58 protein-coding genes, 1 pseudogene and 1 other annotated feature are annotated in these 50137 nt (G+C 45.3%); of the genes and pseudogenes, 22 read left to right on the forward strand and 37 right to left on the reverse strand.

Translation table 11 applies throughout. From position 1 onward, the window contains the following. Positions 1-92 precede the first annotated feature (92 nt). Genes ACHAL6_RS12270 through ACHAL6_RS12280 form a run of 3 tightly spaced genes read right to left on the reverse strand, consistent with a single transcriptional unit; the run spans position 93 to position 1120 of the window. On the reverse strand, positions 93-365 hold the full coding sequence (locus tag ACHAL6_RS12270) for a barstar family protein (protein WP_395270966.1): 273 nt from the start codon (positions 363-365) through the stop codon (positions 93-95). 9 nt (positions 366-374) lie between these two features. Continuing rightward, positions 375-899: a ribonuclease domain-containing protein gene (locus ACHAL6_RS12275; protein ID WP_395270967.1), complete on the reverse strand. Its 525-nt coding sequence runs from the start codon at positions 897-899 to the stop codon at positions 375-377. Further along, positions 896-1120, reverse strand: coding sequence for a bacterioferritin-associated ferredoxin (locus ACHAL6_RS12280; RefSeq protein WP_395270968.1), 225 nt, complete (start codon positions 1118-1120; stop codon positions 896-898). Before ACHAL6_RS12280 ends, ACHAL6_RS12275 begins: the two co-directional genes overlap by 4 nt. Before the next feature lie 156 nt (positions 1121-1276). Between ACHAL6_RS12280 and ACHAL6_RS12285 the strand changes: the two genes are divergently transcribed. Together ACHAL6_RS12285 and ACHAL6_RS12290 are read left to right on the forward strand one after the other, a co-directional pair. Beyond that, positions 1277-1750 carry a hypothetical protein gene (locus tag ACHAL6_RS12285; RefSeq protein ID WP_395270969.1) on the forward strand — a complete coding sequence of 158 codons (474 nt, stop codon included), beginning with the start codon at positions 1277-1279 and terminating at the stop codon, positions 1748-1750. A gap of 2 nt (positions 1751-1752) precedes the next feature. After that, positions 1753-2109 (forward strand): SH3 domain-containing protein, encoded by a 357-nt coding sequence (locus tag ACHAL6_RS12290; protein WP_395270970.1) that lies wholly within the window; start codon positions 1753-1755, stop codon positions 2107-2109. A 60-nt stretch (positions 2110-2169) separates the two neighbouring features. Here ACHAL6_RS12290 and ACHAL6_RS12295 read toward each other — a convergent pair whose 3' ends face one another. From ACHAL6_RS12295 to ACHAL6_RS12315, 5 genes are all read right to left on the reverse strand, one after another. After that, positions 2170-2880, reverse strand: coding sequence for a 2-phosphosulfolactate phosphatase (locus ACHAL6_RS12295; protein ID WP_395270971.1), 711 nt, complete (start codon positions 2878-2880; stop codon positions 2170-2172). Positions 2881-2902: 22 nt separating this feature from the next. Beyond that, a complete protein-coding gene (locus ACHAL6_RS12300; protein WP_395271019.1) occupies positions 2903-3859 on the reverse strand; it encodes a TIGR01212 family radical SAM protein in 957 nt (318 codons plus the stop codon). Between the two features lie 226 nt (positions 3860-4085). After that, on the reverse strand, positions 4086-5270 hold the full coding sequence (locus ACHAL6_RS12305; RefSeq protein WP_395270972.1) for an N-acetylmuramoyl-L-alanine amidase: 1185 nt from the start codon (positions 5268-5270) through the stop codon (positions 4086-4088). 26 nt (positions 5271-5296) lie between these two features. Continuing rightward, positions 5297-6157: an RNase adapter RapZ gene (gene rapZ / locus ACHAL6_RS12310; RefSeq protein WP_395270973.1), complete on the reverse strand. Its 861-nt coding sequence runs from the start codon at positions 6155-6157 to the stop codon at positions 5297-5299. A 28-nt stretch (positions 6158-6185) separates the two neighbouring features. Continuing rightward, positions 6186-6485 carry an ATP cone domain-containing protein gene (locus ACHAL6_RS12315; protein WP_395270974.1) on the reverse strand — a complete coding sequence of 100 codons (300 nt, stop codon included), beginning with the start codon at positions 6483-6485 and terminating at the stop codon, positions 6186-6188. Between the two features lie 256 nt (positions 6486-6741). Here ACHAL6_RS12315 and ACHAL6_RS12320 point away from each other — a divergent pair, with 256 nt between their 5' ends. From ACHAL6_RS12320 to ACHAL6_RS12335, 4 genes are all read left to right on the forward strand, one after another. Further along, positions 6742-7374: a 50S ribosomal protein L25 gene (locus ACHAL6_RS12320; RefSeq protein WP_395270975.1), complete on the forward strand. Its 633-nt coding sequence runs from the start codon at positions 6742-6744 to the stop codon at positions 7372-7374. Positions 7375-7605: 231 nt separating this feature from the next. Continuing rightward, positions 7606-8748 (forward strand): hypothetical protein, encoded by a 1143-nt coding sequence (locus ACHAL6_RS12325; protein WP_395270976.1) that lies wholly within the window; start codon positions 7606-7608, stop codon positions 8746-8748. Positions 8749-8871: 123 nt separating this feature from the next. Further along, positions 8872-9738: a Cof-type HAD-IIB family hydrolase gene (locus ACHAL6_RS12330; protein WP_395270977.1), complete on the forward strand. Its 867-nt coding sequence runs from the start codon at positions 8872-8874 to the stop codon at positions 9736-9738. 165 nt (positions 9739-9903) lie between these two features. Continuing rightward, positions 9904-10716 carry an alpha/beta fold hydrolase gene (locus ACHAL6_RS12335; RefSeq protein ID WP_395270978.1) on the forward strand — a complete coding sequence of 271 codons (813 nt, stop codon included), beginning with the start codon at positions 9904-9906 and terminating at the stop codon, positions 10714-10716. A 102-nt stretch (positions 10717-10818) separates the two neighbouring features. Here ACHAL6_RS12335 and ACHAL6_RS12340 read toward each other — a convergent pair whose 3' ends face one another. The 5 genes from ACHAL6_RS12340 to ACHAL6_RS12360 form a co-directional block, all read right to left on the reverse strand. After that, positions 10819-12588 (reverse strand): M3 family oligoendopeptidase, encoded by a 1770-nt coding sequence (locus tag ACHAL6_RS12340; protein WP_395270979.1) that lies wholly within the window; start codon positions 12586-12588, stop codon positions 10819-10821. 104 nt (positions 12589-12692) lie between these two features. Then, a complete protein-coding gene (locus ACHAL6_RS12345) occupies positions 12693-13427 on the reverse strand; it encodes an ABC transporter permease (protein ID WP_395270980.1) in 735 nt (244 codons plus the stop codon). After that, a complete protein-coding gene (locus ACHAL6_RS12350; protein ID WP_395270981.1) occupies positions 13424-14344 on the reverse strand; it encodes an ABC transporter ATP-binding protein in 921 nt (306 codons plus the stop codon). Before ACHAL6_RS12350 ends, ACHAL6_RS12345 begins: the two co-directional genes overlap by 4 nt. Then, the gene (locus ACHAL6_RS12355; RefSeq protein WP_395270982.1) at positions 14344-15489 is read right to left on the reverse strand and encodes an ABC transporter permease; all 1146 of its coding nucleotides are present in this window, start codon (positions 15487-15489) and stop codon (positions 14344-14346) included. Before ACHAL6_RS12355 ends, ACHAL6_RS12350 begins: the two co-directional genes overlap by 1 nt. 26 nt (positions 15490-15515) lie before the next feature. After that, on the reverse strand, positions 15516-16463 hold the full coding sequence (locus ACHAL6_RS12360; RefSeq protein WP_395270983.1) for a glycine betaine ABC transporter substrate-binding protein: 948 nt from the start codon (positions 16461-16463) through the stop codon (positions 15516-15518). Between the two features lie 685 nt (positions 16464-17148). Between ACHAL6_RS12360 and ACHAL6_RS12365 the strand changes: the two genes are divergently transcribed. Then, positions 17149-17601: a GNAT family N-acetyltransferase gene (locus tag ACHAL6_RS12365; RefSeq protein WP_395270984.1), complete on the forward strand. Its 453-nt coding sequence runs from the start codon at positions 17149-17151 to the stop codon at positions 17599-17601. 131 nt (positions 17602-17732) lie between these two features. Here ACHAL6_RS12365 and ACHAL6_RS12370 read toward each other — a convergent pair whose 3' ends face one another. The 7 genes from ACHAL6_RS12370 to ACHAL6_RS12400 form a co-directional block, all read right to left on the reverse strand. Beyond that, on the reverse strand, positions 17733-18260 hold the full coding sequence (locus ACHAL6_RS12370; RefSeq protein WP_395270985.1) for a hypothetical protein: 528 nt from the start codon (positions 18258-18260) through the stop codon (positions 17733-17735). Then, the gene (locus ACHAL6_RS12375; RefSeq protein WP_395270986.1) at positions 18257-18961 is read right to left on the reverse strand and encodes a permease prefix domain 1-containing protein; all 705 of its coding nucleotides are present in this window, start codon (positions 18959-18961) and stop codon (positions 18257-18259) included. The genes ACHAL6_RS12370 and ACHAL6_RS12375 overlap by 4 nt, the downstream gene beginning before the upstream one ends. After that, on the reverse strand, positions 18945-19292 hold the full coding sequence (locus ACHAL6_RS12380) for a PadR family transcriptional regulator (protein WP_395270987.1): 348 nt from the start codon (positions 19290-19292) through the stop codon (positions 18945-18947). The genes ACHAL6_RS12375 and ACHAL6_RS12380 overlap by 17 nt, the downstream gene beginning before the upstream one ends. 247 nt (positions 19293-19539) lie before the next feature. Beyond that, a complete protein-coding gene (locus ACHAL6_RS12385) occupies positions 19540-19791 on the reverse strand; it encodes a hypothetical protein (protein ID WP_395270988.1) in 252 nt (83 codons plus the stop codon). Between the two features lie 99 nt (positions 19792-19890). Then, positions 19891-20580 carry a multiprotein-bridging factor 1 family protein gene (locus ACHAL6_RS12390; protein WP_395270989.1) on the reverse strand — a complete coding sequence of 230 codons (690 nt, stop codon included), beginning with the start codon at positions 20578-20580 and terminating at the stop codon, positions 19891-19893. 4 nt (positions 20581-20584) lie between these two features. Further along, positions 20585-20980, reverse strand: a complete 396-nt coding sequence (locus tag ACHAL6_RS12395) for a DUF3783 domain-containing protein (protein ID WP_395270990.1) — start codon at positions 20978-20980, stop codon at positions 20585-20587. A gap of 41 nt (positions 20981-21021) precedes the next feature. Then, positions 21022-21534: a peptidylprolyl isomerase gene (locus ACHAL6_RS12400; protein ID WP_395270991.1), complete on the reverse strand. Its 513-nt coding sequence runs from the start codon at positions 21532-21534 to the stop codon at positions 21022-21024. A gap of 723 nt (positions 21535-22257) precedes the next feature. Here ACHAL6_RS12400 and ACHAL6_RS12405 point away from each other — a divergent pair. The 3 genes from ACHAL6_RS12405 (at position 22258) to murI (ending at position 25096) form a co-directional block, all read left to right on the forward strand. Next, entirely contained in the window at positions 22258-22680 is a 423-nt protein-coding gene (locus tag ACHAL6_RS12405) for a hypothetical protein (protein ID WP_395270992.1), read from the forward strand. A gap of 52 nt (positions 22681-22732) precedes the next feature. Beyond that, positions 22733-22984, forward strand: a binding site (T-box leader). Between the two features lie 57 nt (positions 22985-23041). Next, complete coding sequence (gene tyrS / locus ACHAL6_RS12410; protein WP_395270993.1) at positions 23042-24232, forward strand: tyrosine--tRNA ligase; 1191 nt, start codon at positions 23042-23044, stop codon at positions 24230-24232. Between the two features lie 78 nt (positions 24233-24310). After that, a complete protein-coding gene (gene murI / locus ACHAL6_RS12415) occupies positions 24311-25096 on the forward strand; it encodes a glutamate racemase (protein WP_395270994.1) in 786 nt (261 codons plus the stop codon). A gap of 99 nt (positions 25097-25195) precedes the next feature. Here the strand turns inward: murI and ACHAL6_RS12420 are convergent, their stop codons facing one another. Then, positions 25196-25732 carry a permease gene (locus ACHAL6_RS12420; protein WP_395271020.1) on the reverse strand — a complete coding sequence of 179 codons (537 nt, stop codon included), beginning with the start codon at positions 25730-25732 and terminating at the stop codon, positions 25196-25198. Further along, complete coding sequence (locus ACHAL6_RS12425) at positions 25732-26214, reverse strand: permease (RefSeq protein WP_395270995.1); 483 nt, start codon at positions 26212-26214, stop codon at positions 25732-25734. Before ACHAL6_RS12425 ends, ACHAL6_RS12420 begins: the two co-directional genes overlap by 1 nt. Before the next feature lie 306 nt (positions 26215-26520). On the opposite strand from ACHAL6_RS12425, the gene ACHAL6_RS12430 reads away from it, so the two are divergent. Genes ACHAL6_RS12430 through ACHAL6_RS12440 form a run of 3 tightly spaced genes read left to right on the forward strand, consistent with a single transcriptional unit; the run spans position 26521 to position 28204 of the window. Next, positions 26521-26886 carry an ArsR/SmtB family transcription factor gene (locus ACHAL6_RS12430; RefSeq protein WP_395270996.1) on the forward strand — a complete coding sequence of 122 codons (366 nt, stop codon included), beginning with the start codon at positions 26521-26523 and terminating at the stop codon, positions 26884-26886. A 35-nt stretch (positions 26887-26921) separates the two neighbouring features. Beyond that, on the forward strand, positions 26922-27926 hold the full coding sequence (locus ACHAL6_RS12435; protein WP_395270997.1) for a permease: 1005 nt from the start codon (positions 26922-26924) through the stop codon (positions 27924-27926). Between the two features lie 41 nt (positions 27927-27967). Continuing rightward, positions 27968-28204 (forward strand): thioredoxin family protein, encoded by a 237-nt coding sequence (locus ACHAL6_RS12440; protein ID WP_395270998.1) that lies wholly within the window; start codon positions 27968-27970, stop codon positions 28202-28204. Positions 28205-28326: 122 nt separating this feature from the next. Here ACHAL6_RS12440 and ACHAL6_RS12445 read toward each other — a convergent pair whose 3' ends face one another. From ACHAL6_RS12445 to ACHAL6_RS12455, 3 genes are all read right to left on the reverse strand, one after another. Further along, the gene (locus ACHAL6_RS12445) at positions 28327-28647 is read right to left on the reverse strand and encodes a hypothetical protein (RefSeq protein WP_395270999.1); all 321 of its coding nucleotides are present in this window, start codon (positions 28645-28647) and stop codon (positions 28327-28329) included. A gap of 290 nt (positions 28648-28937) precedes the next feature. Further along, positions 28938-29753 carry a DUF308 domain-containing protein gene (locus ACHAL6_RS12450; RefSeq protein WP_395271000.1) on the reverse strand — a complete coding sequence of 272 codons (816 nt, stop codon included), beginning with the start codon at positions 29751-29753 and terminating at the stop codon, positions 28938-28940. Positions 29754-29780: 27 nt separating this feature from the next. Next, positions 29781-30683: an aldo/keto reductase family oxidoreductase gene (locus ACHAL6_RS12455; protein WP_395271001.1), complete on the reverse strand. Its 903-nt coding sequence runs from the start codon at positions 30681-30683 to the stop codon at positions 29781-29783. A gap of 248 nt (positions 30684-30931) precedes the next feature. Here ACHAL6_RS12455 and ACHAL6_RS12460 point away from each other — a divergent pair, with 248 nt between their 5' ends. After that, positions 30932-31171 (forward strand): hypothetical protein, encoded by a 240-nt coding sequence (locus ACHAL6_RS12460; protein ID WP_395271002.1) that lies wholly within the window; start codon positions 30932-30934, stop codon positions 31169-31171. Positions 31172-31257: 86 nt separating this feature from the next. Here the strand turns inward: ACHAL6_RS12460 and ACHAL6_RS12465 are convergent, their stop codons facing one another. Further along, positions 31258-33003 (reverse strand): phosphoenolpyruvate carboxykinase, encoded by a 1746-nt coding sequence (locus ACHAL6_RS12465; protein WP_395271003.1) that lies wholly within the window; start codon positions 33001-33003, stop codon positions 31258-31260. Between the two features lie 214 nt (positions 33004-33217). Between ACHAL6_RS12465 and ACHAL6_RS12470 the strand changes: the two genes are divergently transcribed. After that, positions 33218-33418: a PspC domain-containing protein gene (locus tag ACHAL6_RS12470; RefSeq protein WP_395271004.1), complete on the forward strand. Its 201-nt coding sequence runs from the start codon at positions 33218-33220 to the stop codon at positions 33416-33418. Positions 33419-33548: 130 nt separating this feature from the next. Here the strand turns inward: ACHAL6_RS12470 and ACHAL6_RS12475 are convergent, their stop codons facing one another. The 3 genes from ACHAL6_RS12475 to mgsA all read right to left on the reverse strand — a co-directional run bounded on the left by ACHAL6_RS12475 (position 33549) and on the right by mgsA (position 37030). Further along, entirely contained in the window at positions 33549-35204 is a 1656-nt protein-coding gene (locus ACHAL6_RS12475) for a cobalamin-dependent protein (protein ID WP_395271005.1), read from the reverse strand. A gap of 4 nt (positions 35205-35208) precedes the next feature. After that, a complete protein-coding gene (locus ACHAL6_RS12480) occupies positions 35209-36306 on the reverse strand; it encodes an NAD/NADP octopine/nopaline dehydrogenase family protein (RefSeq protein WP_395271006.1) in 1098 nt (365 codons plus the stop codon). A 325-nt stretch (positions 36307-36631) separates the two neighbouring features. Further along, the gene (gene mgsA / locus ACHAL6_RS12485) at positions 36632-37030 is read right to left on the reverse strand and encodes a methylglyoxal synthase (protein WP_395271007.1); all 399 of its coding nucleotides are present in this window, start codon (positions 37028-37030) and stop codon (positions 36632-36634) included. Between the two features lie 197 nt (positions 37031-37227). Between mgsA and ACHAL6_RS12490 the strand changes: the two genes are divergently transcribed. Further along, on the forward strand, positions 37228-38064 hold the full coding sequence (locus ACHAL6_RS12490; protein WP_395271008.1) for an aldo/keto reductase: 837 nt from the start codon (positions 37228-37230) through the stop codon (positions 38062-38064). 134 nt (positions 38065-38198) lie between these two features. Continuing rightward, positions 38199-38765 (forward strand): GNAT family N-acetyltransferase, encoded by a 567-nt coding sequence (locus tag ACHAL6_RS12495; protein ID WP_395271009.1) that lies wholly within the window; start codon positions 38199-38201, stop codon positions 38763-38765. A gap of 74 nt (positions 38766-38839) precedes the next feature. Here the strand turns inward: ACHAL6_RS12495 and ACHAL6_RS12500 are convergent, their stop codons facing one another. Together ACHAL6_RS12500 and ACHAL6_RS12505 are read right to left on the reverse strand one after the other, a co-directional pair. Continuing rightward, positions 38840-39229 carry a low molecular weight phosphatase family protein gene (locus tag ACHAL6_RS12500; RefSeq protein WP_395271010.1) on the reverse strand — a complete coding sequence of 130 codons (390 nt, stop codon included), beginning with the start codon at positions 39227-39229 and terminating at the stop codon, positions 38840-38842. A gap of 74 nt (positions 39230-39303) precedes the next feature. Continuing rightward, positions 39304-40197, reverse strand: coding sequence for a tRNA 2-thiocytidine biosynthesis TtcA family protein (locus ACHAL6_RS12505; RefSeq protein WP_395271011.1), 894 nt, complete (start codon positions 40195-40197; stop codon positions 39304-39306). Positions 40198-40431: 234 nt separating this feature from the next. On the opposite strand from ACHAL6_RS12505, the gene ACHAL6_RS12510 reads away from it, so the two are divergent. Next, positions 40432-40752, forward strand: a complete 321-nt coding sequence (locus ACHAL6_RS12510) for a heavy metal-binding domain-containing protein (protein WP_207599419.1) — start codon at positions 40432-40434, stop codon at positions 40750-40752. A 51-nt stretch (positions 40753-40803) separates the two neighbouring features. Here ACHAL6_RS12510 and ACHAL6_RS12515 read toward each other — a convergent pair whose 3' ends face one another. Together ACHAL6_RS12515 and ACHAL6_RS12520 are read right to left on the reverse strand one after the other, a co-directional pair. Continuing rightward, positions 40804-41790, reverse strand: a complete 987-nt coding sequence (locus ACHAL6_RS12515; RefSeq protein ID WP_395271012.1) for a ring-cleaving dioxygenase — start codon at positions 41788-41790, stop codon at positions 40804-40806. 127 nt (positions 41791-41917) lie between these two features. Further along, positions 41918-42373: a MarR family winged helix-turn-helix transcriptional regulator gene (locus tag ACHAL6_RS12520; protein ID WP_395271013.1), complete on the reverse strand. Its 456-nt coding sequence runs from the start codon at positions 42371-42373 to the stop codon at positions 41918-41920. Positions 42374-42644: 271 nt separating this feature from the next. Between ACHAL6_RS12520 and ACHAL6_RS12525 the strand changes: the two genes are divergently transcribed. After that, on the forward strand, positions 42645-42905 hold the full coding sequence (locus ACHAL6_RS12525) for a hypothetical protein (RefSeq protein WP_395271014.1): 261 nt from the start codon (positions 42645-42647) through the stop codon (positions 42903-42905). A 111-nt stretch (positions 42906-43016) separates the two neighbouring features. Here ACHAL6_RS12525 and ACHAL6_RS12530 read toward each other — a convergent pair whose 3' ends face one another. Then, the gene (locus ACHAL6_RS12530) at positions 43017-43964 is read right to left on the reverse strand and encodes a D-2-hydroxyacid dehydrogenase (RefSeq protein ID WP_395271015.1); all 948 of its coding nucleotides are present in this window, start codon (positions 43962-43964) and stop codon (positions 43017-43019) included. 162 nt (positions 43965-44126) lie between these two features. On the opposite strand from ACHAL6_RS12530, the gene ACHAL6_RS12535 reads away from it, so the two are divergent. Beyond that, complete coding sequence (locus ACHAL6_RS12535) at positions 44127-45050, forward strand: DMT family transporter (protein WP_395271016.1); 924 nt, start codon at positions 44127-44129, stop codon at positions 45048-45050. An 80-nt stretch (positions 45051-45130) separates the two neighbouring features. Here ACHAL6_RS12535 and dhaL read toward each other — a convergent pair whose 3' ends face one another. Continuing rightward, entirely contained in the window at positions 45131-45754 is a 624-nt protein-coding gene (gene dhaL, locus ACHAL6_RS12540) for a dihydroxyacetone kinase subunit DhaL (protein ID WP_395271017.1), read from the reverse strand. Between the two features lie 23 nt (positions 45755-45777). Further along, entirely contained in the window at positions 45778-46773 is a 996-nt protein-coding gene (dhaK, locus tag ACHAL6_RS12545; protein WP_207599411.1) for a dihydroxyacetone kinase subunit DhaK, read from the reverse strand. A 473-nt stretch (positions 46774-47246) separates the two neighbouring features. On the opposite strand from dhaK, the pseudogene ACHAL6_RS12550 reads away from it, so the two are divergent. Both ACHAL6_RS12550 and ACHAL6_RS12555 read left to right on the forward strand, forming a co-directional pair. After that, positions 47247-47464, forward strand: a pseudogene (locus ACHAL6_RS12550) (terminase TerL endonuclease subunit); the annotation flags it as partial. Positions 47465-47553: 89 nt separating this feature from the next. After that, the gene (locus tag ACHAL6_RS12555) at positions 47554-48213 is read left to right on the forward strand and encodes a UDP-N-acetylglucosamine pyrophosphorylase (RefSeq protein WP_395271018.1); all 660 of its coding nucleotides are present in this window, start codon (positions 47554-47556) and stop codon (positions 48211-48213) included. A 170-nt stretch (positions 48214-48383) separates the two neighbouring features. On the opposite strand, the gene ACHAL6_RS12560 is transcribed toward ACHAL6_RS12555, so the two are convergent. Continuing rightward, on the reverse strand, positions 48384-49958 hold the full coding sequence (locus ACHAL6_RS12560; RefSeq protein ID WP_395271021.1) for a DEAD/DEAH box helicase: 1575 nt from the start codon (positions 49956-49958) through the stop codon (positions 48384-48386). Between the last annotated feature and the right edge of the window lie 179 nt (positions 49959-50137).

Consider the following 50137-nt stretch of genomic DNA (forward strand, 5'->3'; position numbering starts at 1 on the left):
ACGTATCTCTTTCCTTCATAGTCATTATTTGTGCAGAAAGTGAAAAAGAATCCTAAAACAGAAAGCATAACCTCCCCGTTTCAGGATTCTTTTCAGTTGAGATAGATCACTTTCACGCGTCTGTTTTCCTCATTGAGATCATCGAAGACCTGAAGAAGGGAAGCACCGTATCTGCCAAGATTCTCCGGTACGCACTTCGCATTCACCAGGACAATCTCTGTTTCCTTTACTGTAGTCGATAAAAGATCCCATAGTGCATCCAGATTCCTGCCGTAGTAGTCCGGAAAGGAGAATTTTCTTTTCAGATACGCATGGGCCACCTCTTTTGTGATCATTCTTTTTCCGTTCAAGATGATTCTTTTCATTACAACCTCCTAATAGAGCTTCTCGAAAGATTCATAGTGATCATCCGTATAATAGATGAGTCCATCATTGGAGAAGACGATACGCAGAGCGTTTCTGTATCCGCCTTCATAATCAATGTCCGCCTCATACCATTGTCTTCCGCTTGCATCAGGCAGAAGTCCTTCTCTGTTTCCGAACCGGTCACCACCGATGCTCATTTCCTCCGTCACATCCCATAGATTTCCTTTGCTGGCATCCCAGCCCAGGTCCATGGCATCATTTTTTCTTATGTAGTTTCCAGGGAGTCTCCCGTAGGTATGAATGTATAGGGCAACCTCATCCCTGGACGTGTAATAGCCGTCTTCTTCGATGGCGGGATTTTCCTCCGGGGACTCACTTTCCATCTCTTCAGGTGCCCCAGCAGGATTTTCCACCTGAGGTGCGTTTCCTTCTTCCACAAGTTCCATCTCCAGGATGGAGCAGCCGCTGAAGGTGAGCAGAAGCAGAAGCGCAAGAATGAGAGCGGTGCTTCTTTTCATAAGCTTTCTCATCATTCCCACTCCCCCTTCTTGTAGCCGTCCACCAGAGCCTTGATCTTGAGTCCGCATCTTCTTCCTCTACACTCTCCCTGCCCGGAACCTGTGACCTCATTTACTTTCATCACGCTGTCGGCTCCGTTACGGATGGCGTTTTTGATTTTGCTTCTCGGTATCGCTTTGCATATGCATACTTTAGTTATGTTATCCATGATCTTCGGATCGATTTCATGCTCCATTTCATCACTCCTCACCTTGAATTATACCGGACAGAACCTCCCATTGACAATCAATCACAAAATATTCATTCCTGGTTCATTCCGCTTTTACAGCATTCATTGTATTTTTTTCAGAATAATGTCATAATTAATTAAGTTCACCAAGGAGGTTCCAGTATGGAAGATAAAATACTTGTCATCACCAGCAGCATGTTAGACCAGGGAGTTCTGCCCAAAGAAAAGCAGACTGCCCAAGGTCCTTTACCCGTAGTGGCGGATCTTATTGATCTGGGCATCAATCTGGTTCCGGTGCCTAATATCCAGAAGCACTTTGAACTGTTCAGAAAAGATGTCACAAAAGAAGACTTCAGTGAAGAAGCCTATCAGAAATACATCAAATCCCATTTAGTCCCTTTAGTCAATGAGGTCATGGAAAGAGTACGAAATGGAGCCACCTTTCTAGGGATTCTCTCCTATGGTGCAGATGAAAGCCAGAGAGTCGAACCGGAAAGCAGCCCCATCATGATTGAACTCTTCCGGCTTTTTGACAGAAACTGCATGCTTACACCCTATTATGAAATCAAGGAGAATCTGCCTGCTGAAGAGATGGAGCTCATCATTTCAGAGATCGCAGTTTCGCTGAGCATCTAGTCATGAGATATGTAGTGATAAAAAATCACATCGTCAACGAGGCAAACCTCATCAATCTGAAGGAAAACGATCGTGTCCTCAGACTGGAGGAATACATCGGAAATCCTGTATGGCAGAACTGGGTCTACTGCATCTCAAAAGATACGCTGAAGGAAGGATGGATCCCCAGAGCCTATCTTAAGAATATGGACGACGAGTCCATACTCCTCGAAGATTATTCTTCCAAGGAACTGGATGTCTCCACAGGCGACATCGTTACACTGAAGAAGACTGTGAACAACTGGGCTTACTGCATCCATGAACACAATGGAGAAGAAGGCTGGGTTCCTCTGGAAAATCTGGAAATCATAAACGAATAACAACGCAGAAAAGGAAGAAGCGTCAGGTTCCGTTCCTGACGCTTCTTCCTTTTGCTTTGTCTAGAAATTGAGCTTTATGATTCCATTTTTGTATTCCGGAACGATGTCATAGAGATCTTTCTGGAGGCAGAACCGGATGTCCTCTTCCAGCCCCAGATTCATAAGCACCTTATAGTGGGACGCTTCTCTTATGTAACTCAGAAAATCCTGATGGGTTCGGTAGATGAGAAGGGCCGTTTTCGCCACATCGGTCAGTTCATAGTCTCTGATGTTAAGCATCTCTTCAATGACCGCACCGGATGCGATGAAATCATCCATGGAAAAATTCCCGTTGGTGCCGGAGTTCACGATCACCACATCATTTTCTTCCGCAGCCACCTTCTCCGAAACCGCCTTGGCATTGAGCAGTGCCCCGATATACACCTTGTTTGCTGCTCCGCTTCTTGAAATGGCGTGGGTTCCGTTGGTGGTTGTAAGAATCACATTCTTGTCGTGCACTGCTGTGCTGCCATATTCCAGAGGTGAATTGGACAGTTCAAACCCCTCGATTTTCTGTGCTTTCCGCTCTCCGCCCAGAATGACGTTTTCAAGCTTCTTCTTGGTTTCCAGCGCTTCCTCCACAGAAGTCACAGGTACAACACTCTTGGCCCCGTTCTTCAGTGCGGATATGATTACGGATGTGGCTCTCAGCACATCGATGACAATGACTGTCGTATTCTTTACAGACTCCGGTGTCACATGGGCACCGGTGGTGATGATATCTATTTTCATTTATTCTCTCCCTCTTATGGCCTTAGCCTATGTATTCCTTGGTTTCTCCATGATTTTTACCCTGATACAGATCATGGTCTCTGAAATAATCGTCGATGGCATTTAATACTTCCCACTTGTTCAGGGACCACATAGGTCCGATGAGAAGGTCTCTCGGTGCATCTCCCGTGGTGCGGTGAATGACCACCTGCTGCGGCAGCAGCGCAATGGATTCCGCCACAAGCGAAACATATTCCTCCATCTCCAGAAAGACCAGCTTGCCTCTTTCATATAAATGAACCATGGGTGTATCCTTCATGAGATGCAGCAGATGGAATTTCACGCCCTGAATATCCATGCCCGAAAGATACTTCACCGTATTCAGCATGTCTTCACGGGTTTCGCCCGGCAGTCCGAAAATCACATGGACCACCACATCGATGTCAAGGGCTCTCAGGTTTCTCACCGCTTCTTCGAAAACGGGAAGATCATATCCTCTGTTGATCATGCGCCCGGTCTTGTCACTGACGGTCTGAAGTCCGAGCTCTACAAAGGTGTACACCTTGCCGCTGAATTCCGACAGCACATCCAGAACCTCCCGGTCCAGACAGTCCGGCCTGGTGGCGATGGAAAGCGCGACAACACCCTCCTGACTGATGGCTTCCTGATACTTCTCCCGAAGGACCGCAGGCTCTGCATAGGTGTTGGTATAAGCCTGGAAATAAGGGATGTACTTGCCGCTTTTCCACTTCTTCTCCATCATGTAGCTGATGTCATCAAACTGCTTCTGTATGCTGAAGTTCCGGTCTCCGGCAAAATCACCGGACCCTCTTTCACTGCAGAAGATGCATCCTGTACCATTTAAGGTTCCATCTCTGTTGGGACAGGAAAATCCGGCATCAAGGCTGATCTTATATACTTTTTCCTTGAATTTTTCTCTCAGAAAATAATTCAGGCTATGATATCTTTTATCGTTCCACATCTTCAATCTCTTCACCATTCTTTCCGTATCCATGAACCGCTGATTGTCATTTTCATGGTTTTTCAAATCTCATTTATCTTATCAGGTAAATTATACAGACTTTTAAGGTAATTACAAAGGATAATCTTTATTCTTTACAATTTCATCTCTGACTTCAGAAATGGATTGTCCCTGTTTCAAGTCCTGCTGATAAAAAGGAAGAACCGCAGTCTTATGAAGACTGCCGGTTCCACTACATTCTCATTTATGCATCTAACCCGAAATATTTCAGAATACCACTGACCACGCCTTCCACAAGGCGGTCCTGATACTCCATCGTATTCAGCTTCAGGTCTTCTTCTTCATTGGACATATAGCCCAGCTCCACAATGGATACAGGTACCTCAGACCAGTTGATGCCCACCATGTTGTCCATGGCATGAACCCCTGCACTTGCTCCAGCTGTTTCACGGACCATCTCATCATGAAGATCCTTCGATAGACGGAAGCTCTCTTCACTCAGATGGCTCACAAAGGGATTGTCCAAGGAGGGATGGATGGTCATGATGCCCTGCCTGTCTTTATTCTCGCTGCCATTGGCATGGATCCTTATAAAGATATCCGCACCTGCTTCGTTTGCCATCTCCGCTCTTTCCTTGTTGCTGATGGAAACATCATGGGAGGTTCTGGTCATGAGCACTTCAAATCCCTCTTCAAGAAGCCGGTCTCTCAGTTTCAGGGAGAAAAGAAGATTCAGTTCATATTCATAGACCCCTGATGCTACGCCTCTCGTTCCGGAGGAGACTTTGTTCTTCAGGATGTCAGAGCCAGGCCCCAGAGGTTCTTTCTCCTTGTCCTGCACAGCCTGATGTCCGGGGTCCAGATAAACGATCTTTCTGATTTTCTCCGGCTCCACGGGTTTTTCCCATTCGATGAGATCAGTAAGAAGCCTGCCCTTAAGCTCCTCCACTTCTTCATCAACCCCGACCATATCCTGATATTCCTCAAGCACCCTCAATCCGCGCTCAAACTCCATCTCATTCTGGAGCTCCCGAGCCTTGGTCAGATAGATGTCTCTGATCTCTTTTTCCAGATCATTTTTTCTCTGTATTCCACTCAGATCTTCCGGGTGGACTCCATCGAGCCTGTCATAGGCATCCCTGTAGTTCTCCGTCTGGATCAATCTTTCCGCTTCATCGAGATTTTTTCTGGATTCAGCCATCTGAGCTGAAAACTCATGTTTTTCCATCACAGTGAGGCTGTCGCGGTTTTCATCGAAAAGCGCAGCAAAATAGATGGAAGCTTCCTCGAATCTTTCTTCAGCCAGGAGCAGTTCCCCTTCCGCAATCTTCTCGTTGAGCACTTCTCTGTTGCTTGATTTACATCCGCCCAGTGCCAGGCTCACAGCAAATAGAAGCAGTATCACAGTCATTCTTTTCATTCCACTCATAGAATATGTACTTCCTTCATCCTTCGTTATTTGCGTTCGATATCCCTGTGCTGCGTGGCGACATTATATCCTCTTTCACTGAGATGCTCTGCTGTTCTTCTCGCGAAGGAAACGGAGCGGTGCTTGCCTCCTGTGCATCCATAAGCGATGACCAGCTGGCTCTTCCCCTCCTCGATATAGAGAGGAACAAGATACAGTATGAGATCAATCAGTTTTTCAAACAGCGTTTTCGCAAGATCCGTCTTCATGACATAATTGAACACATCATCACTGATACCGGTTTTATCCCGCAGTTCCGCCACATAGTAGGGATTCGGCAGATATCTCAGGTCGAAAACCAGATCTGCATCATTGGGAATCCCATACTTGTATCCGAAGGACACGGTCTTGATCTGCATGGTATGAAAATCCCCCACAGAGAACAGACTGGTCACTTCCTTCTTCAGATTGGAACTGCTGAGATAGGTGGTATCGATGATGAAATCAGCTCTGCTTCGGATACTCTCATAGCTGACTCTTTCAATATCGATGGCCTCTTCCAGAGAAGTGACCTCGCTTCCCATGAGCGGATGCTTTCTTCTGGTTTCCTTGTATCTGTTAAGAAGTGTTTCATCTGAAGCATCCAGGAAGAGAATCTTGTACCGGATGCTGTTCTCATCCAGCATATGGATCTCATCCTGCAGTCCTGTGAAAATATCCTTGCTTCTGGCATCCACCACCAGCGCCAGTTTCTCTTCTCTTCCCTTTGTACCGATACTGAGTTTTGCAAAGGGGAGAATGAACTGCGGTGGCAGATTGTCCACACAGTAGTATCCCAGATCTTCCAGTGCATTGATCGCAACGGATTTTCCCGACCCGGACATCCCTGTCACTATAACCAGTTCCATTTAAAACACCTCCATCGTCTTTCTCTTCCTAGCTTTTCTTTTCAGGTTCCCTTACCACCTTGGAATGGTCATAGAAGTCCTTGGCGATGTTGCGATAACCCATATCTTTCAGGGCTCTCACCACAACACCTCTGATCTCATAGGTGGATGTGATTCCATTTTCACCGCGGACTCTGTTTATGGTCTTCTCCACAGAATTGGCAATCAGTTTCAGCTCTTTTTCAGTTATCTGGATCTCAGAATCTCTGGCACTGTTGGCCACCGATGTCTTGATTCTATCCGGATCAAAATCCACAATTCTTCCATCTCTTTTCACTACTTTCAGCATTGACTTACCCCACCTTTATATTGATTTCTTTCTATTATTATACTATATCCGCAAAGTTTTTACGCCCAATCCGGGGAATTATCCCTGTAAACTTTGATGAAAGCCCCAAAATAAGAATTGATTGTAAACTTTTAGAACCTGTTGTAAACCAGTGAACAATAACTGTTGAATTTTTGCAAAATTACATCAAATCATATTTTCTATGCGGTACAATGAAGAAGTCAGATAAATGATATAAAGTATGAGGAGTGATTTTATGAGTAATACAGTATATCAAATTGCAAGACGTAGAGAAGGTGTGAAGGCTAAAAAGCTGAGACGTGAAGGGATTGTCCCTGCCGTCATCTACGGGAAAGAACACCGAGATTCGGTCCCCGTTGAGCTTACCCTTCAGGAAGCGAACAGGCTTCTGAAGGAAAACACCTCATCATCCATCATCAAGTTGGATGGGCTGGACAAGACGACCAGTGTAATCGTAAAGGAAGTTCAGAGAAACGGAGCTACCTTCCTTCCTGAACATATCGATTTCCAATCCATTTCCTTACGTGAGATCATTCACGTATCCATTCCACTGCATATCCTTGGTGAAGATCAGCTGCAGAGAGATCATCTGCTGTTCCAGCCGAATCTGCAGGAAATCGAACTGAAGGGACCCGCGGAAGATATTCCGGAAAGACTGGAATTTGATGTCAGCGAACTGAAGTTTGAAGACAAGGTCTTCCTAAGCGAAATCAAGGTACCAGAAGGAATAGAAGTCCTCGGAGAAGATGATGACCTCATCGGTATCGTGCTATCCGCACAGCTATCTGAAGAGGAACCTGAAGAAACTGAAGCAGACGAAGATGCTGCAGAAGTGCCTCTGGTGGACGAAGAAGAAACAGAAGAGTAGAAAAAGAACAAGCAGAACTAGAACAAAATTCATATATCTGATAGCCGGCCTTTCGGGGCCGGTTTTAAAATGGCCTGGATTGTGAAGAAATATACCACTCCATTATGTCCTTTGTGTTAATTGTATATTTAAACTCTGTTCAATAATTTATAGTATAATTTACTCACTTACAGAATATGGATACCCTTATTTTTTAAGTTCAGAAAATTCAATTAATCTAGGAGGTATGTTATGACTTACATTGTTGCAGAAAGATTTCCACATCCTATCATTGAAAAAGGGGAAGCCCCATTGGTTTCCATCTATCTGCCTACCAGTAGATTAACTACCGAATCAAAAAATAATGAGATTCGTTTCAAGAATCTATTGAAGAAAGTGGAAAGCAAGCTTCTTTCTGACTATCCGGGAAAAAAGGGAGAAAAGATACTGAGCGACTTGAAGGATCTGGCAGAAGACAAAAAGTTCTGGGCGAATCAGCTGGATGGACTTGGCGTGCTCGCCACATCTGAAGACCTTGTCGTCTACAAGCTGCAAAGAGATGTTATGGAATACGTGGAGGTATCAGATACTTTCTACATCAAACCCCTGCTGAATGCGTATCAGACGGATGACAGCTTTCAGATTCTCGCTTTAAATAAAAATGATTTCACACTTTATGAAGGGAACAGGTATGCGCTGAGAAAAGTGGACCTTCCTGAAGAGGAGCAGAAGTCACTGAAAGATGTGGTCGGCTATTTCACCGAGGACAATCATATGCAAGGATCTTCCGTGGGGCTGAAAGGCAGCGCCAGATTCGGTTACGGAGGCTCATCCAGAGATGAGGAAGCCATAGACGTGGAGAAGTTCTTCAGATGGGTGGATAGATATGTGACCGAAAACCACTCCAAAAAGACAGAGGTACCGCTCATTCTGGCAACCCTGCCGGAAAATCATACGGAATTCGCTAAAATCAGCCATAATGATTATCTGAGCAAGGAAGGAATCAAAAAGGATCCGCAATCCCTGAATGAAGACGAACTGAGAAAAATGGCCTGGGCAGTGCTGGAACCTGATTTCAACAACCGTATTGAAAAACTCAATGATCAGTATGAACTGTCAAAATCAAGAGAACTGGCATCCGAAGACATCAGTGAAATCGCCCGAGCTGCCATGGAAGGCAGAGTGGAAAGTCTTATGGTGAATCTGAATAAAACCATACCTGGCAGAATCGATCCTGGTACGGATAAACTCCTTATGGAAAAGGAGTCCGGTGATATGCTGAACGATCTGACCCTTCTTGCTCTGAAGCAGAGTGCCAAGGTCTATGTGGTGACAGATGAGAAACTGTCTCTTGATACCGGCGTGAAGGCGATCTACAGATATCAGAAAGAATAAGATCCTATACTTACAGACAGCTGCAGAAAATATTTTGCAGCTGTCTTAAATACGTTGACCTTGAAAACGATGCCGTGTGATATACTCTGAGTAATAAGAGTAATCACGCTTTGGAGGTTTTTTATGAAACTATTTGTTACAGATTTAGACGGTACCCTTCTGAACTCGGATCATAAACTCTCGGAATACAGCATGAATGCCATCAAGACCGCCATGGAAAAGGGAATCCCTGTCTGCATCGCCACCGGAAGATCCTATAATGATATTCTGGAGATCATCAGCGATCTGGAAGTGAAACCCTACATTATTTCCAGCAATGGAGCAAGTGTATACCATGCTGACGGACACAAGATGTATTCCATCTCCATTCCAAAAGATCAGGTCCGTGACATCATCACCTATCTGAAAGCACAGAATCTGGAATTTGAAGTGGCAGATGACGAGTACACCTACATCACCCAGGGAGGTCTCGACCTTCTCCATCAGGAACTGGAAGATGTGGGATCCATTGACACCAAGAAAAGAGAGGAACTGGAACAGGATGTTCTGGGTCTTGTACTTTCACAGGGAAACCTCAAAGTTGTACCGACCATGGAGGATCTTCTGGATTCCATCGAAAGCGCCAACAGTGTCTCCTCCATCAGTGCTTACCTCAATAAAATCCACATGGCCATGGAGTACTTCACCATGGATAAGAGAATTCTCACTTTCAGCTCCTGGAAATACAATTTTGAGATGACCAGCAGCGATACCTCCAAAGGCATTGCGCTGAAGCATTTATGCAAGCATCTGAACATCGACCTTTCAGATGTGGCCGTCATCGGAGACAACTACAACGACCTCTCCATGATCAAGATTGCCGGCATCAAAGGGGCCATGGCCAATGCCGTGGATAACATCAAATCCATGGCGGATTTCCAGGCACCCACCAACGATGAAGATGGTGCCGCGAAGTTTCTCTATAAGCTCCTGGAAGACATGGGACTGTAGAAAAGAATCGATAAGAACATCATGAAGTCTCAGAGTCCGCTTTTTAAAAGCGGACTCTTTTTCATGCCCTTTCAGCTCCTGACGGATTGACTTTGCAAACGCTTTCAGATAATCTTAATGTGAGTAATGATACATGTTTCATGTTATAGACAGAGGAGGTTTGTCATGTCATTTTTCGAAGTGAATGGAGTTCGTCTTTTTTATGAGATCCGAGGAAATAGGGATGCGGAAGAAACCATCGTTTTCCTCAACGGGGTCATGGCCAGCACAAACAGCTGGTACGTTCTTTCAAAGCCTTTTGAGGAAATGGGCTATAGAGTGCTTCTGCATGATTTCAAGGGTCAACTGAAATCCGATAAACCTGAGGGACCCTATTCCTTTCAGGAGCATGCAGAGGAGCTTAATGCCCTTCTAAGGCACCTTGACATCTCATCCGCCCATTTCGTCGGCACTTCCTACGGCGGTGAAGTGGCCATGAAATATGCCACGCTTTATGGTGAACATATGAAATCCTTGGTGATCATCGATTCCACCTCTGAGCTGGATCCGGTCATGAAGTCTTTCATCTCCTCCTGGAAGAAACCGGCCAGGGATGGAGACGGAGAAGCATTCTTCAACACCCTCGCCCCATCCATCTATGGAACGAAGTTCATGAAGGAAAACGAGGCGTTCCTGATGGCCAGAGCCAAAGCAACGAAAAACATCGGTGAGGACTATCTGAGGGGCCAGATCATCCTCTATGATACCTTCCTAAAGGACGTGACCATGGTGGATATCCTCAAGGAGATCAAGGTGAAGACCCTTGTCATCTGCGGGGAAGAGGATCTTCTCAAAAAGCCTCATCACTCCCTCAGGATCCATCATGAAATCAGGGGATCTGAATATGTGCTTCTTCCTGAATGTGGTCATGTGGCCATCTTCGAAAAGCCCAATGAGATCATCACTCTGCTTCTGGGATTCATCCTGAAGAACCGGTGATAGGGCTTCGCCCATAAAAACGCTGAAACAGAAGTCACTGAAAAGTCCCTGCAGAAAAGCTTGTACGCTCTTCTGCAGGGACTTGTTTTACGCTTATCTGATTTACTTTTCTGTAAGGCTCAGGAACTTCTCAATGTCCTTTTCCACGATCTTCAAAGAATCTCTGAAGAAGTCAGGCCTGGTCACATCGATGTTCATCATTTCAGCCACTTCTATGATGTCTTTCTTTCCAGTGACAGAGAGAAGCTCATCATATTCTGGCACAAACTCTTCTCCTCTTTTCAGATAGACTGCATAGAGCCCCTTGGAAAAGAGAAGTCCGAAGGCATAGGGGAAGTTGTAGAAGTTTCTATCTGCGGAGTAGTAATGGGTCTTGTTGAGCCACATGTATGGATGCAGCACTTCCTCATCCAGCCCTTCTCCATAGGCTTCCTTCTGGGCTTCCACCATATAGTTTTTCAGCTCTTTCACGGAAAGAGGATGATCCTTTCTGGTTTCAAACAGCTTCGTTTCAAAGAGATATCTGGAGTAGATGTCCACGATGACCTGTGTGGCATCTGATATGGACTGCTCCAGGATGGTCACAGCCTCCCTGTCGTCCATTTCCTTCAGTGCCGCATTGACCACGATGGTCTCGCAGAAGATGGATGCGGTTTCCGCGATGGGCATGGGATAGCTGCTGTTTAAGATGGTTTCATCCTTCAGGTTATATCCATGGTACCCATGCCCCAGTTCATGAGCAAGGGTCGTCATGTTGCTGAAGCTTCCGTCAAAGTTCGCCATGACTCTGGATTCGCCAATGGCATGAAGGTTGGAGCAGAATGCGCCGCCTCTTTTCCCGTCTCTTGGCTCCACATCCATCCAGTTCTTTTCATAGGCGTTTCTTGCATAATCCCCCAGTCTCCTGCTGAAGGTATTGAAGTTCTTCACGATATAGTCCATGGCTTCCTCATAGGTGAAGTGCATCTGACTTTCTCCCATGGGTGCAAAAAGGTCGTAGAACGGAAGTCCTTTCTTGTGTCCCAGAAGCTCCGCTTTTCTTTTCAGATATTTTCTGAACATGGGCAGAGATTCCTTTATGGCTGTGAACATGGCATCCAGGGTTTCCTTCTCCATTCTGGACTGAAGAAGCGTCTCCTCCAGAGGATGAGAGAATCCTCGAAGTTCCGATACAGTGAGCACTTCACCCTTGATTCCGTTTAAGGCAGCCGCAGAGGATTCCTCCACCTTTTCATAGGCGGAAAGCTCCGCTTCGAAGGCTTTCTTTCTCACATCCGGATCCTTGTCATAGGCAAGATTCCTTATAGCCGGCAGGGGCAGCTTCTTCTTCTCCCCATCCAGCTCGATATCCACCAGCAGGGTGGAGGTGAGGATGTTCTGAAGATTCGTCCACGCTTTTGAACCCGTATTGCTCATCCTTGAGATGAGCATCTCCTCTTCATTGCTCAGAAGATATCTGGCATTTTTTCTGATTTCCTTCAGCATGAATTCATGCTCTTTCAGATACTCACTGGAATCGATGACTTCCTGAAGATTTTCGATGCCCGCAACGAATCTTGAAAAAAGCACTTCCGCCTTGGTGAGTTCCGAAAGCTTCATGGCGATTCTCGCATAGTTCGCCTTGGCTACTTCATTTCTCGCATCCACCGCCATGGTCAGGCTAGCATAGCTTAAAACCTTTGACATCAGTTTTGACAGGGTCGCATCATAGCGGAGATACTTCTCCGCCTTTTCCTTCGCCTCTCCTGTATTTGTCAGCTCTTTTTCAGCGAAGGTGTTCACCTCGCTGATCATCTCCAGAATTCTTTTCGAATCTGATTTGTATGCTTCTGATTCAAAAGAATCATACAGTTCATTTAAGCTCCATCGCATAATGTATTGTCCACCTTTCATCATTTTTCTCTATTCTAACATGGGCAGGCCATTCTGTAACGAAGGTGCCTGACCTTCTGTATGACTGGATCCCATATCTGTTTTCATTGCGCGTAGACTCTTCTTTTCTGCACTTCCTCCAGAATCAGCTCCACTATCACCGCAAGAAGGGTCACCGGAATGGACCCCATGAGGATCAGCACCATATCGAAGGTCTTCACTCCATTGACCACAAGAACGCCAAGACCACCCGCTCCGGCTGCCGCTGCCAGGGTCGCCGCACTGATGTTTATGACGGTGGAGGTTCGGATTCCCCCTAAAATGGCATTCATGGCCAAGGGAATCTTCACCTTGCGATAGGTCTCCCATTCACTCATGCCCATGCCTCTGGCTGCCTCCACCACATCTTCAGGCACTTCTTCAATACCCACCACCACATTGTAGACAATGGGCATCAGTGCATAGATGAACAGCGCAATGAGCGCTCCCTTGATGCCATATCCCACAATGGGCACCACCAGGGCCAAGAGCGCCGCGGAAGGAAAGGTCTGACCCAGATTCACAAGCTTCAGAAGGGATTCCTTGAACTCTGCTCCGGTCTTTGTGGTGAGAAAAACGCCCAGAACAAATCCGAAGGCGATGGCCATGGCACTGGAGATCACAACCATCTCCAGGTGCTCCAGAAACAGTACCGGAAGGGGTGTTCTGGAGCCTTGGGTGAATTTCGATGTGAACAGGCCAGCAAGGATTTCTTCGAACCGCTCTGGAAACAGGAGCATAGCGCCAAGAAGCAGTGCGAGCAGCAGGATGATGAAGTACGTCACTCTGATCTTCTTCACTTATGCTCCCCCCTTATGACTTCCATGATACCCTGAAGAGACAGGCTGCCCTTTTCAAGGGGGACCCGGTCCACGCCTCTTAGAATCATCTCGGATAGGGCTTCCTTCAGTGAAGCATCTTCAGAAAGGGGTTCCCCTTCCGCCTTCTCCGCCTCCTTATACTCTTTCGCCTTGAATCTTGTGAGAAGACTCAGCGCACCTTCTTTGCCGAAGAAATCCTGCACAAAAGCATCCGTGGGCTTCAGGATCACTTCTTCCGGCGTGCCTTCCTGAACGATTTCCCCTTCTCTCATGATGCAGATCTTATCCCCGAGAAGCAGGGCTTCCTCCACATCATGGGTGACGAAGATCACCGTTTTCTTCAGTTTCCTCTGTATTTCCTTGAACTCGTTCTGAAGACGCAGTCTGCTGATGGGATCCACCGCACCGAAAGGTTCATCCATGAGCAGGATATGGGGATCCGATGCAAGGGCTCTTGCCACGCCTACCCTCTGGGCTTCTCCTCCGGAGAGCTCCTTGGGCAGCTTCTTTGCATAGAGTTCTGGCTGAAGGCCGACAAGGTTCAGCATCTCCTCGCTTCTTTTCTTGATTTTCTCCGCATCCCACTTCAGAAGAAGCGGCACGGTGGCAATGTTGTCCTCCACATTCATATGGGGAAAAAGTCCAGTGCTCTGGATGACGTAACCCATCTTCTTTCTCAGATTTTCCACCTGGAAACTGTCCACATGCTCTCCTTCCACATAAATGTCGCCGGAGGTTCTGTCCACCATTCTGTTGATGAGTCTTAAGGTGGTGGATTTTCCGCAGCCTGAAGGACCGAGAAGAACGTACAGTTCCCCTTCATTCACATGGAAGGAAATACCTTTCACTGCCTCGTATCCATCATAATTCTTCACTACATCTACAAGCTTGATCATCACTTTCTCCTCCTGATTCTCTCTATGAGTAGTTTCAGCATTTTATCCATGGTCAGAGTCAGAAGCACAATGGGTATAACCCCTAGAAGGACCAGGTCCGGTGATGCTTCTGCCAGCCCAAGGAATACAAAGGTTCCAAGACCTCCGCCTCCCACAAGGCCTGCAAGGACTGCTCCGCCGATGGTCTGAACCAGAGCGATTCTCACTCCTGTGATGATGATGGGCAGCGCCAGTGGAAACTCGATCTTTCTGAAGATCTGCTTTCTGCTCATCCCCATGCCCTGGGCTGCCTCAATGACATCTCTTCCCACGGTACTGAAACCCACCAGAGTGTTTCGTCCTATGGGCAGCAGGGTATAGAGGGTCAGGGCCACAAAAGCCGGTGCCCATCCGATGCCGCTGATGCCAAAAGCACGGAAGAAATCGATCCGCCCAAGACTTGCCAGCGGCACCAGAAGAATCCCGAAGAGGGAAAGACTCGGGATGGTCTCCACAATGCTTAAGGGAACCATCACAGCGCTTTCCAGGTTCTTCTTCCTGTAGGCTAAGTATCCCAAGGGAATGGCCACAAGGCTTCCGAAGGTCACTGAGCCCAGGGACAGAAACAGATGGGTGGTGAAACTGTCCACAAACTGGTTCTTTTTGATCTGATATTCCTTGAGAATGGAAAATTCATCGAAAACACCTGTGTAGACAAAAACAGCCAGCGTGATGAAAATCAGAAGCGATATACCTTTCTCCAGGTTCAGATACCGGTCTTTCTTCGCCATGACATGTCCGAAAAGAAGATAGACCATGACAAGGAGAATATAGAATCCCATGGAAAAGCTCACTCTGATGGAACTGCTGTCAACCGCCGCCGCCTGTCCGCTCTGTCCGATGAAGTAGAGTAAAGCGGTGAAGAGCAGAGCACCCGCAAGGGTGGTAATAAGACCTTTCTCATTCATGGTGGATAAGGATAATAGCGCAATGAGAAGAAAGCCTGCTCCTATTAATAGGACAGGCCACCCTATGAATTCATATGCGGTGAATCTTTCGCCACTGGCGATTCGGTTTGGTTTAACCTCCACAATCTTCATGAATACCAGCGCAAGTACTGCGATGATGCTGTAGACTGCTTGTGGTTTGTCGATGTTCTTTCCCAAAATATTCCTTCTTTCAATACGCAGTATTACTCCAGAATCCCGTTGTCCTTAAGAAATGTCTCTGCCACATCTCTTGGTGACAGTCCATCCACAATGACTTCCTTGTTCATCTGCTGCAGATTTTCCTTGTCGAGAAGACCAAATACGCTTTCCACGATTTCCTGAATCTCAGGATATTTGTCCAGGACTTCCTTTCTGATGATGGCAGATGGCTCATATACCGGAGGAATGGACAGAATGTCTTCCAGCAGCACCAGATCAAGGTCTGCCAGGGATCCGTCGGTTCCATAAGCAAGCGCCACATTGACGCCATCTGTACCATTTGCCAGGGCTTTCAGGGTTTCTGCGGTATTACCATGAGGAAGAAGAATCAGCTGATCGGATTCCAGTTCAAATCCGTATCCGGCTTCCATACCAAGGAGTCCGGATTCCTTTTCCGCAAAAAGCTGAGAGGTGATGAGCTTCACTTCTCCGCCGCCGTTGACATAGTCTGCAAAGTCTTCCATGGTGGAAAGACCGTTGGCTTCCGCGAATTCTCTTTTCACCGCGAGAGCTTCCGTATTGTTCGCATTGGCCGGTTTCATCCAGATGAGATCATTGTTTTCCTCATCATAGACTTTGATGGCATCATAGCCTGCATCCTTATCTCTCCAGACATCCTCTTCGATGCCTTCCGAGTAGAACTGTCCGTTTCCTGTGTAGTCCACACCAAGGTCCAGCTCTCCCTGAAGAAGCGCGTTTCTATGAACGTCCGGAGTACCGAACTGGACTTTATCATCGATGAGATATCCTTCGTCTTCCAGTGCCAGAAGAATCATGTTGCCAAGGATTCCTCCTTCGGTATCCACAAAGGATCCCAGTGTGATGGCATCATCCGGATTCTTCACTTCTCCTTCTGTTTCATTTGCTCCACAAGAAGCAAGTATACTCATTGTGAAAACAGCGATGACTGCTGCGATAATCTTCTTTTTCATTTCATTCATTCCTTTCTCTTCTTAGTTTGGCAATCTTCTATATGGAAGCTGCTTCATACTACTAATTATATAGTATAGGCCGTTCTCAAATAGAATAATTCATTAAGAAACCACTAATTTTAAGTGAACAATTCAGATTGTGATATATGGAGCATCAGTTTGCATGAAATCAGCGCATAGTACATCACTTTTTTCAGAGCACCCTGTGTATAAGTTTTCAACTGACAATAGTTATCCATAGAAACGGATAAGTTATCCACATTCTGTGGATAACGAGCACCGGAATATTCTGTCTATATTTATTCTTCCTGAACTTCAGTCCGTCTGTTATGCAGAAAAGCTGTGGTTTTATCCACAGCTTTCAAATTGCATTGTTGATAAGATCTGTAAAGTCTGATCAACGCATATACAGTTTCAGTCGCATCGTCCCTACTTTTGTGGTGGACTCTCTGATCTTCCAGGCTTCAAGTTCGATTCATGTTTAAATATAGCCTCTTCACATAAGATGCTGAACATGGATATTATGTGGTGAGTAGGATATAATAAGACTATATTAAGAAGTTGTCAGATCAAAAGCAGCTCTATCCTGTCAGCTCAGGAAATCCAGTTGCGTTAAAGAATCCGCGTATTTCTATCACTGCAGCGCTTCTATGGACATAATTTGAAAAATCAGGGAGGTTGACACATGTATATAATCGTCAGTGCATCGCCAAAGGATGCAGATCTGTTAGCTGATCTGGAAGTGAGATCGGAATCTTACTGGGGCTACAGCTCCGAATTCATGGAAAAATTCAAAAGAATATACCTGATCACAGAAGACTTCATAGCCGAACATCCAACTTATATTCTGAAGGATGATGAAACCCTCGTCGGTTTTTATGGACTATTGCTGAATGAGCATGAATACTCACTGGAATATCTGTTTATAGAACCCGAATACATCGGAAAAGGATATGGCAGGATGCTATGGAATCATGCTCTGAAAGAATGCAGAAAGCTTGGCATCACCGAATTCACCATCATAACCAGTCCCGATGCAAGAGGATTCTATTTCAGATTGGGCGCAACGGTCTTCACGGAAGTCGATTCCCTGATCGCAGATGGAAAGAAAACGCCTAAGCTTATTTACAGACTCTGACCCATTCGCTCTGATGCTTCAGCATAGTGTACCTCACAATTCTGTTACAAGACGGCATAAAGGAACCTCAGATCGAGGTTCCTTTACTTATATGACTATAACAACAGTATGAATGCACATAACCTTTATGATCAGTAATGTGGTCTCTCTTCCTGAAAAACCATCCTTCCGTCATCGTCATAGGCGATGATCTTTGTGAACTCGGATGCACTCTCCCAGGTGAGCAGGAACAGATCCTCATGAAACTTTTCCTGGGCGATGACCGTTCCATCCATGAGATGCACTTCCATCTTCGTGATGCTTTCATCATGACGGATGCCATAGGCTCTGGCATTAGGCTGTCCATACTGGGCTTCATAGTAAATGGGATGGTCATACCTGATTTCTGTTCCAGTGACATAGCTCCCAGCACTCCAGAAGACGCCCATGGATTTCTTAATGATATTGCATGAAATCCAGCGGTCGTATTTCCCTAGAAAGTATTTCCCGCCAGGAAAGTCTTCCACATGAACCACTTCCGAGGGTCCGTAATGAATACTTCTCTCAGATCCCCTATAAGCTGCCACCGGGTCTATATAGAACATACCGGACAGTAAAGCAAAAGAGATGAAAATGGCTATGAAAATAATGTTTCTCAGAATCTTTCTCTTTCTATTCATAGGCCACCTTCTTTCAGCGGAATCTCCACTTTATAGTACCTGTTGTAGGAGTCATATTCGATGATGAGTTTTTCCGCGTCTTCCGGGAAGCCATGGACAGTATGTCGTCCTCTTGAGAAGATGCCACCAACGGAACCCTGCCCAGACATGAAGAAATAATCCTGCCCCGTTTCATCCAGGATGGTGCCGATGTTTCCGAAGCTGTAGCCAGAGGTTCCGAAGTCCCTCGTCAGAAGGGTATTATAGAGGATACTCAGATCTCCGTTTATCTCTACGATGACTTCATCGAAATAGATGATTCTGTTGTCGATTCTCACTTTTTCATTCACATCAATCCTGTAGAGAACGTCTTCTCGTGGAACATCTCCTGATCTGCTGTCAAGGATGGCAATAGTCAGAGTGAAAAGCCCCAGGATCAGAACAATCATCGCTATGCCCGCCAGGGTACTGGAGAAGAAATGGAGCCAGCCAAGAAGCGGACGATGCTCTCTGTTCAGCGCCTTTCCGATTTCCACAGGGTTCCCGAAATTCTCCAGAGCCATTTCCTCGGCTTCCTCTTTTTCGTATCCCTGAGAAAGATAGTCCTCCACCCGTTCTTCCAGATGACTCGTCAGTTCCTGATAGATGGGCTCATGGTCATAGGAGAACTTCACCTGAGACAGCACTTCACTCAGATACGCGTCTTTACCTTGCCAGCTCATACTGTCCACCAAACACAACCTTCTCCACAGATTCCGTAAAGACTGCCCACTGTTCTTTCTCAAGAGCCAGCTGCTTTTTTCCTTTCACCGTGATCTGGTAGTATTTCCTTGCTCTGCCTGCATCCCCTTTGGACTGGTAGGATTTCAGCCACCCCATGTTCTCCATCTTGTGAAGGACGGGATACAGCGTCCCTTCCTTGAACTGGAAAGAACTGTCGGAGCGAAGCTCCAGTTCTTTGATGATCTCGTAGCCATACATATCCTTGCCTGAGAGAAGAGATAACAGAAGCATTCCCGTGGTTCCCCCCAGTAGATTCTTGTCAAAATTCATCGTACAACCTCCTTTTCGTCTATACATAGACCTTCTATGATTAGAATACCTTGAAGCTCTATGTATGTCAAGAAGGAAAACACAGGCTTTCATAACATCACCCATCAGTGACACACTATGATTATGTTTAATGTATATTGTAAAATAATGGCAAAAAAGAAAAGCAGCTAAAGTTTTCACCTTAGCTGCTTTTCTGACAATCAGACAGTACCCCGCATAATGCTGAGTCCTGTCTGTGTTCTATTTTTCATTTCGGTCCCAATACGTTCTGTCCACTTCTTGTACGTAGTACTTCTCGATCAATCGTAATTTGAACATCTTCTTCAACTGGCTTATCGTAGGAAATCTTCTTTTTACTATTTATTTTTCTCTCTGGTTTCTTCCCGGAAACCTGATCTTTATAGTCCTTTTTTCTAACAACATCCGCAATGAACGCTCCTGCAGCAATTACAGCGATTAACCCGATCACAAGAAGATATAATAATGTATCACTGTTCATTTCTTTTCCTCCTACTTCTGTTAAATTGATGCTCCAACTACTGTCACGAACTCATTTTCACGGATAGGTACAGCTTATTTTCTTTTTATTGTCTGATGTCTATAACCGGATCTCCACTTTGTAGAGTTTCAGTAGAATCGTAACTTCCTTCAGCGGCACGATCTCCGATCTCTGTGTCTCGTTAAAGGTCAGAAGCTCCACATTTCCATTGTTCAGGTTCCTGATCTTTCTCAGAAGATTCTTCCCTTTATAGGATAAGAGCATCATCTGTGTACCCTGAATCTCTTTGGCTTCCACCCCAGACACCAGGTCTCCTTTCCGGATGCGATATCCTTTGAGATCATCATTTTCCACCTTCAGCATCACAACCTTATCCATAGGATACCCGTCGATCTTCTTCTTTTCCACCACATGGCTCTGATGCCCCAGCGGATTTTTCATATCATACCCGAATATGGGCACATTCTTGATGTTTTCTCCAAAGGCCTGATTCCAGAGTTCATTCACTGGTGTCTTTGGTGCCACATAGACTTCCTTCTTGATGATTTCCTTGGTTCTTTCAAAGGATTCCGACTGCGCAGACTCCTCCAGAGAACCCAGTCCCATGGAACCGATCTTCTTGTTGAAGACTTTGGAAAATCTCTTGATGAGATCCTCATTGACGATTCTTCTGCCCAGCTCCACATCATTGACGAAGCTCTCGGAAACCCCCAGCTTCTTCGCCACCTGCTTCATGGACATATTCGCTTCCAGTCTTGATTTTTTCAGTTCTTCACCGACTCTTGCCATTTTCTCACCCCAGATTTTCTGCTAATTTCGCACGTCGTTCCATTTCAATCTGCTTGTTCTCTTCCCGCTCTTCCAGGAGATGCTCGATCATGTAGTCGAACTTCCACTTCAGATTGGTTCTTGTGATCACTGCCATGATGGAACCGAAGACATGCTCTCTTCTGATTTTCGAAATGAGGTCCTTCAGTTCATCGTTGGTCTCATAGCCGCAGAAGATCATGATCTTCACGATTCCAAGGGGCGCACCCTCATGGGGAATCTCCTTGTTTTCTATGAGCTCTTCCAGTGTTCCACCTGCGTTACCGTTATGAATCTGATGCAGATTCAGTCCCTCGCCTGTAAGGCGCTTTTTTTCCTCTTCACTCAGTCCATAGACGAGTATCTTTCTTTCATTAGTCATAATTTACTCCTGATTCTAGTATTTAACACACACAGGAATCTCTATAGTACTTCAGGTTCCCCTATGTTTTCCGCATTTTCCACAGTCACTTTCTCCATGACCTGGTCCACTCTTGGCATATCTCTGTAGTCACGGTCCACTCTTACGATCTCAAGGGCATTTTCAAGGCCTTCCGTGATCTTTCCGAAGGCTGCATACTGGCCGTCCAGATGCGGTGAATCCGCCACCATGAGGAAGAACTGGCTTCCTGCAGAGTCGTTGTGCTGGCTTCTTGCCATGGAAATAACGCCCTTCTCATGCTTCAGCTCATTTCTGAATCCGTTGCCGGAGAATTCTCCCTTGATCTTGTATCCAGGTCCACCGATGCCGATACCTTCAGGGCATCCTCCCTGGATCATGAATCCTGGAATGACGCGATGGAACTTCAGTCCGTCATAGAATCCCTTCTTTACTAGAGATACGAAATTCTTCACCGTATTGGGTGCGATTTCCGGATATAGTTCTACTTTAATTTCTTTTCCTGTTTCCATTTTTATGGTTACAACTGGGTTCATTATATTACTCTCCTTCTCAATTAGAATTTTCTTCTTCATTATACCAATAGTTCCTGATAAAGAAAAATAAATAAATCATTGACTAGAACGAACGTTTGTATTATACTGAAATCAGAACAAAAGTTCGTAGTGCATCATCACACTATAGGAGTGGAGATTATCTTCCCATAATCAGCCACCCCTGGGCATATAGAGAATCTGCGCGGATTCTTTAGAGCCTTCTATCATATTTCATAACCCCGGATTAAGGGGTTTCTTTTTTTGCCCATTTTCTGTGCTTCCTCATTCCACGCAATCAAAAAGGAGCCCTTTCGAACTCCCTGTTTCATACTTCAATCATATGCGTTTGCACCAGTCTGTAGATACTGACTAAAATGACGATCACGGAAAGAAGCACAATGACTTTCCTGATCTTCTCCAGTTTTTCATTACAGACCTCCAATAGATTGATCCATCTATATATTTATGCTGATTTTACTGTATTGATCTGAATCAATCAATATGAATACGAAATATTCCTTTCTTCTTCTTTTTCAGTTTCAAGGATTTCACTTATTCCAGTTCCATCCTATTTCTTTCCACATTATTTTCCCGAATTTCAGCAAAAAATATTTCTATACGGTATAATATGACTAAAATGATTATATCTGAAAAATACGAATCTGAACTGATAAAAGGGGGGAAATGCGTCACCTTCTCAAGGGGGAAGCAGACGCTTTACGCATGAACAGACAATTCACATCACTACTGAAATTCATCAGCCTTATGCTGCTGGCCATAGCTGGGCAGCTCATCATGGTTTCTGCATCGGAAAAAAGTACAGACTATTACAGCCTGGCTACCCTCATCGCGACCATTCTCGTCTTCACTCTGTTCGGAGCTGTACTGGGCGGAAACGATCTGGGACAGTATCTGTCCTCAAGACTTAGGGTCAGAACCAGTTTCTTCAAACTGTCTCTTGGCCTTGCAGGTCTTACCATCTTTCTCACAGTGGGCATCCTTGCACTCTTTGAACCAGGAAATAACTTCGCACCCAATGGTGTATTCGAGTTCTTTCTGAAGAGCCCCGTGTTTACGCCGCTGTATCTCATCACATGCGGATACTTCCTCGCCTGGTCCGTGGAAAAATACGACGGCATGTTCTGATATTCCTGTTGACTTTTCTTCAGCAAGAAGGTAATATAACTCTTAATCAATAAGAAAAGCATTGATGAGAAAGAGTACTCAAAAGTCATGTCTTAAGAGAGTTTCTGGGTGGTGTGAAGAAACAGACAGCTTCTGACGAATACATCTCTGAGCTAAGCACCCAACGGTTTATAACCAAGTAGGCTGCTTCGGGAAACTGCACCCGTTACAGTGCTAGGGTATGAATGTACCCGATAAGTTTTTCTGCGGTGACGCAGAAGATAAATCAAGGTGGTACCATGGAGCATCAGTCTTCATCCTTTTTACAGGATGAGGGCTTTTTTTATTGAAAAATAGAAGTAAACAGAAGGGATGGTATTTTATGGATATCGAGAAAACAATGGACATCATCAGAAAAGGAACAGTGGAGATCATCGGAGAAGAAGAGCAGAAGGATAAGATTCTTTCGGGAAGAGTGCTGAAAATCAAGCTGGGGCTGGACCCCAGTGCACCGGACATCCATCTGGGGCATACGGTGGTTTTAAGAAAGCTGAAGGCTTTTCAGGACCTGGGTCATGAAGTCCACATCATCATCGGTGATTTCACTGGTATGATCGGAGACCCAACAGGAAAATCGTCTTCCAGAGTTCAGCTCTCAAGGGAGCAGGTCATCGAAAACGCGAAGACCTACACAAACCAGATTTTTGAAATACTGGATGAGGAGAAGACGCTGGTGCACTTCAACAGCAGCTGGCTCAGGAAGCTTACACTTCAGAATATCCTGGAACTCACAAGAACCACCACGGTGGCAAGAATGCTCGAAAGAGAAGACTTCAGAAAAAGATACGAGTCTCACACACCCATAGGCATCCATGAATTTCTCTATCCGCTGATGCAGGCCTATGATTCACTTGCCATAGAAGCTGATGTGGAGCTTGGTGGTACCGATCAGACCTTTAATCTGCTCATGGGCAGAACCGTGCAGAAAGCAGAGGGCGTTTCACCTCAGACAGTGATTCTTCTGCCTCTCCTGGAAGGCCTGGACGGTGTACAGAAGATGAGTAAGAGCCTTGGCAATTATGTGGGCATCCATGAAGACCCGGAGACCATGTTCAATAAAGTCATGACCCTTCCGGATGAGCTGATTCTCAGATACTTCACACTGGTCACAGATCGTCTGCCTGAGGAGATCCGTACACTGGAAAAACGACTTGAGACAGAAAACCCTCGGGACATCAAAATGCTTCTGGCTGAAGAAATCACCACCATGTACCATGACAGAGAAAAGGCCGATGCTGCCAGAGAGAAATTCATAAGAGTCTTCACAAAAGAAGAGATTCCTGAAGATGTGAAGGAAATCAACGTATCGAAAGATGATTTCTCCTTAGGACATGTGCTGAAGGAAGAAGGACTTGTGGAAAGCTTCAATGAATATAAAAGACTTCTGTCTCAAAGCGGAATCTCCGTCAACGGGGAAAAGATCGCATCGGAGGAAGCCCTTCCAGTTTCCGGCTCCCTGCTGGTAAAGGTGGGAAAAAGAAAATTCATCCGGATTCATAGGGAAGAGCAGTAGGGAAATTGTATTACGCGGGTCCATTTGCTAAAATAGACAGTAGACAATCAAAATGGATTTGATGCGGAGGCTATAAAAATGGCAAACAATCAGCCCATTGGTTTCTTCGACTCTGGTGTCGGCGGAATCAGTGTATTAAAAAAGGCGATGGAACTTCTTCCTCATGAGGATTTCATATATTTCGGCGATTCAGTCAATGCTCCCTATGGGGATAAGGACCTGGAGACTATCAAAGCGCTTTCTTTCCAAGCTGTGGACTTTCTTCTGTCCTTTCACTGCAAGAGCATTGTTGTAGCCTGCAATACGGCAACCAGTGCAGCCATCACAGACATCAGGGAAAAGTATCCTGAGATCCCTGTCATCGGCATCGAACCTGCGCTGAAAGTGGCCATCGATCATACCACAGACGGCAAGATCCTCGTCCTCGCCACCAACAGGACGCTCCACGAGAAAAAGTTCAGGAAACTTTCCGACCAGTTTTCGCAGTCCAGAAACATTGTGAGTCTGCCCCTGCCAGGCCTCGTGGAAATCATCGAGAATGGAGAGGACTTTCAGGAAAAGAGCTATGCTTATCTGAAGAAAGCGCTGGAAAAAGTGGATAAGGATCTCAGCTCCGTAGTCCTTGGGTGCACGCACTATCCTTTCATCAAGCCCTCCTTGAGAAGAATCTTCAGTGAAGAGATTCTCATCGTGGACGGCAGTGAGGGTACCGCAAGGAGACTGAAAGAAGTGCTGACGGAAGAGCATCTCCTTCATGAGGAGACTCATGAAGGCACCTTGAGAATCTTCAATTCCTCGGATAGTCAGAAACTCATTGACCTGACTTACAGACTTCTGGAAGAAGACAGCGACACTGATAAGTAGCATGGAAATGGAATCAGAATAAAAAAGTTAAAATACCCGTTATGCACATAAGCTTATCAGGCTGTGCATAACGGGTATTTCTTCAGTTCTATCGAAAAATCAGTTTTCAAAATGCTCCGCTTTTTCGTAGATCTTTCTCTCTTCCTCTTTGGAGGTCATGAGTTTTATGATCCATGCGATGAGGATGATTCCTGGAAGGTCTACCAGCAGCCTTGTGACAGCGAATTTCGCGCCAAGAGCCCCCATCTCAAAGAGGAACATGGGAATCTTCGTGGTGGACCAGGCGCCGATGAACACCAGCACATTGAGGAACGATACCCCTTTCTTCATGAACACCGCCGCAATGGGGAAAGCGCCATAGAGCGGCCCTGCAGCTGCTGAACCGATGAATATGGCAAGAAGTGTTCCCTTGATGCCGGAACCCTCCCCCATGAACCGGATCATGGTTTCCTTGGGTACCCATATATCCAGGAGACCCAGAAGGACAAAAATAGGTGGAATGATGAGAATCATTTCCCGGAAAGAATAGGCAGTGGTGCTCAACGCCTTTATGCCCAGCTCTCTGTTCACCAGTGTCAGTGCAGCTACTCCAGCCAGTGCCAGAAAAAACCATCTGTATCTCTTAAGATAATTCATCATAAGCTCATCACCACCCATCCGATGACCAGCGCCACCACATAGGAAAACACATAAGCCAGTCCGTTTCTAAGAAATGTGGTCTTCCTACCGAAGTATTTCATCTCCACCGGTATGGTGATGAATCCCACCATCATGAGGGAGGAGATGAATGCACCGATCTGCATGTAGCCTGCTCCTCCTTCCAGAAGCAGAGCTGCTGTGGGAAAGGCGATGAATCCGGGAATCATGGTCACGGAACCCACCAGTGTGGCCAGCACCACGCCGATCCATCCGGAATCTGCCCCGATGATCCTGGAGATCACCTCAGGATTCAGCACTGCAATGAGCACCCCTACCAGCGTGATGACCACAAGAAATTCCGGCAGGATATTTTCAAAAGCCTTCCAGGCTTTTCTCAGTGCTTTTTTTGTCTTCATCTTATCTTTGTAAAACGAAATGATCAGCAGCACAAGCGTTGTGCCATACAAAAATGCATTCATAATTCAATTCCCTTTCTCATCTTTACTCATCCATCATGATTTTTTCTTTCACACTCTCATATACCTATAAGAGAATATATCAACCTGTAAATAATACCCCCCACCCTATTTTTTGTCAAGATGAGTCCCCTGCACCTTATACTGATTTTCTCCTGAATCTTCAGGCGGAAATCAAGTTTCCCTTTTGCCTGTTTCCTCTTAGAGCGTTATTTTTTGTCAATTGTTGACATCTTAAATCGCTGGGAGTACTATTATCATATTCCCATATAAGAATATGTGCATGTAAGAATAAAGGAATGTGATGAAATGAACGACTTACTTAATATCTTTAAAACCCTTTCTGATGAAACCAGACTGAGAATCGTTGTGCTTCTGCACCATGATGAGCTCTGCGTCTGTGAAATGAGCGGAATTCTTGATGTGTCCCAGCCCACCATTTCCAAGGGGCTCTCTAAGCTGAGGGATCTCAATCTGGTGGTGGATACAAGAAAAGAGAAATACGTGTATTACAGGTTGAGAGAAGATCACGCCATTCTTCAGAATATCATAAAGGACATTGCAGATCACATGGACCAGTACCCGAAACTGAAGGAAGATGTAGGAAACATTTCCACCAAGTGGAAATACTCCAACACCCCTACCCCCATTGATGCAAATGTCTTTGCAGAGTAAATCAGCATAAGAAAATAAATTATTAGGAGATAGAAATGTTTATATTCGAATGGATCAACAATCAGCTGCTCAAGATGGAGTGGCTCTATAACTTAGTGGAATCTCTGGTGGTCAACGTCTTTGGCCTCAGCATGACAGATCGTCTAGGCGCAAGCATTCACTTCTTCATTTATGATGTGGTGAAGATCTTCATCCTGCTGTCAGCACTTATATTTATGATTTCCTACATCCAGAGCTTCTTCCCCCCCGAGAGGACCAAAAGAATCCTTGGAAACTTCAGTGGAATCACAGCCAACATACTGGCTGCGCTCCTTGGTACCATCACTCCCTTCTGTTCCTGCTCCTCCATTCCGCTGTTTATCGGATTTACGAGTGCAGGGCTTCCCATCGGGACCACCTTTTCCTTCCTGATTTCTTCACCTCTGGTGGACCTGGCATCCGTCATACTCCTGGCAGGAATCTTCAACTGGAAGATCGCCATCGCCTATGTCATCGTAGGACTGGTCCTGGCCGTCATCGGCGGAACCGTCATCGGAAAGCTGAAGCTGGAATCCCATGTGGAATCCTTTGTCTTCAGCAACAACATGGAGATGGGTGAAGAGGATGTGATGACGAAAAGAGAACGAGTCGAATTCGCCAGAGATCAGGTTCTTGATATCGTGAAAAAGGTGTGGATCTATATCCTCATCGGCGTCGGCATCGGTGCTGCCATCCATAACTACATCCCTGAGAACTTCATCACAGCGGTTCTTGGTGCGGATAAGTGGTGGTCCGTTCTTGTGGCTACGGTAGTCGGAATTCCGATGTATGCTGATATCTTCGGCACACTGCCCATCGCTGAAGCACTCATAGCCAAAGGCGTAGGCCTTGGTACCGCACTGGCATTCATGATGGGTGTCACGGCACTGTCCCTGCCATCCCTCGTGATGCTGTCCAAGGTCGTGAAGCCAAAGCTCCTTGCCATCTTCTTCGGAATCGTGGCAGCGGGAATCGTCATCATCGGTTACACCTTCAATGCCTTCAGTTACCTGTTTATTTAGTGAACCAATAAAATATACATATATTTAAGGAGAGAGTATTTATGAAAATCAAAATTTTAGGATCCGGATGCAAAAACTGCGTCACACTTGCAAAGAATGCGGAGGAAGCACTGAAGGACTTAGGCATGGAAGCTGAAATCATAAAAGTCACAGATTTTAAAGACATCGCTTCCTACGGAATCATGTCCACACCAGGATTCGTCATCGATGAGGAAGTCGTTTCCTACGGAAAAGTGCTGAAACCAGCTGCCATCAAGGAAATCCTGGAAAAGAAGTAATAAAGTAGAGGCGTGCAGATCATCATTTGATCTGCACGCCTCTTTTTTCGATTTCAGCTCCGTTTCCATCACGAGACAGAACCCTTGCATGTATCTCTTCTTTAGAGTGGATCTGATACAGTCTACTGCAGCAGATCCAGCACCATCGGTCCTGACACGCCCCCGAATAATTTCAGCTCTCCATTCACGGATGTAAGAGGCAGCCCGAATCCTTTGTTCATGGCATCAATGATATATTTATAGTCATCCAGGTCGTCATAGTATACATCGATGAATTGGAGCTCCACCTGATCCTTCATCTCTGAGTTCTTCATGAAGGTTTCAAACTCATTGTACATTTCTCCCATGGTGACTGCCGGAGCACATCCCCCGTTGCAGCTGCATGAACCACCTGCCGTCTTATTTCTTACCCCGAACACTTCAACTATGATCTTTTTTTCCATTTTTTTCTCCCCCTCATATAATTTATGCTGCTTCCGGTGATTCCAGAAGTGCTGCCACTTTCATTTCACCTCTTCACCGACACTCCTCATCAGATGAATGATTGTCGATATCTACTCTTCATGCTATCTATCATATCGATGGTTGTCAACATGACTGATTTTACAGACAGAATCAGAGCGGCATCTCAGTCATTGAAAAAATGCTGCAAAAAAAAGCCCTGCATGGACTGATATGCTATCTGTCAAAAGTACAGCACATCATAAAAATGCAGGGCTTTTCATTATCTGTCTTATTCTTCGAAATTGAAAAGTTTCAGCGCTTCGTCTCTTGAGTACATGCCAAGCTTCACCATTTCATCCACAGCACTGCTGTTGATGTTGTTTCTCACGGAATTGCTGATTCTGGAATCAATGCTCTTCACATCATCCATGTTTTTATCCGTGATTTTCACATCATAGCTTCTGGTCTTTCCGGAACCGCTCTTCTGAAGATTGTAGTTATAAAACAGGCTGTTTCCTTCCCCTTCCGGCTGCACATAGGCATTGACTTCCACCACTTCCAGATAGGTGTAGGAAGTATTCGTCAGCATGGTTCTGTCCACAATGGTGTTTCCTCGGAAATCCACGAAACGGAAGAAGGTGCTGACACCTATCACCACCAGTACGATTCCGATGAGTACCGAAACCCACTTCTGCTGCTTGGACAATTTCCCTCTCCGATTGAAGAGTGATATGAAGGCGATGATGGTCAGAATCACTCCGATGGAAATGAGAATGACCCCTACCGGAGGTATGAAGATGCCACCTTTAGGCAGGAAAAGCAGAGAGTCTTCTGCCTTGAAGATCATTTCTCTGATGGCTTCCGAGAATATGGTGATGACCGCAATGATGGCGGCCAGAATACCGAAGAATTTCATTCTTCCGGGTTTTCTGATCTTTTTCCCTTCGCCTTCCTCCGCCACCAGAACCTCATCCACTTCGATGATTTCACTTTCTTCGTGCTTTACAGGCTTTTCTTCCTGGACTTCCGGCAATTTTTCAAAGGTTTCTTCTCCCAGCGTCACTTTTTCTTTTTCGTTGTAATTAGGATCATTGGTGTTTTTCATGATGCACCCCCGACTATTTATGTTTTTTTATGGCAGATTCTTCCCGATGGATGCCTTATAGACCGACAGCCACTCTTCTTGTGTGAATTTAATTTGCAGCGCATCCATGGCATTCTTTATGCGCTCGATTTTCCCTGATCCCACGATGGGCAGAATCTTACCGGGATGACTGGTCAGAAACGCAAAGGCCAGGGTATCAAGCCTTGTCTCGCCATACTTCTCTCCGATGGCAAGCAGTGTGTTTCTAACATTCTTGACCTTCTCGGAGTCTCCCGTGAAGATTTCTCCTCCTGCCATGGGTGACCATGCCATGGGATAAAGACCTCTTGTCATGAGATGATCCATGGTGCCGTCCTGGAACACATCCAGCTGCAGCGGTGAAATCTCCACCTGATTGGTGACCAGCGGATATTCCGAATAGGAACTGAGCATATCGAATTTCGTGTTATCGTAATTGGATACACCGAAGTTTCTTACTTTTCCGGAATCATAGAGCTGTCTGAATGCCTCACTGACTTCAGCAGGATCCATAAAGGGAGAAGGTCTGTGAATCAGAAGAAGGTCCAGATAATCCGTTCCGAAGTTCTTCAGCGACCTTTCCGCTGACTGGATGATATGCTTTCTTGAATTGTCATAGTGATGGGTCTCGTACTGCGGTCTGTTTTCACAGGGAAACACGATGCCGCATTTTGTCACGATGGTCAGTTTCTCCCGGAGTCCCTTCTTCAGCTTCAGCGCCTCTCCAAAAGCTTCCTCACAGGAAAATCCGCCGTATATATCCGCCGTATCCACCGTGGTGATGCCCAGGTCCATGACTTCTTCCGTGAAATGAAGAAGTTCCTCTTTGGTCATTTTCCAGTCCATGAGTCTCCAGTGGCCATGTATGATCCGATCCATAATGAGTGTGTCGGATAATCTTACCTTTTCCATTGCTTCCTCCTTGTTTCTGTCTCAATTATTACTATTATATTCATTATATCCTTTTTTCAGTATACTTATCAATTTTTACAATAGTTAGACCACTATTTCCGATTCCACCCTCCTGATAATCCACCCTATCCCTTCACATCAGAAAAATGACAATAATCCGTTAATCTTACCTGATAACCATAGGCAAGGTAACCGTCTCTGTTGTATGATGGAAATGTAAAGGATTACTTTGTAGGAGATGATGAGAAATGAATGAAAAAGAAAAGAGATACGAACAGGAGAAGATCGATGCTGCAGAATCTCATTTTGAAGCAGAGAATATGAACAAGTATGATGATCTGGAGCTGAAGGAAAAAAATCTTAAAATCAATGAATTCGAGACCGAGTATGTGGACCCGACGGACGAAGAAGTGAAGGACATCAAGGATCATCCTTGTGTAGACCAGGATGAAGTGAAGAAAAGAAATCCCGATGAATTCATGAAGTAAGAAAGTAGCATGAAATATCAATAATGAGGTATTTCCAGAATGACTGGAAATACCTCATTATTATTTTTTCTCTATGAATTGCTGTTTTACAGACTGGTGATTTCCTTGAAAAGCTCCATGGCCGCATCTCTTGGACCACTCTTCTCCTTGTCCGGTACACCAAGCTGTGTGTAGATTTCTCCCACTTTGACCTTGGTCTTGAACAGAGCATCGAAGAATAGATCCAGAAGCTTATCTGTGTCTTCGCTCTTCTGAAGGGGTCCGAACGGATTCGCGAAATAGGATTCCACCAGTCCGCTTTCTGTGGTGGTTCCCTTGGCCATTCTCTTGCCGGAGCGGAAGATCTCTTTCGCCTCATTCTGATCCTTGAAGTATCTTACGCCCGGTTCTCCTTCTTCCAGCACCTTGTAGTTGTTGGCATACAGGAAGAGATCCACGGGATATCCTTTGACAATCTCCTTGTAGGTGGCTACAGGCATGACCAGTCTTGCATTGGTCTTGTCCGGGTTCATAAAGATGGATCTGTCGATTTCCTTGAATGCATAGCCCTGATCCAGGTCATCCAGTCTTACGAAGGCACCGATTTCGGTTCCGTATCCCATGACTTTTCCATTCTCCAGTGTGAAGAAGCCCATGTCATCAAAGATGATGGTCATATCACTGATATGATCTTCCGATAAGCTTCTCAGTGCTTCCAGGGATTCGGACTTTCCTGCTCCGGAGTCACCCATGATGACAACATTGGCAGACTTTCCGTTCTTCATGTTGATGTTGACCATGGCACCATGAATGGGAAGACTTCCTCTTTTGATCATGATGAGGTTATGCAGCGTAAGACTCATCTTCTTCATGTATCCGAAGTAGTCGATCTCATCGCTGTAAGGAACAAATCCAAGCATGATGTCGTTCTTCTTGTCATCATAGAATACATTGCCCAGCTCTTCATTGGTGTTTTTTCCCCCATAGACATAGATGATGTCCGGTTTTCTGCCTACATAATCTTCTTCTCTGGCCATCTCGAAGAGGTTGGACAGGGAGATTCCATGTGCCATCAGGTCTCTATGGAAATAAAGGAATGCAGTGAGCTTACCGATCTTTGCAGGATAGCAGAAGAAGTGGTCTCTGTTGAGGTAGGTTTCATCGATGGGATTCACAAAGGTCTCCTGGAAGATTCCATCTCTCTTGTTCTTCTTTGGGTAGGAGATGAAGGGCGAATCCATGACGATGGCACTGATGAAGGGAATATCACTTAGAATCTCATATCCCTTCGGAATAGGCCATAGAGTCTCTTGCAGAATCACGCCGGCGTTGACGCCCGCAGGAACCTGTCTGAAGACATTGGGCTCGTAGCCCAGAACATTTCTTCCGATCTTTCTGTACAGCTCCAGTATCAGATTTGTGAACTTATGGTTGGCATCGATGAAGCTGGTCTGAGCCAGACCATCGGTGTTTCTTCTGTTCTGAATGACGGAATATCTCTCCAGTCTTCTCCAGAAAGCGTAGAAGTCTTCCAGAAGGGATGTGAACCAGTCCGGATCGGACAAAAGAGGCTCGTAGTCACATCTGATTTTAATCACTTCTTCTCTATGGAACAGAGTCAGAAGCTTCAGCACTTCCACCATCTTATCTGTGAGCTCACTGATGGTATCGCCCTCATAGACGGAGACCAGTCTCTTGTAGTTCTGGGTATTTCTCTTCGCAATGGATTCAAGATAGGTCATGGTCACTCTGCGGAAAGAATCCGATTCCAGAATCTTTTCAATGGTATCACAGTATTTGGCCGAAAAATTGATCATGGCTTTACCCTTGCTCAGGGAAAATTCTTTTTTCATGGGACACCTCTCAATTGTAATTATTCTTAACCTAATGTGGTAATTAAGTCTATGTTATATAGTATACAGCAATTTCGATAAAGATATGTGTTTTTTTCTGATAGAATCTCAGAATTAACAGTAATTTTTCATCTGCCTTTCATTTCCTTTTCATCCTTTTTTAATTTAACGACTTTACAATGAACACAAATAGTAAGTAAAAGAGGTGCAGACATTGAATCAGAACAAGAAACTCACTAAATCATCAACCAACAAATGGCTCTTCGGCGTACTGGGAGGATTCGCGGAGTATTTCAATATTGATGCCAATCTCCTTCGAATCGGATTTCTCATTTTCTCCCTGCTCCCTGGACCTTCCATCCTCATCTATATCATCTGTGCAGTCATCATGCCGAAAGAAGAAGGCAGCTACTAATTCCATGAACTGCCCTTTTCATGAATATGATCTCCAGCCCTTACATAAAGATCCTTCCATCCTGCAGTAGGACGGAAGGATCTTTTCTGCTGCTTATTTCTGTCCCCTTTATGGGTATTCCAGGATATTTCTAAAGTGTACCCTGTTTCTTCCGGTTGAGTTCACGCACTCTCTCTATGCGGGTTTCTTCATCCAGTATCGTGCCATCCTCATCCATGGTCACATGATACCCTTCATGGATTTCCGTTCTGAAATTCCCCTGTGCCACACTGAAACCCTTCAGGCCCGGTGCATCCAGGAGTCCTTCCTTGATGGCCAGATAGATGACTTCAGGGTCCACCAGAGGATCTTCCACGTCCTTGATTTTACTGATTTCCCGTAGAAGGTATCTCACTTCGGATTTCAGATACTCCAGTCTGTCCTTGAACTTCGGATCTTCATGAAGGTTCTCCAGAAGTCCTCTTTCCGCGATTTCCATGGACTTATTGACAATCCTGACGCTCTCCAGGATTTCCTTGCTGGTGGCTCTCTTCACCGCTTCCGAATAGGACACCACATGAACGATATCCGGTTTCAGGAAGGATCCGTAGAACATGGTGGATGCGATGAGTCCCTTGGCCTTGTCCATGTCTGCGGGATAGGCCAGAAGGCCTGTTCTCACCATGCGGATGATCTTGAAGTGCTCATCTTCCAGTTCGCCCATGAGATCGATCTTCGCCTGCATCTTCGCCAGGTCCATCATGGGTGATATGGATGGCGGGTTGGCCAGCATGTACTGCATGACCATATCCTTCACGCCAAGATGTTTTGCCACCTTGGCCGTGATGTAGCTGATGGCCACTTCAATGACGTCGGAGCAGTATCTCAGTGCCCACTGGTGAGATTCATTCATCTCCACAGGCACCCCCATCTCCGCATTATAGGCGATGGATTCCATGTTTTCCTTGATGGCTGAGAGAAGCTCTCTGTCGCTTCTTCTGTCCAGCTGGCTGTACCACGTAAGGGGTATGGCTGCCCAGGCATTGTTTAGGGTCTCTTTCAGAATCTTCGAAAACGGGTACATATCCCTTGTGCCTGAGTAGCATCTCATCATAGGGTAATTTCCACGACGGGTGGCTTCATACATCATCCTCAGGTGTTCTTCATTTCTTATGGGCACACCCCCTGCACCATCTTCCCCCTTCGGCATCTCCTCCTGATGGAAATAGAATTCCTGACAGTTCTGATCCGGTGCCAGTGAAATCACATCCAGCAGCTTGCTTTCGGCAAGGACCTTGATGTCTTCATAGGTGGCCTCGATGGTCTCAAGACCGATGTGGTGACGGATGATGGGAAAAGGCTTCTTCCACTCGATTCTCTCTCTTAGGCTCTGGGGAGGCATCACTTCCTCCACGATGCCTTTTTCAATATTTCTCAGGTAGATGATGCTTTCGGACTGCTCCTCACTGCCATCAAAAACCCTGCTGATATAGTCGAATTTCCTGGCCGCTTTCGCGGTTTCCACTGTGCCGCCGAAGATGAATACGATGTCTTCGAATCCCTGTTCCTTGATGATGCCTTCCAGCTCCTTCAGAAGATAGAATGCACCTTCTTCCGAAAGTCTGTAGCTTAAAGCCACCACATGAGGTTCGTATTCGATGATTCCGCCTACCAGCTCTTTCAGGGGGACCGCCGAACCCATGTACTCCACGTCGTATCCTTCTTTTCTTGCCAGTACACTGAAATTGTATATTCCCGCGGCATGCACACAGTTTCCTATGGATGCCACAATCATCTTCTTGTTCAAAAAATCAGCTCCTTTTTATGTTTTCCGCTTCCAGTTCATCTATGGTTACACCCTTCATCAGCTGCTTGTAATCAAAATGCAGTTTCCCTGCAGTTCTTCCCATTTCACGGAAGTCCTTCGAAAGCAGTGCATTGGCCAGATTGATGACCATCTCCGTATGGGTCATGGGTAGTCCCAGATCTTTTCCCATGCTCTCCAGAGGAACCAGCCCATATGGAATGTCCTCATAGATGTATCGATAGGCAAGGCTCTGCGGTGCAAAGATCTCTTCATAGGAGGGATTGTTCTGGATACAGTCATACAGCGTTTCACAATCGATGTTGTAGGAATGTCTCATCCACTCCTTGGCCGATATGACAGGGTGATTCAGAAGCTTTGCCACTTCCTGCCTCTCTTTGTCGACTTTTTCGATGAAGGAGGCGATGGTTCTGCTGATGCCTTCCCTGTAGTACTTGAACTGCTGCTCTGATTCCACCCAGCCTGTATTCAGAAGCATCGGTGCACAGTGAAGAATCATGCCCACATTACCGATGGAGGTCTCCACCATGCTTTCCGCCTTTTTATAGAATTTATTCAGTTCATCCGGAATCCTTCTCAGCACCTCATCCAGGTCCACTCCGCTGAAACTGGAGATCAGAATATCTCTTTTCAGCGCGATGATGTTGACACTGGTCTGAGACAGCTTTCTGCAGGTATAGATGATGGTCTGGGTTTCCAGAATCTGCACATTGTTGAAGTTTCCGGATTTGAAGAGTTCATCCTTGAAATCCACCGCACCGAAGGTTCTTCCCGGATTGAGAATCACGATATGTTCATCCGTAAGGTAGGGTGCCATAATCCTTGCAAGTCCCTGATGGGATGTGGCAGGCGTTGTCACCAGTACAACCTTTGCACAGGACAGAACTTCTTCTATCTCCGTTGTGACAAGTTCCAGCTGGAATTCACCCACAAGAACACCTGTGGTTTCCACTTTCATTGTCCTCATGAGATCCGAGATATTGTCTTCGCTTCTATTCCACAGGTAGACCTTGTTTTCCGTAAAGCTCATATGGGCTGCCATGGCAAGCCCTGAATTTCCTGCTCCGATGATTGCTACTCTCATTTTTCCGTACCTCCTTCTCCGTCCATTTCTGATTCACTTCATTCCAGCACTTTTCTGACTCTGTGCTTCCATCTGCCAGATGATTTTGATAAATCCAAAATGAAATCGATGTATTTTTATTATACTTGATAAAACCTTTATACTTCCTTAATATTTACTCAGTTTACAGAATATTATATTTCTGCTTAAATAATTTACAGGAAAAGACAGAAAAAGCACTCTTACCCTCCAATCTGGGGGTAGAAGAGTGCTTTCTCACCATTATTCCCCAGCTTTTCATCTATAGAGGTTCTCAGGCTCAGGAAGAACAACAGGGCTGTAATTTTTAGTACACTGACTTATAGTCCTCATTTCCCATGAGTCTGTGCAGATAGTGGATAATGATCTCTGCTGAAGTGATGTTGGTGGCGATGGGGATCTTATGCACATCGCAGAGCCTTAAAAGTGCCTGCACATCCGGCTCGTGGGGCTGCGCGGTGAGCGGGTCTCTGAAGAAGATCACGAACATGATCTTTCCTTCTGCAATGAGTGCGCCGATCTGCTGGTCACCACCGATGGGACCCGACTGCAGTCTGTGAATCGCAAGCCCGGTATCCTCTATAAGCCTTTTCCCCGTGGTTCCTGTTGCATAGAGATCGAATTTCTCCAGAATCTTCTTGTGCTTCTTCGCAAATAATACAAGATCATCCTTCATATTGTCATGGGCAATCATTGCTCCGTTCATTTCATTTCCTCCGTTTCTTGTGACAGATTTTCATTCATTTCTTCACTCCGATTATATCATAGAACCGCATAGAACATAGCATGCTAAGGTTGCATTGACTCAAAGTCCATAGAGAATTAACACTTCCTTCACGAACTGAGAAAGATTTGGTTTATAATGGATATATGAGTATTTTTACTAAGCAAGGAGGATCTGGTATGACAAATGTGCCAATATGGAAACTGAACAATGGAGTGGAAATCCCAAGCGCAGGCTTTGGTGTATTTAAAGTTAAAGACGGGGATGAAGTCTATGCAGCAGTGCTGGAAGCACTGAAAGCGGGATACAGGCTCATCGATACCGCAGCCATCTACGGAAATGAGGAAGGTGTAGGAAAGGCCATCAAAGACAGCGGCATCCCCAGAGAGGAAATCTTTCTGACCACCAAGCTCTGGAACACGGACCAAGGATACAACAATGCCTTCACGGCATTCGAGACCAGTCTTCGAAAACTGGATACGGATTATGTGGATCTTTATCTTGTGCACTGGCCTGGCAAGGACAAGTATGTGGAATCCTATAAAGCACTGGAAAAGCTCTACAAGGACAAACGTGTAAGAGCCATCGGTGTATGCAACTTCCACATTCATCATCTGGAGAAGCTCATGGCGGAGACCGAAGTGGTTCCTGTGATGAATCAGATCGAACTTCATCCGCTGATGAACCAGAAAAAGATCAGAGACTACTGTAAGGAAAAGGGCATTCAGGTGGAAGCCTGGGGACCACTGATGCAGGGAAAAGAAGATCTTGACGCACCGGTCTTTGTGGAACTGGGTGAAAAATACGGAAAGTCTCCAGCTCAGATCATTCTGAGATGGCATTTCCAGAATGATGTTCTGGCCATTCCAAAGTCCGTTACACCATCGAGAATCAGAGAGAACATCGACATCTTTGATTTCGAGCTTTCTGAGGAAGACATGGAGAAGATCAACGCGCACAATCAGAACAAGAGATTAAGCGCCGACCCTGACACCATGATGAACGGGTTCGTGTAAAACTTAAAGAATCAATCTTGAAATTACAGCCCTGCCGCAGAGCCCCTTATCCCAGTGCATATGAAAGGATGAAGAGGAGCAGCAGGGCTGTCTTCACGAGAAAGAAGTAAAATCACATCGCGAGGAGAAGGTGTATGGATCAAATCGAAACAAAGAGATTGCTATTAAGGAAACTCATTGCCTCTGATGCCGTGAGAATCGAGAAACTGGCTGGAGACTATGACGTGGCGAAAACAACCCTGAACATCCCTCATCCCTATCCGGAAGGTTCCGCCAGTGACTTCATCGAGAGCCGCCATCGTGCGGAAGAGAAGAAAAGCATCGCGGCCTTTGCCATCGTGGAAAAAGAGTCACAGCTTTTCATCGGTCTTATCAACCTGAACCTTTCTGCGCCCCATAGCAGAGGTGAACTGGCCTACTGGATCGGCAAGGACTACTGGAGAAAAGGGTATGGCACAGAAGCTGTTGAAGCACTCATAGCCTATGGCTTTCAAGTGCTTCATCTCCATAAGATCTATGCCGCCTCCTTCATCAGTAATCCGGGTTCCTGGAGGGTCATGGAGAAAGCGGGACTGAAATACGAAGGAACGCTCAGGCAGCATGTGGCAAGACTGGGTGAGTTTCATGACCTGGTCTATTACGGGCTCCTGAAAGAAGCGTATGAAGACGGCTTAAACAGGGAAATAGCCTTGAAGGATTAATCCGTCTGTATACACCGTGATTTCTGGTAATTAAATAGAAGGTGCAACTCTTAAATAGAGCTGCACCTTCTTTCTTATGCGAAGTTTTCCATATAAAATTTCTTGATTTCTTCCTTGAGCTGATCTTTGGCTTTTCTGTAAGCCGCTTCATCCTGACTTTTTGGATTTTCGATGAAGTCCCACTCGATGACTTTATCTGCAAACACCAGAGGACAACCTCCTTCGTCGCATCCCACAACGATGGCATAGTTCATATCGAAGTCCATTTCGAAAAGATTGGTCAGTTTCAGTCCTTCTGTACTGATTCCATCTTCTTCCAGGATCTTCATGGCAGTCTCATCCGCCTCTTCACCTTCAATACTTCCTACGGCCACAATCTCCGCATCCTTGAAAAATTCTCTTGCAATGGATGCCGCAAGCTGCGCTCTGGTGCTGCTTCCATTACATACATAAGCCATTTTCATATTGCTTCTCTCCTTCAGAATCTGATTTATCATTTTGTTAGATTTTACCACAAATGAGGCGTCATCTCCATAGACTACAGCTCATCGGTGTCAAATATCATGTCCTCATCGTCATAGAACTCAAGATACGTATGCTTTTCGCCGTTCTTGTCTCTCCAGCCTACTACGGAATCCATCTGGATGTTCTCCTGGGAACGGAAGATGCATTTATCCACATCCTTGTTCTGAGCTTTGAGATTTTTGATCATTTCACGGATTTCGTATCTCTTGTTTCCGATCTTCTTGGCTGCCACCATGCAGGCACAGTTCATAGGCCAGATGCCGGAATTCTGGATCCAGTTCTTGATGTTGTCCTCTTCCACCAGGTAGAGGGGTCTGATGATTTCCATATTTTCGAAGTTCTGGGCCTTCAGTTTCGGAAGCATGGACTTGAAGGTTCCGCCGTAGATGACGTTCAGCATGACGGTCTCGATGACATCGTTGAAGTGATGTCCCAGAGCAAGCTTGTTGCATCCAAGGCTCTGCGCGAATTCGTAGAGGGAACCTCTTCTCATTCTTGCACACATATAGCAAGGATAATCCTTGGCGATCTTGTCGATGACATTGAAGATGCCTGAATCATAGATCTTCACCGGAATATCAAGATATGCGCAGTTCTCTTCCAGAAGCTTTCGAATCTCCTTATGATACCCCGGGTCCATGGCGATGAACTCCACTTCGAAATCCACTTTCTTATGCTTTTTCAGCTCCTGGAAAAGTTTCGCCAGAATCAGGCTGTCCTTTCCTCCGGAGATGGCCACGGCGATCTTGTCCCCTTCCTGTATGAGCTGATAATCGTTGATGGCTTTTATGAACTTCCCCCACACATTTTTCTTGTAGGTGGTGGTCAGGCTTCTTTCTATTTCCTGTAGTGTTTTTCGTTCACTGAACGGAACGAGGATTTCACACCCTTCTCCTGCAATACTCATCTATCTATACACCTCTTTATTTTACTGATAACTGTTTTCAATGATTTGATTTACAATGATAGATTATATCATAAAAAAGTTATGGGATACACCTTCCGCGCAAAAAACATTGAAACTCATGAGGAGTCGCGAAAATCATTTTCGGATTCCGGGTTAAATTTCAATTAAAAATGATAAAAAGAAAACAAGTTGTCTTATAATGAAAGCAGATAGTAAAGTAGGAGGGATTTGATTATGGTCATTACAACAACCAATGCAGTGGAAGGTAAAAGAGTCATTGCCTATAAAGGAATTGTTTTTGGAGAAGTCATCACGGGAATCAACTTCATCAAGGACTTCACCGCAGGCATCTCCGATTTCTTCGGCGGAAGAAGCAAGACCTATGAAAGCGAAATGATTGAAGCGAGAATCAACGCTTTAAGAGAACTGGAAGAAAGAGCCTACAGCTTAGGCGCCAACGCCGTCATCGGTGTGAAAATCGACTATGAGACACTGGGACAGAATAACGGCATGCTCATGGTCACCGCAGCGGGAACCGCTGTGGTCGTGGAATAGGAAAGACATTGTAAAGGAGAGGAATCCATCTAAGGGTTCCTCTCCTTTTTTCTAGTCTTCGTATTCTTTTTCAAAGACCCTGGTGCTTCTGACCGTATCAATGGGTCTCACCAGTTTTTCGATCTCTTCTCTCTGGTCCTCATAGAAAGGTGGAAGGGACAGCTTCTCTCCCAGGGTCTCATAAGGCTCATCCTCCATGAATCCAGGTCCATCTGTCGCCAGCTCAAAGAGCACGCCACGGGACACCTTGGCATAAAGGGATGCGAAATAGTATCTTTCCACAAAGCCTGAGTTCCTGAGTCCGAAGGATGCATATCGCTCGATCCATGCATTCAGTTCCTTCTTGTCTTCCACTCGGAAAGCCACATGATGAACGGTGCCATAGCCCTGTCTTCCTGCCGGCATATCCTTGTTCTCTTCCACGATGACAGATCCACCATTGCCGCCTTCTCCCATCTCGAAGAGATGGTAATCTCCTTCTGATGCGGTCTCTCTCATGAGATAGACCTTCTCCAGTATTTCCTTGAAGGGTGCAAGCTCCGGTATTCGGATGCCGATGGGTCCCAGTCCTGTGACGGCATATTCCAGCGGAATGGGTCCCTTCTGCCATGGAATGCCCGATGCCACGCCCGTATTTTTTTCATCGGAGATCATCTGATATCTCTGATCATCAAAGTCCACAAAGGAAAGGACTTTCTTTCCGAACATCTCACGGATGCCTTCATGCTTCACCTTCAGCCTGTCGAATCTCTTGACCCAGTATTCCAGGGCTTCATCTGAAGGTACACGGAAGGATGTCTTGGCGATCTCATCTGTTCCATGGGTTCCCTTTGGAATCCCTGGGAAATCGAAGAAGGTCATATCTGTTCCTGGTCCGCCCACATCATCTGCAAAGAACAGATGATAGGTCTGGATATCGTCCTGGTTTACTGTTTTCTTCACCAGTCTTAATCCCAGTACATAGGTGAAGAATTCATAGTTCTTTTCTGCGCTGCTTGTGATGGCGGTTACGTGGTGTATTCCTTTTAATTCATTCATTATTGTTTACCTCCTGCGCATGAAGCTTCCTGCTTCATGTCTCTTTCAAATTTTCTCTGTACTATGTACAGTTATACTACTATGCGAATCAGGATATCCCTGATTCGAGATATTGTCTTAAAAAATTTTACCTGTTCTTTGCGTAGATCCCCAGTTTTTTGAGCTGGGAGATCATTTCTTCTTTCTCTTCCATGGTTAAACCTTCCAGAATACGCTGCACTGCTTTGGCATGCCCCGGAAAGATGTCATCCATCAGGGCTTTTCCTTTTTCTGTGATGGAAACCTGCGTGATTCTTCGATCCTCCGGATTGGGGGTTCTCAGAATCAGGTTCTTCTTCTCCAGCTTATCCACCACATAGGTGATGCTGCTGCTGGCAATGAGCACCTTCTCCCCGATCTTCTGCACGGTCTGCTCTCCCTTATTGTAAAGAAGCTCAAGGACTGCAAATTCCGTGGGATTCAGTCCATAGCTCCGGATTTCCTTCTCAATGCTTTTTCTTACCGAGTCCAAAGCCCTTGTGAGTACCACAAAGAGTTTCAGAGACAGCGCCTCATCCAGCTGGTTTCTCTCTTCTTCATTCATCTGCATCATCCTTAAAAAATATTATTTCTAATTCGAGATAATTATACCGCAGCTGTTATTTTTTGTCAACCTTAGTTGTATAAAATCTATTTCAGCATCCTCGACAGGAGTGAACATTTAGGAGAAGAGCCCATAAAAACACTTGCTGTTCAGAAGGATTTAAGATCAGAACATTGAATTATCCTGTATACTGAAGATATAGAAACGATTCTGTATACATGTTATGTTATGTTATAGGAATTCGAAATTTTTTGAGGATAGGAGATCGGATATGGAACTGTTCATGGAAATTGTCATGGATATACTGTTTGAAGGCACCGCAGAGATTGTAAAGTCAAAGAAGTTCTCAAAAGTGCTGCGGTACTGCATTCTCGGAGTGATCATCGGAGTCATGGGCGTCTTTTTCTTTGAGTCCTATGTGCAGAGAGAAAATGAACGCCTCATGTGGATATTCATCGCCTTGGGCAGTGTCCTGGCCCTCTTTCTTCTGGGTCTCTTCTACCGATTCACAAAATCGAAAATTCCGGAGTAATTCTTATGCACTGAGCGCTGAAATGGCCATGAGCTTTTTAACCCATGGCCGTTTTTCATTTGCACCTGATTTCTATTCAGCTTTCTCAAACACCAGGTCTTCTGTCCTCTTCTAGTATCCCAGCTCCAGATCTACAATATTCTTCAGCTTTTCACCGGCATAGAATCTTCTGATGTTTTCTGCGATGAGCTCGATGGATCGTTCATTGGAGACATCACTGAATCCCCCCAGATGAGGTGTCAGAATGATGTTGTCCAGATCCCATAAGGGACTCTCTTCTGGAAGAGGCTCCCGGGAGAACACATCCAGACCCGCTCCGCGGATCTTCTTATCCCTCAGCACTCTGATGAGCTCCTGCTCATCCACAAGGGGTCCACGGGCCAGGTTTATGAGCACCGCATCTTCCTTCATGAGCGAAAGCTCCTCTTTGCCAATGAGTCCTCTTGTCTCTTTGGTCAGGGGTGCCAGAATCACCACATAATCCGCTGTCTTCATGGACTCGGCAAGCTTCTCCAGTTCTCGCACCTCATCAAAATGCGGAAGCTCCTCCACGGTTCTTTTCAGGCCGATGACCCTCATATCGAAAGCCTTGGCTTTCTTAGCCAGAAGCTGCCCTATGCTCCCCGCACCGACGATGAGCATCTCTTTTCCGTTCAGCTCCGTCAGAGGATAATCCACCTTCCAGTTCTTCTCCTTCTGATGTCTGATGCTGGGCAGAAGAGCTCTCGCAAAGGAAAGAACCATCCCCATGATATGGTCTGTCATCTGGGGTCCATGGACGCCACTGGAATTTGTAAGGAGAATCCCTCTCTCTTTTATATCCTTAAGAGGAAGCGTGTTCACCCCTGCACTGAAGGTCTGAATCCACTTGAGATTCTTAAACAGTGCCAAGTCCTCCGCCTTGAATCTCCAGGGCGGTATGATGGCTTCCACTTCATCTAATCTATCCACATGGTCGCGGAAGTTCTCCACATCCAGAATGTCTTTGCCTGTTAATGTTCTCAGCTTATCCGCCTCATCCTTTTTCATGATGTAGTCGGGCATACAGTTCATGATCATATGCTTCACCTCTGTCTCTTTCATTTCTTTTGTACTATTTTAACATACTTGGACGTGGAAGCCCTGAAGGGATCGGGAAGATTCTCCGATTCTTCATAATGTTAACAAATGTCATAGGTTAATGATATAATTACTATAAGTCAAATTACAAGGAGGAAACCCATGGAGAAGAAATCAGCTGCTTATCTTGCCGCTCTGTCCATGTCCATCATCATCGGCTTCTCTTTTTTTACGAATAAGATCAGCCTCGATACCGCATCTCCCTGGGTCATCCTTGCGCACAGATTCACCTTCGCTTTTCTTGCACTTCTTGCGCTGAAGATGCTTGGCTTCATGAAGTTCAGGATGACGAAGAAGGAGTTCTTCGCCATCCTGCCTCTCTCCCTGTTTTATCCGCTGCTCTTTTTCTCTCTTCAGCTTCTAGGCCTCCAGAAAGTGTTCTCCTCTGAAGCAGGCATCATTCAGGCAACGACGCCGCTGCTCACCATGATTCTGGCCACGCTGATTCTAAAGGAGAAGACGAAAAGAAAGCAGAAGATCTTCATGCTGGTCTCTCTCTCGGGGGTGGTCTATATCTCTCTCATGAAAGGAGCTGAGGTTTCGGTGGAGAGCCTGACAGGGTATCTTCTCCTTCTACTTTCAAGCCTTTCTTCCGCTATGAATCTGGTCCTCATCCGAAAGCTTGTGAAAAACCACAGCTTCATGAAGCTCACGTCTGTGGCCATCACCACTGGGTTCATCGTCTTCAATCTGATCAATCTGGGGCTCCATCTCAGGGAAGGTACTGTGAAAGGCTACTTCACGCCGCTCCTGACACCCTCTTTTCTTCTAGGGGTTCTCTTTCTCGGTGTACTTTCCACCTTAGGCACTTCTCTACTGTCGAACTTTGCCCTGTCCAGGCTGGAAGCCTCCAGAATGAGCATCTTCAATCACCTCGGGACTGTGATTTCCATCTTCGCAGGGGTCCTTCTCCTTCATGAGCATCTTCGCTATTACCAGGTCATCGGAGCACTGCTCATCATCATCGGCGTCATCGGAACCAATTATTTTGCAGCGGACAAGAGGGCAAACAGGCAGAAAGCATGATGGATTCCAGAAAGCACTGGACGTGGAAAAGAGCTGAAACACTCCGTTTCAGCTCTTTTCTCTATGTCTTAAGGTAAGGTCTAGAATTTTTCCGCTATGGTTTTGAGGATCACAAAGGATGACATGGCACCCGGATCGATGTGACCGATACTTCTTTCGCCTAGATAGGAAGCTCTACCCTTCTTTGCAATGATGGTCTTGGTGTAGTTCACTCCCTCTTCCGCTGCGGCTACGGATTTATCCATAGCTTCTCTTGTGGAGGATCCTTCTGCAATGGCTTTCTTCAGCGCTTCCAGTGCCGGCTCGATGGCATCCACCATGGTTTTTTCTCCCACTGTTGCTTTTCCTCTGCTCTTGACTCCATCCAGTGCTGCTTCCAGCATCACCTGATAGTCGTTAAGATCCAGTTCCGTCTTTCCTGCCACGGATTTCGACGCATTCAAGAATGCGGTTCCGTATAAAGGACCTGCTGCTCCGCCCACTTTGGATATCAGAGCCATGCCCACAGCCTTCAGTATATCTGAAGGGGTTTCAGGATTGGTGCTTTCCAGTTTTTCCTTTGCGGCACCGAAACCTTTGGCCATGTTGAGGCCATGGTCACCATCACCGATGGCGGCATCCAGTTGTGTCAGAAACAGTTTTTTCTCCTCGATGATCTCACTGATGGCCAGGATCACCTCTTTAACCTTTTGTGCATCAGCCATATGCTTGTCCTCCTTCTATGCTGCTATAGTGATTTCAGTGCTGGTGTATCTGCTGGAGCATCAAAGAGCTCTTTCAGTTCATCATCCAGTTTCAGAAGTGTAACGGAGAAACCAGCCATTTCAAGAGATGTCATATATTCTCCGACCATGGATTTGTATACCTTGATTCCTTTTTCCTTCAGGATTTCATGGACTCTCTTGTTTGCGATATAGAGTTCCATAAGTGGTGTGGACGCAAGTCCGTTCACCATAACAACCACTTCACTGCCGCTGTAGTCGATGTCTGCCAGGATCTTTCCTACCAGATGGTCAACCAGTTCATCTGCAGGTTTCAGTGTTTCTCTGTGTGTACCTGGTTCTCCATGGATACCCATACCCACTTCGATCTCATTTTCTGCCAGTGTGAAGTTTGGTTCTCCGGCAGCAGGTACGATACAAGGTGTCAGTGCCAGCCCCATGGACCTTACATTTGCGATGACCTTTTCCGCAACTCTCTTGACTTCGTCAAGCTCTGCTCCTGTTTCTGCTTTGGCTCCTGTGATCTTATGGACTAGAACGGTACCAGCGATACCTCTTCTACCAGTGGTCCATGTGGAGTTTTCCACAGCCACGTCGTCATTGACTACCACGTAATCCACCTTGAGATCTTCTGCTTCAGCCATTTCCTTGGCCATTTCAAAGTTCATGATGTCTCCGGTATAGTTCTTCACGATAAGAAGCGCACCCTTTGGTCCTGCTGTAGCCTTGATGGCTTCAAAAACCTGGTCTGGTGTTGGTGATGTGAATACAGCACCTGCTACAGCGCCGTCCAGCATACCCTTTCCTACAAATCCTCCATGAGATGGCTCATGTCCTGAACCACCACCGCTTACAAGTGCTACCTTGTTTTCCACTGGGGAATTCTTTCTGACAAGAACCTCAAATCCATCCAGCTTTCTTACATGGTCAGGATGAGCATAAACCATACCCATCAGCAGTTCGTCGACGACATTGTTTGGATTGTTGATAACTTTTTTCATGTTAACCTCCTTGGATTTTGTTGTAAACCTTTACTCTAGTCAGCAAATAAAAACCAGATCATGTTTCCATGAATCCAGTATTCAGCTTTCAGATTAATTGTCTAACTAAAACAAACCATTGTCAATTGAGTTTAGGTAAATAATTAATTAATATTCAAAATACTTAACATCTTATCAATAAATATTACAATTTGTCATTATATCACTATTTTTTGTCGCCCATCTAGCTTTCACATGATAAAATATATAGATTAGAATACTGATTTTTCGGTTCAGACCCTCTGCGAACTCCAGCGTATCACAATGAAGCCTGTTCCGAGGAGAGATATACGCCCTGAATTCGCTCCTCATTTTATTCATGGCTTCCTTTTTGGGAATATGTTCCATGAAGTAGAATATTTCTCCACCTTTCTTTTTCCGAAGAAATTTTCGATTATGGAAACCAAGAAAATCGAATCGGTCCTTGTCATCCAGAAAAGGTTGCTCATAGTGGTCATCATGTGATCCGATGGATGATGGATAATATCTTTATTAGAACTGACCTGCTGGAAACATCAAAGCATTCAAAGAGAAATCCATAAGGAAAATTGATGTGCTGTGGCTGCAATAATGGTTCTTGACCGAGCACTCCGCTGTGCAAGGGAATCTGGTGATTCTGTTTATGATGATCGTTGGTCTGCTAATCTTCTAATGCCATCTTCCCAATGGTATAATAGTTTTTACAGACGAGAGTTTAGTACATATAAATATGAGTGACGAATAAGTCAGATGAGGATTATAATGAAAGTTACTGTAAACGAACTATTAAACATCGATGAATTAGATGCAAGAGCCATATTTGAAGGGCTTAAGTATCCTTGGGAAGCTCTTGCCATAATCAAGGATTTCATTTATGAATACGCAAAAAATCTGCCAAGCGATTTCGAAAGAATAGAAGAATTTGTATGGGTTGGCAAAGGCACTACTATAGAAAAAAGTGTTCTTATAAACGGTCCAGCAATTATCGGTTATAATTGCGAAATTAGACACTCTGCTTACATTAGAGACAATGTTATCATTGGAAATGATATTATAATTGGAAACTCAACTGAAATTAAAAATTCAATCCTCTTTAACAAAGTGCAGGTTCCCCATTACAACTATATTGGTGATTCAATATTAGGATATAAAGCCCATTTGGGGGCAGGTGCAATAACATCCAATTTAAAGTCTGATGGGACATTAATAAAGGTGAAATATGGTGCAGATACTATTGAAACTGGGTTAAGAAAATTTGGAGCGATTGTAGGGGATTTAGCTGAAGTGGGATGCAATTCCGTTTTGAACCCCGGGACAATAATAGGAAAGAATAGTATTGTTTATCCATTAAGTTCTGTAAGAGGTTATATTCCAGAGAAGAGTATTTTGAAAAGCAATGGAGAACTTGTGGAGAGAAGATAGAGCCCAGGAATCAGGATATCACATTTAACTCAGCAATAAATTTTACTGTGTTGCAATACTTCTTTTTCATACAATATGAACTACTTTCATTAAGAATTAGAATGGAAAAAATCAGCAGGACGCAATGCGCATCCTGCTGATTTCTCTATTGATCACTTTTTCCTTTTGGACTACTTTCTTCTTCTTCTCGCAGCCACTTCGAACTTCGCTTTTCTTCCGGAAAGCTTCTTTCCGTTCAGCTTATTCACGATCTCATCCTCTGTACCAGCGACGACATCCACAAAGCTGAACTTGGTCAGAACGTCTATGGTTCCTATGCTGTCTGGCTTCAGATTCGTACCAGAAACGATGAAGTCGATCATCTTTCTTGGTGTGAGCTTATCCATGGACCCTACGGTCACAAAGAGTCTTACGAACTTCTTAGGCGTCTCCAGCATATTCACTTTATAGTCAAAGCTGAGCTCTTCCTTATAAAGCATCTGCATGAGCGCTGCTGCCACGTCTTCCACATTGAAGGTTTCCTTCATCTCTTCGATGACAGGATAGAACTTCTTGTAGTTGTTTGTGGAAAGCTCAGTGACGATCTTGTTCTTGAAGGTTTCATTCTTGGTCTTGAAGATATCTTCAAGGGTAGGAATTTCTCTCTTCTCGATCTTGCTCTTGGTTACTTTTTCGATCTGCTTCAGGAAACCGAACTCTCTTGAGTTGACAAGGGAGTAGGCGATTCCTTCACGATGGGCACGTCCGGTTCTACCGATTCTATGCACATAGGACTCGATGTCCTGTGGCAGGTCATAGTTCACCACGTGGGACAGATTGTCGATATCGATTCCTCTTGCCGCAACATCCGTTGCCACCAGGAACTTCAGTTTTCTGTCCTTGAATTTTCTAAGGGTTGAAATACGGATATTCTGACTCATATCTCCGTGCATACCGGCTGCATTGTAGCCTTTATCCACCAGATTGGAGACCAGATCATCCACGTTTCTCTTGGTTCTGCAGAATACCAGGACGGATTCCATATCTTCAGAATCCATGATTCTGCATAAGGTCTCAAAACGATACTGCTCTCTTACTTCAAAGAAGGCCTGCTTGACAGTGGATACTGTCATGGACTTGTCTTTGACTTTGATGTGTACTCTGTCTTCTCTCATGTACTTCTTTGAGAGTCTCTTATATTCATCAGGCATGGTCGCTGAGAAAAGCATGGTCTGCTTATCGGCACTTGTTCCCGCCATGATGGTTTCGATATCTTCAACGAATCCCATGTTGAGCATTTCATCCGCTTCATCCAGGACCAGAAAGTCCACTTCATCAAGCTTCAGCACTTTTCTCTTCATTAGGTCGATGACTCTACCTGGTGTTCCTACAACGATATCCACGCCTCTTCTCAGTGTTCTGATCTGCGTATCAATACTGGAACCACCATAAACCGCCAACAGCTTCACGCCGGTAAACTTCGCGATTCTCTCCACTTCTTCACTGACCTGAATGGCTAGTTCTCTTGTAGGTGCTAAAATGATCGCACTTACGGAGCCCTTCTTTTCGAGCATACTCAGCATAGGTGCTGAGAAAGCTAATGTTTTACCTGTTCCGGTCTGCGCCTGTCCAATGACATCCTTGCCTTCCAGTATGACGGGAATGACTTCTCCCTGAATATCTGAAGGTGTTTCATAACCCATGGCACCGATACCTTTAAGTACACTTTCGCTTAGCCCTAGGTCAATAAATCTCTTGTCTTCCATATTTACCTCTTTCTTTCTATTTTTCATGATTGAGAATTCTCCATAAAAAAACCTCGCAGTCGTGCTGCAAGGTGTTGATAAATATCATCTATCATAAATTATGTACTATCCTAAACCACTGATGTATTATATCACTAAAGCAGACAAAGCGCAAACATTTCCTGAAATCTTTTCATTCT

The sequence above is a fragment of the Proteiniclasticum sp. C24MP genome (assembly GCF_043951855.1).
Taxonomy (GTDB): Bacteria; Bacillota; Clostridia; order Clostridiales; family Clostridiaceae; genus Proteiniclasticum.

Coding starts and splice junctions, on each gene's coding strand:
- dhaL (WP_395271017.1), bottom strand. CDS start 45,754: ATGGCTGATGCACAAAAGGTTAAAGAGGTGATCCTGGCCATCAGTGAG.
- ACHAL6_RS12560 (WP_395271021.1), bottom strand. CDS start 49,958: ATGGAAGACAAGAGATTTATTGACCTAGGGCTAAGCGAAAGTGTACTT.
- ACHAL6_RS12530 (WP_395271015.1), bottom strand. CDS start 43,964: ATGATCATGAACTGTATGCCCGACTACATCATGAAAAAGGATGAGGCG.
- ACHAL6_RS12495 (WP_395271009.1), top strand. CDS start 38,199: ATGGATCAAATCGAAACAAAGAGATTGCTATTAAGGAAACTCATTGCC.
- ACHAL6_RS12420 (WP_395271020.1), bottom strand. CDS start 25,732: ATGAATTATCTTAAGAGATACAGATGGTTTTTTCTGGCACTGGCTGGA.
- ACHAL6_RS12525 (WP_395271014.1), top strand. CDS start 42,645: ATGGAACTGTTCATGGAAATTGTCATGGATATACTGTTTGAAGGCACC.
- ACHAL6_RS12340 (WP_395270979.1), bottom strand. CDS start 12,588: ATGCGATGGAGCTTAAATGAACTGTATGATTCTTTTGAATCAGAAGCA.
- ACHAL6_RS12305 (WP_395270972.1), bottom strand. CDS start 5,270: ATGAGTGGAATGAAAAGAATGACTGTGATACTGCTTCTATTTGCTGTG.
- ACHAL6_RS12510 (WP_207599419.1), top strand. CDS start 40,432: ATGGTCATTACAACAACCAATGCAGTGGAAGGTAAAAGAGTCATTGCC.
- ACHAL6_RS12430 (WP_395270996.1), top strand. CDS start 26,521: ATGAACGACTTACTTAATATCTTTAAAACCCTTTCTGATGAAACCAGA.
- ACHAL6_RS12380 (WP_395270987.1), bottom strand. CDS start 19,292: ATGAATTTTGACAAGAATCTACTGGGGGGAACCACGGGAATGCTTCTG.
- ACHAL6_RS12500 (WP_395271010.1), bottom strand. CDS start 39,229: ATGAAAATGGCTTATGTATGTAATGGAAGCAGCACCAGAGCGCAGCTT.
- ACHAL6_RS12515 (WP_395271012.1), bottom strand. CDS start 41,790: ATGAATGAATTAAAAGGAATACACCACGTAACCGCCATCACAAGCAGC.
- ACHAL6_RS12450 (WP_395271000.1), bottom strand. CDS start 29,753: ATGAAAAACACCAATGATCCTAATTACAACGAAAAAGAAAAAGTGACG.
- ACHAL6_RS12445 (WP_395270999.1), bottom strand. CDS start 28,647: ATGGAAAAAAAGATCATAGTTGAAGTGTTCGGGGTAAGAAATAAGACG.
- ACHAL6_RS12365 (WP_395270984.1), top strand. CDS start 17,149: ATGTATATAATCGTCAGTGCATCGCCAAAGGATGCAGATCTGTTAGCT.
- ACHAL6_RS12280 (WP_395270968.1), bottom strand. CDS start 1,120: ATGGAGCATGAAATCGATCCGAAGATCATGGATAACATAACTAAAGTA.
- dhaK (WP_207599411.1), bottom strand. CDS start 46,773: ATGAAAAAAGTTATCAACAATCCAAACAATGTCGTCGACGAACTGCTG.
- ACHAL6_RS12505 (WP_395271011.1), bottom strand. CDS start 40,197: ATGAGTATTGCAGGAGAAGGGTGTGAAATCCTCGTTCCGTTCAGTGAA.
- ACHAL6_RS12435 (WP_395270997.1), top strand. CDS start 26,922: ATGTTTATATTCGAATGGATCAACAATCAGCTGCTCAAGATGGAGTGG.
- ACHAL6_RS12300 (WP_395271019.1), bottom strand. CDS start 3,859: ATGGTGAAGAGATTGAAGATGTGGAACGATAAAAGATATCATAGCCTG.
- ACHAL6_RS12335 (WP_395270978.1), top strand. CDS start 9,904: ATGTCATTTTTCGAAGTGAATGGAGTTCGTCTTTTTTATGAGATCCGA.
- ACHAL6_RS12465 (WP_395271003.1), bottom strand. CDS start 33,003: ATGAAAAAAGAATTTTCCCTGAGCAAGGGTAAAGCCATGATCAATTTT.
- ACHAL6_RS12490 (WP_395271008.1), top strand. CDS start 37,228: ATGACAAATGTGCCAATATGGAAACTGAACAATGGAGTGGAAATCCCA.
- murI (WP_395270994.1), top strand. CDS start 24,311: ATGGCAAACAATCAGCCCATTGGTTTCTTCGACTCTGGTGTCGGCGGA.
- ACHAL6_RS12320 (WP_395270975.1), top strand. CDS start 6,742: ATGAGTAATACAGTATATCAAATTGCAAGACGTAGAGAAGGTGTGAAG.
- ACHAL6_RS12425 (WP_395270995.1), bottom strand. CDS start 26,214: ATGAATGCATTTTTGTATGGCACAACGCTTGTGCTGCTGATCATTTCG.
- ACHAL6_RS12285 (WP_395270969.1), top strand. CDS start 1,277: ATGGAAGATAAAATACTTGTCATCACCAGCAGCATGTTAGACCAGGGA.
- ACHAL6_RS12535 (WP_395271016.1), top strand. CDS start 44,127: ATGGAGAAGAAATCAGCTGCTTATCTTGCCGCTCTGTCCATGTCCATC.
- ACHAL6_RS12350 (WP_395270981.1), bottom strand. CDS start 14,344: ATGATCAAGCTTGTAGATGTAGTGAAGAATTATGATGGATACGAGGCA.
- ACHAL6_RS12555 (WP_395271018.1), top strand. CDS start 47,554: ATGAAAGTTACTGTAAACGAACTATTAAACATCGATGAATTAGATGCA.
- ACHAL6_RS12270 (WP_395270966.1), bottom strand. CDS start 365: ATGAAAAGAATCATCTTGAACGGAAAAAGAATGATCACAAAAGAGGTG.
- ACHAL6_RS12375 (WP_395270986.1), bottom strand. CDS start 18,961: ATGAGCTGGCAAGGTAAAGACGCGTATCTGAGTGAAGTGCTGTCTCAG.
- ACHAL6_RS12460 (WP_395271002.1), top strand. CDS start 30,932: ATGAATGAAAAAGAAAAGAGATACGAACAGGAGAAGATCGATGCTGCA.
- ACHAL6_RS12360 (WP_395270983.1), bottom strand. CDS start 16,463: ATGAAAAAGAAGATTATCGCAGCAGTCATCGCTGTTTTCACAATGAGT.
- ACHAL6_RS12400 (WP_395270991.1), bottom strand. CDS start 21,534: ATGAACCCAGTTGTAACCATAAAAATGGAAACAGGAAAAGAAATTAAA.
- ACHAL6_RS12440 (WP_395270998.1), top strand. CDS start 27,968: ATGAAAATCAAAATTTTAGGATCCGGATGCAAAAACTGCGTCACACTT.
- ACHAL6_RS12275 (WP_395270967.1), bottom strand. CDS start 899: ATGATGAGAAAGCTTATGAAAAGAAGCACCGCTCTCATTCTTGCGCTT.
- ACHAL6_RS12390 (WP_395270989.1), bottom strand. CDS start 20,580: ATGGCAAGAGTCGGTGAAGAACTGAAAAAATCAAGACTGGAAGCGAAT.
- ACHAL6_RS12330 (WP_395270977.1), top strand. CDS start 8,872: ATGAAACTATTTGTTACAGATTTAGACGGTACCCTTCTGAACTCGGAT.
- rapZ (WP_395270973.1), bottom strand. CDS start 6,157: ATGGAACTGGTTATAGTGACAGGGATGTCCGGGTCGGGAAAATCCGTT.
- ACHAL6_RS12315 (WP_395270974.1), bottom strand. CDS start 6,485: ATGCTGAAAGTAGTGAAAAGAGATGGAAGAATTGTGGATTTTGATCCG.
- ACHAL6_RS12290 (WP_395270970.1), top strand. CDS start 1,753: ATGAGATATGTAGTGATAAAAAATCACATCGTCAACGAGGCAAACCTC.
- ACHAL6_RS12385 (WP_395270988.1), bottom strand. CDS start 19,791: ATGAACAGTGATACATTATTATATCTTCTTGTGATCGGGTTAATCGCT.
- ACHAL6_RS12405 (WP_395270992.1), top strand. CDS start 22,258: ATGAACAGACAATTCACATCACTACTGAAATTCATCAGCCTTATGCTG.
- ACHAL6_RS12325 (WP_395270976.1), top strand. CDS start 7,606: ATGACTTACATTGTTGCAGAAAGATTTCCACATCCTATCATTGAAAAA.
- ACHAL6_RS12395 (WP_395270990.1), bottom strand. CDS start 20,980: ATGACTAATGAAAGAAAGATACTCGTCTATGGACTGAGTGAAGAGGAA.
- ACHAL6_RS12455 (WP_395271001.1), bottom strand. CDS start 30,683: ATGGAAAAGGTAAGATTATCCGACACACTCATTATGGATCGGATCATA.
- ACHAL6_RS12370 (WP_395270985.1), bottom strand. CDS start 18,260: ATGAATAGAAAGAGAAAGATTCTGAGAAACATTATTTTCATAGCCATT.
- ACHAL6_RS12295 (WP_395270971.1), bottom strand. CDS start 2,880: ATGAAAATAGATATCATCACCACCGGTGCCCATGTGACACCGGAGTCT.
- ACHAL6_RS12520 (WP_395271013.1), bottom strand. CDS start 42,373: ATGAATGAAGAAGAGAGAAACCAGCTGGATGAGGCGCTGTCTCTGAAA.
- ACHAL6_RS12480 (WP_395271006.1), bottom strand. CDS start 36,306: ATGAGAGTAGCAATCATCGGAGCAGGAAATTCAGGGCTTGCCATGGCA.
- mgsA (WP_395271007.1), bottom strand. CDS start 37,030: ATGAACGGAGCAATGATTGCCCATGACAATATGAAGGATGATCTTGTA.
- tyrS (WP_395270993.1), top strand. CDS start 23,042: ATGGATATCGAGAAAACAATGGACATCATCAGAAAAGGAACAGTGGAG.